Source organism: Melioribacter sp. Ez-97 (genome assembly GCF_051488665.1).
Taxonomy (GTDB): Bacteria; Bacteroidota; Ignavibacteria; order Ignavibacteriales; family Melioribacteraceae; genus Melioribacter.
In genome coordinates, this window is record NZ_JBPSEG010000002.1 from 345083 (window position 1) to 402753 (window position 57671).

The following is a 57671-nucleotide window of genomic DNA, read 5'->3' on the forward strand; positions in this document are numbered from 1 at the left end:
CGAGTATTTTATAAGGAGCGGCGGCTTTCGAAATCAAACCGTTTTGATATAAAACAGCTGGAGTAATTACATCTTCGGTTATCTTTTTATCGTCGACTAACTTTTGAATACGGTCGAGATTAATAACCTGATAGGTCACTTTAAAAGGACTTTTGAAACCGCGTTTGGGCACTCTGCGCTGCAAAGGCATCTGACCGCCTTCAAACCATACTTTGTACTTCGCGCCCGACCTCGAGCGTTGTCCGTTCATACCGCGCGTAGCAGTGCCGCCGTGTCCGCTTCCTTCGCCTCTGCCGATTCTTTTTTCTCTCTTGTTGGAACCTTTTGCAGGTTTTAAATTACTTAGAATATCCATGTATCACCCTGTTAATCTTCTATTTCTTCTACTTTTACTAAATGAGATACTTTTCTAACCATTCCTCTTATCTGAGGAGTATCGTTATGAACAACCTGATAATTCGGTCTTCCCAAACCGAGAGCCTGGATAGTAAGCTTTTGCGGTTTCGGACGATCGATAATGCTGTGTGTTTGCGTAATTTTTAATTTCTTAGCCATTTCTACCTCACTCTGCACTGAATAACTCGTTAAGTTTCATACCTCTTTTGTAAGCTACGGAGCGCGCGTCCCATAAATTGAGCAAAGCAGCCAAAGTAGCTTTAACCTGATTATGCGGATTCGACGAACCGAGCGATTTAGTCAAAACGTCCTGAACGCCTGCAGCTTCGAGAACCGCTCTAACGCCTCCGCCTGCTATCAAGCCTGTTCCCGGCGAAGCGGGTTTTATGAGAACTTCGCCTGCTCCGAATTTGCCAATAATTTCGTGAGGCACCGTTCCTTTAATAACAGGCACTTTATATACGTTTTTCTTGGCATCGTCTATGCCTTTGGAAATAGCATCGGTAACTTCATTAGCTTTGCCCAGGCCAACTCCTACGTGACCGTTACCGTCGCCTACAACAACAATTGCATTAAAGCTAAAGCGACGTCCGCCTTTAACGACCTTGGCAACCCTGTTAATATGAACTATTTTTTCCTTTAAGTTTTCCAGTCCGCTAACTTTTTTCGATTTGAAGTTCAATTTTCACTCCTTTTGAATTACCTTATTTATAGCTGCCGGAGGAGGATTCGAACCTCCACATACGGCTCCAAAGGCCGCTGTCCTACCATTAGACGATCCGGCAATCCCTTTAGAATTTCAATCCGCCTTCGCGAGCGCCTTCCGCAACCGCTTTTACTTTTCCGTGATAGGGATAGCCGTTTCGGTCAAATACCGCTGCAGTAATCCCCTTCTCGGTTGCAATCTTAGCAAGTAACTTTCCTACAATTCTTCCTTTTTCAACCTTTCCTTTAACTCCTTTCAATTCCTCGGCAATTTCCTTCGAAAGCGTTGATGCTGCAGCTAATGTTGTGCCTGTAGTGTCGTCGATTAATTGAGCATAAATGTGATTAAGGCTCTTGAATACGCTCAAACGAGGACGCTCAGGAGTTCCATGTATTTTCTTTCTGATTCTTACTCGTTTTCTTAATCTTCTTGTAGTGTCTTTTAAGAACATTTTTCACAATCTCCTAATTATTTGCCGGCTGTTTTGCCCGCTTTTCTAATAATAACTTCGTTTGAATATTTAATGCCTTTGCCTTTGTACGGTTCGGGTTTTCTGAAAGACCTTATCTTGGCTGCTACCAATCCGACAAGTTCTTTATCGCTTCCCGAAATTTTCAGTTGGTTTGGAGTTACGACTTCAACTTTAATTCCTTCGGGAGGAATAAAAAAGATCGGATGCGAATAGCCGATAGTCAACAAGATACCGTTGCCTTTTGCCTCGGCGCGATAACCCACTCCAACGATATCGAGCGTTTTGGAAAAACCTTCCGTAACTCCTACCACCATATTATTTATCAACGATCTGGTAAGACCGTGAAGAGCTCTGTTTTGTTTCTCGTCGTTAGGTCGAGTAACCAATATTTCTTCTTTTGTAATTTCGACATTAATATTCGGATGAATCTCCATCTGGAGTTCGCCGAGTTTGCCTTTAACTTTTAACAGATTACCGTCTTTTGTAACGGTAACGTCTTTAATTGGAATCGGTTTTTTGCCTATTCGTGACACTTTTAGACCTCTCAATTATTACCAAACTTGGCAGATTACTTCTCCGCCCACTGATTCTTTACGTGCTTGTTTGTCCGTCATTAAACCTTTTGACGTCGATATAATCGATATTCCCAATCCGTTTAGGACTTTCGGGAGTTCGTCTTTGCCTGCATAGATACGAAGACCCGGTTTGCTGACTTTCTTTAAGCCGGTTATTGAAGGAATTCCATTAACATACTGAAGATGAATTCTTAATATGTTCTGCTTGTTATCTTCGATCACATTATAATCTTTAATGTACTTATTAGCTTTTAAGATTTCAGCCAGTCCTTCTTTCATTTTCGAGGAAGGAATATCAACGTATTTTTTTCTGGCTTTAATTGCATTACGTATTCTTGTTAAAAAATCTGCAATCGGGTCGGTTGTCAACATTACTTTATTCTCCTTCTATTACCAACTTGATTTCTTTAGACCGGGAATTTCGCCTCTTAGAGCCATTTCTCTGAGAACGAGACGTGAAATTCCGAATTTTCTGTAATAACCTCTGGGACGACCGCTAATCAAACAGCGATTGTGCGCTCTTGTAGGAGCCGAATTACGGGGCAGTAATTGCAAAGCCTCGTAATCTCCTTTTTCTTTTAATTCTTTTCTTTTTTGAGCGTATTTTTCTCTTAATTTCGCTCTTTTAATTTCGCGAGCCAATAAGCTTTTTCTTGCCATGATATCCCTTTAATTATTTTCTTTTTTTCTGAACGGCATTCCGAATGCGCTTAGCAGTTCGTACGCTTCTTTATCTGTTTTGGCAGTCGTAACAAACGTAATATCCATACCCAAAACTCTGTTCACTTTGTCGATATTAATTTCGGGAAAGATAATTTGTTCTTTAATCCCGAGAGTATAATTGCCTCTGCCGTCAAAGGATTTATCGGAAATGCCTCTGAAGTCCCTTACACGGGGAAGAGCAATCGTAATCAATCTGTCGAGGAATTCGTACATCATTTCTCTGCGCAAAGTAACCTTAGCGCCGATTTTCATTCCTTCTCTGAGCTTGAAATTCGAAATCGACTTTTTGGCGGTTCTTATCGAAGCTTTTTGACCGGTAATAGTTTCCAGGTCTTTAACCGCTTCGTCGAGAATTTTGGGATCCTGAACAGCCTGACCGACGCCCATATTAACGACGATCTTTGCCAGGCGCGGAACCTGCATAAAATTCTTATATCCGAACTGCTCCATCAATTTCGGGGCAATTTCCTTATTATATTTTTCTTTCAAACGGGCCGGAATTTTTTCTTCGATTACCGTTTCTTTTTCGGCGCCGGCTTTTGCAGTTTTTTTAACTGCTTTTTCCTGTTTTTCTGTTTTTTGTTTTGCCATCTTAAATATCAATCCTTTTTGACGTTTGACTTATCGAGATAATTATCCGAGCATTTCGCCGCTTTTTTTGCTAATTCTAACGCTTTTTTTCTTGCCTGTTTTTTCGTCTATTATAATCTTTGCTCCGATACGCGCCGGTTCGTTTGTTTTAGGGTCGAGAATCATAACATTAGAAGCGTCAATCGGAGCTTCTTTTTCAATAATTCCTCCCTGAGGATTTTTTTGAGAAGGCTTTGTATGACGTTTGCGGAGATTAACGCCTTCTACAATGACCCGATTCTCAGCGGGAAAAACTTTCAAAATTTTACCGGTTTTTCCTTTATAGTTACCGGCTATTACGATTACATTGTCATTTTTTTTAAGTTTCATAGTATCTATCCTCTTAAAGAACCTCTGGAGCCAGAGAAATAATTTTCATAAATTTTTTGTCTCTTAATTCTCTTGCAACCGGACCGAAGATACGAGTACCTCTCGGTTCGCCTTGATTGTTGAGCAATACCGCGGCGTTTTCGTCGAATCTGATATAAGACCCGTCTTTTCTGCGCACTTCTTTTTTAGTGCGCACAACCACGGCACGCGACACGTCGCCTTTTTTAACGGCGCCGCCCGGAATGGCTGCTTTAACGCTGACAACAATAATATCGCCTACGCTGGCATAGCGTCTGCCGCTGCCACCCAATACACGGATACATCGGATTTTTTTAGCTCCCGAGTTATCCGCAACGACTAAATTTGTTTCTTCTTGTATCATAATTTCCAGATCTCCGTCGAGCTTTTTCTATTTACTTAGCTTTTTCGATAATTTCTACTAAACGCCATGTTTTTCTTTTACTGAGCGGGCGTGTCTCCATTATTTTTACTTTGTCTCCCATGCCGCACTCATTTTTTTCGTCATGAGCCATCAGCTTGGTAGTTTTTTTGAAGTACTTTTTGTAAATCGGATGCGCCACGCGTCTTTCTATCGCAACAATAATGCTTTTGTCCATCTTAGTGCTGATTACGGTTCCGATCCTAACTTTTCTGTTGTTTCTTGTCTGCATGGAAAACTATTTGCTCCTTATTTATTTTCCTTTTGTTCATTCTGTTTTGCTTCCTGAAGCTGGCGTTCTTTGAGAACCGTCTTCATTTTTGCAATGTCTTTACGAGTAGCTCTGAGCAGCGCGGTATTTGTCAAATTTTTCAATTCGTGCTGAAATCTCAGATCAATTAAATTTTTCTGTTCTTCCAGAATTCTTCTCTGAATTTCTTCTGTTGACATTTCTCTGATTTGATAAATTTTCATTTTATCAACCCTTATGATTCTAAATCGATTCTCTGAACAATTTTAGTTTTAATTGGAAGCTTATGAGCCGCCAGTTGTAAAGCTTCGTAAGCGGTTTCTCTGTCGACGCCGTTAATTTCAAAAAGGATTCTGCCCGGCTTTACTACCGCAACCCAAAATTCCGGAGCGCCTTTTCCTTTACCCATTCTTGTTTCAAGAGGTTTTTTACTGACGGGTTTATCCGGAAAAATACGAATCCACACTTTACCGTCGCGTTTCATTTTACGAGACAGAGCGACACGGCAAGCTTCTATCTGACGACTTGTAATCCAAGCCGGTTCTAATGCTTTGAGACCGTAATCACCGAAATTGACCAAATGTCCTCTCGATGCTTTACCTTTTCTTCTTCCTCTTTGCGATTTACGATATTTAACTCTTTTTGGCATTAACATGGCATTAAACTCCTATTCGGATGAACGTTTACCTAAAATTTCACCGCGGCAGATCCAAACTTTTACTCCAATAGAGCCGTATATAGTCTGAGCTGTAGCCTGAGCATAGTCGATGTCGGCTCTTATTGTATGGAGCGGAATTCTACCTTCTTTGTATTGTTCCGTACGAGCCATTTCAGCGCCACCCAATCTGCCCGAGCACATAACTCTGATGCCTTCGGCGCCCATTCTCATAGCCGCAGTAATCGCTGTTTTCATAGCTCTTCTGAAGGAAATTCTGCCTTCGATTTGTCTTGCAATATTTTCGGCAACCAGATAAGCATCCAATTCGGGTCTTTTTATTTCCGAAATTTGGACTTTCACTTCCTTTTGAGTAATTTTTTTCAATTCTTCTTCGAGCTGGGCGATTTCTTTACCGCTTTTACCGATGACAACGCCGGGTCGCGAAGTATGAATGGTAAGAATAATATTCTTCGATGTCCGATCGATTTTGATGGCAGAAACGCCGGCATTTTGAAGTCTTTTTCTAATATAGAGCCGGAGTTTGTGATCTTCCATTAATTTCGGGGCGTAACTTTTGTTCTCGAACCAGTTCGATTCCCAGCCTCTTATAATACCAACTCTAAAGCCGATTGGATGTGTCTTTTGACCCAAATCTTCCTCCGATTACTTTTTTGTTGCAACAACGATTGTTAAATGATTTGATCTTTTTCTTATTCTGTAAGCTCTGCCCATAGGCGCAGGCATAATTCTTTTCAAAGTCGGACCCTGATTAACATAAGCTTCTTTGACGTAGAGCTCGGAAATGTCATGACTTGCGTTTTCATCTTTATTCATCAAATTTGAGACTGCAGAGCGCAATACTTTTTCCGCGTCAACCGATGCATGCTTTGGAGAAAAGTGAAGAATCTCGATTGCTTGATCGACCGACTTTCCTCTGATCAAATCGACAACCAGCCTCATTTTGCGTGGCGAGGATCCGATATATTTGTGTGTCGCTTTTGCTTCCATTATTCCAAACCTCAGTTACATTCTTGATTTACTTTGCTTTAGATGCTTTTTCCGCTTTGGTTCCCGGGTGTCCTCTGAAAATTCTCGTCGGCGCAAATTCACCCAGCTTATGTCCGACCATATTTTCAGATATATAAACCGGAATCATTTTGTTGCCGTTATGAACGGCAATTGTATGTCCGACGAACTCAGGAGATATAGTAGAAGCGCGAGACCATGTTTTAATAATTTTTTTCTGGTTGGTCTCGTTTAACTGTCTGATTTTCCTGAGCAATTTGACATCGATATAAGGACCTTTTTTGACTGATCTTGGCATAGCTTACTCTATTTTCTTCTCTTTACAATGTATTTATTAGAAGGATTTTTCTTTTTTCTGGTTTTAAGACCTTTTGCTTTTTGACCCCAAGGCGATACCGGATGTCCGCCGCCTGAAGTTTTGCCTTCGCCGCCGCCCATCGGATGGTCAACGGGATTCATTGCAACGCCTCTTACGTGAGGTCTTCTGCCGAGCCATCTGCTTCTTCCTGCTTTTCCGAGACTAATGTTTTCGTGGTCGGAATTTCCAACCGTACCGTAGGTTGCCATACATTCCACATTTATCATTCTTACCTCACCAGAAGGCATTTTCAATTGAGCAAATTTACCTTCGCGAGCCATTAATTGTAACGATACTCCCGCGGAACGTCCGATTTGACCGCCCTTACCCGGCTTTAATTCAACATTATGCACAAAACTGCCGAGCGGAATTTCTTTCAACGGAAGAGCGTTGCCAACTTTAATTTCGGCTCCTGTGCCAGACATTACAGTATCGCCAACTTTAAGTCCGTCCGGAGCGATAATATATCTTTTTTCGCCGTCGGCATAGTGAAGCAACGCAATTCTTGCAGTTCTGTTCGGATCGTATTCAATCGAGAATACCTTAGCAGGAATACCATGTTTATCGCGTTTGAAATCGATAACTCTATATTTACGTTTATGACCGCCGCCGCGATGACGAGATGTAACACGTCCCTGATTATTTCTTCCGCCGGATTTTTTAATAGGAGCCAGCAACGATTTTTCCGGTTCCGTCTTAGTTATCTCTTCGAAAGAAGAGATACTCATAAATCTCGTTCCGGGTGTAATTGGTTTTAATTTTCTTATAGCCATTTAATTTACTCCGATTCTCAGATTATACTTCGCCGAAAATATCTATTGTTTGACCTTCTTTGAGCGTAACAATTGCCTTTTTGAATTTTGGCGTTCTGCCTTCGAAACGGCCTTTTCTCGTAAACTGCGTTCTTCTTTTACCTTTATATTTCATTGTATTAACAGAAACAACATCGACGTTAAATTTTTCTTTAACCGCTTTGGCAATCTCAATTTTATTTGCGTCAACCGATACGATAAATCCGTACTTATTCGGATTTTTTTCCTGTATCGTAGTCATTTTTTCTGTTATCAAAGGTCTTATTAGTATGCTTTTCATATCAATACCAAATTTTAATTAAATGTACTTTCGAGCAATTGAACCGCGCTCTTCTGGAGCATAAGGACCTGATTGTTCAATAATTCATAAACCGAAGCTTTATTCGCTTCAACAATCGATACTCTGTCGATATTTCTGCCCGATTTATATACGTTTTTTAAAGTTCCGTTCGTCAGCAAGAGAGTTTTCTTACCGTTCAAATTCAGGGCTTTGAGAACTTCCACAAAATTTTTCGTCTTCGGTTGTTCGAAATCAAAATCCTCAACGACAATAATCTGATTAGCTTTCGATTTATAAGAGAGAGCGGATTTACGAGCAAGCTGAACTACTTTTTTATTCAATTTTTGTCTGTAGTTTCTCGGTTTGGGTCCGAAGATTCTACCGCCGCCAACCCAGAGGGGCGATCGAACGGAACCTGCTCTTGCGCCGCCGCGTCCTTTTTGACGCCACGGTTTTTTGCCTCCGCCTCTTACTTCGCTTCTTTCTTTCGCTTTGTGAGTACCCTGTCTTTGATTCGCCAGGTAAGCTTTCACAGCAAGATAGAGCACGTGATCGTTAGGTTCAATTTCAAATATATCTTTCGAGAGTTCTATCTGCTCGCCCGATTTTGTACCGTCTATTTTATAAACATCTACTTTCATTTTTCGATCGTCGTTTATTTATTGATAGCAACTATTGAATTAACCGAACCGGGTACAGCTCCTTTAACCATAATTATATTCTGTTCCGGTATAACTTTTACAACTTTCAAATTTCTGACCGTAATTTGTTTTCCGCCCATTCTTCCGGCCATTCTCTGTCCCTTGAAAACTCTGGACGGATAAGAACTTGCTCCGATTGAACCGGGAGCTCTTTCCCTGTCGCTTTGGCCGTGCGTTGCGGAGCCGACGCCGCCAAATCCGTGACGTTTAACTACGCCCTGGAAACCTTTTCCTTTGCTGTTGCCCGTTACTTTAACTTTATCGCCGGGCTGGAAGATATCGGCTTTGATTTCGCCTCCGATCTTAAACTGGTTTACGTCGAAGTTTTTGAATTCTTTTACGAATCTGGGCGGATTAAGACCTAATTTTTTGTAGACTTCGAGCTGCGGTTTGTTTACTTTCTTTTCTTTCTTTGAGCCGAAACCGAGCTGAAGCGCTTCGTAACCGTCCTTATCGGCAGTCCTCAAACCGTATACTTTACACGGACCTGCTTCGAGAACGGTTACCGGTATAACTTGACCGTCTTCACCGAAAATATTTGTCATTCCGATTTTTTTAGCTATCAATCCAGGCATTTTTAATTTCCTATAACTTTATCTCAATATCCACGCCGGCAGGTATTTCCAACTTGCTCAGCGCATCTACTGTTTTATTGTTTGAATTATGAATATCAATAATTCTTTTGTGAGCCCTAATCTCGAACTGTTCACGCGATTTTTTGTCGACGTGAGGCGAACGCAAAACGGTAAAAACAGTTCTTTTTGTCGGCAACGGAATCGGTCCGGAGACCACGGCTCCCGTGCTCTTTACAGTCTTAATAATCTTTTCAGTTGACTTATCAATCAGAATATGATCATAAGATTTCAACTTTATTCTAATTTTTTGACCGGGCACTTTTTTAATTCTCCTTTTTACAAATCATATCTTCAGTGTATTTAGCCTTTCGAGGCAAAAAGAAGGGAAAGATTCCTCTTTCCCTTCATCTATTAACTTATTAACTATTCGATAATTTTGGTTACAACGCCTGCGCCTACAGTTCTACCGCCTTCGCGAATAGCGAAACGGAGACCTTCTTCCATAGCGATTTCCGAAATCAACTCTACGGACAGCTTAACGTTATCGCCGGGCATAACCATTTCAGTTCCTTCGGGCAAAGTAGCTACGCCTGTAACGTCGGTTGTTCTGAAATAGAACTGAGGACGATATCCGTTGAAGAACGGAGTATGGCGTCCGCCTTCTTCTTTCGACAAGATGTAAACCTCACCTTCGAATTTCTTATGAGGAGTAATCGAACCGGGTTTAGCAAGAACCATACCTCTTTCGATTTCTTTTTTGTCGACGCCTCTTAACAACAGGCCTGCATTGTCGCCAGCCATTGCCGAATCGAGCTCTTTACGGAACATTTCGATACCAGTAACAACCGTCTTTTTATGCTGACCGAGACCGATCAATTCAACTTCTTCGTTCAATTTAATTTGACCTCTTTCAACTCTACCCGTAGCAACGGTACCGCGACCTGTAATGGAGAAAACGTCCTCGACAGGCATAAGGAACGGTTTGTCGACGTCTCTTTGCGGAACGGGGATGTATTCGTCAACAGCTTTCATAAGATCCCAGATGCATTGATATCTCGGATCGTCGATCGGAGCATTTTCAGTGCCTGCTTCCAAGGCTTTCAAAGCTGAACCTCTAACAATCGGAATTTCGTCTCCGGGGAATTCATATTTACTGAGGAGTTCTCTCAATTCCATCTCAACCAACTCGATCAATTCGGGATCGTCAACCATATCAATTTTATTCAAAAAGACGACTATTCTTGGCACGCCTACCTGACGGGCAAGAAGAATATGCTCTCTTGTCTGGGGCATAGGACCGTCTGTAGCTGCAACAACGAGAATAGCGCCGTCCATCTGAGCGGCTCCTGTGATCATGTTCTTAACATAGTCAGCGTGACCGGGACAGTCCACATGCGCATAGTGACGATTTTCAGTTGAATATTCAACGTGCGCCGTTGCAATTGTAATACCTCTTTCTCTTTCTTCCGGAGCGTTATCAATACTGTCGAAAGTACGAGCCTGGGACAATCCTTTGTTTGCAAGAGCCATGGTTATGGCTGCAGTCAAAGTTGTTTTACCATGGTCTACGTGTCCGATTGTTCCAATATTAACGTGAGGTTTACTACGATCAAATTTTTCTTTTGCCATCGAGTTACTCTCCTTGTTGTTTTATATTCTTTTTAATTTATTTTAATTAATATTCTTCGACCGATTTTTTTGATTGCGATTTTTCCATAATTTCTTCGGCTACCGATTTAGGCACTTCTGCATAGTGCGAAAACTGCATAGTGTAGATAGCTCGTCCCTGAGTCATCGATCTCAAAACAGTAGCATAACCGAACATTTGAGCAAGCGGCACCTGAGCTCTGATAACCTGTGCATCTTTTCTGGTAGAAAATCCTTCGATTTTTCCTCTTCGCGAATTCAGATCGCCCATAACATCGCCGAGATATTCTTCCGGAGTAATCACTTCTACCTGCATAATCGGTTCCAGCAATATAGGTCCGGCTTTTAAGGCTCCGTTCTTGAAAGCCATCGAAGCTGCCACACGGAACGATATTTCGTCCGAGTCGACTTCGTGATAAGATCCGTCATAAAGCTTAGCCTTAACGTCCACAACCGGATAACCCGCAAGCACGCCGTTTTTCATTGCATCCTGCAAACCATTGATAACAGGATTAATATATTCCTTCGGAACAGCGCCGCCTACAATCGCATTTTCAAATTCGAAGCCTTTACCCTGCTCATTCGGCGATAATTCTATCCAAACGTGACCGTATTTTCCTCGACCGCCCGATTGCTTGACAAACTTTCCTTCGGCTTGAACAGTTTTGGTGATCGTTTCTCTGTAAGCGACCTGGGGTTTTCCGATGTTTGCCTCGACTTTGAATTCACGTTTCATTCGATCGACGAGAATTTCGAGGTGCAACTCGCCCATACCGCTAATTAACGTTTGACCTGTTTCTTCGTCAACTTTAACTTTGAAAGTCGGGTCTTCGTCGGATAATTTAGCCAACGCGTCCGAAAGCTTATCCTGATCGGCTTTTGTTTTCGGTTCGATGGCAATCTGAATAACCGGTTCGGGGAACGCCATCTTTTCCAGCACAATCGGGTCGTCTTCCGTGCACAAGGTATCGCCGGTACGAGTGTTTTTAAGCCCTACTATAGCGGCTATATCTCCGGCTCGTATTTCATCCATATCCTCACGATGATTTGCATGCATTTGCAATATTCTTCCGACTCTTTCCTTTTTGTCCGAAATCGAATTATAAACATAAGAACCCGATTTTAGAGTACCTGTGTAAACTCTGATAAACGTCAATTTACCAACATAAGGATCGGTCATAATTTTAAAGGCAAGAGCCGCGAACTTTTCATTCGGATCTATCTTTCTTTCCACACGGTCGTTTTTATGAACATGATGAGCAACCAGATTGCCGAGATCAAGAGGAGAAGGCAAGAAATTCACAACCGCATCGAGCAACATCTGAACGCCTTTGTTCTTAAAAGACGAACCGCAAAGAACAGGCACTATTTTCAGCTTGATAGTAGCTTCTCTTAAAACTCTCAGAACTTCTTCAGATGTGATTTCCTTACCTTCTATATATTTTTCAAGAAGAGTATCGTCAACTTCAGAGACTGCTTCGAGCATTTGAGTGCGGTATTTATTGGCAAGCGGTCTCAAATCCTGGGGTATCTCTACATCCTCGAATGTAGTGCCAAGCGTTTCTTCGTGGAACATACGAGCTTTCATAGTCATCAGGTCAATAATACCGCTAAACATATCGCCTTCGCCGATAGGCAAAGTAATCGGTACGGCATTGGCGCCCAGTCGGTCTTTCATCATCTGAACGGCGTTATAGAAATCGGCGCCGACTCGATCCATCTTATTTACAAAAGCTATTCTCGGTACGCCGTACTTGTCAGCCTGTCTCCAAACGGTTTCCGACTGAGGTTCAACTCCGCCAACCGCGCAAAAGAGCGCAATGGCGCCATCCAAAACTCTCAAAGAACGTTCAACTTCAACCGTAAAATCGACGTGTCCGGGAGTGTCAATAATATTTATTTGATGCCCCGCCCACATTGTTGTGGTTGCGGCGCTGGTAATCGTAATGCCTCTTTCTTTTTCCTGTTCCATCCAGTCCATCGTAGCGGCTCCGTCGTGAACTTCGCCGATTCGATGCACTTTACCCGTGTAGAACAAAATTCTTTCCGTCGTCGTCGTCTTACCGGCATCGATATGAGCCATAATGCCGATATTTCTAACCTTATTTATTTCAACTCTTTTAGACATAATTTATCGAATTACTCCTTTCACCATTTAAAGTGAGCAAAAGCTTTATTAGCTTCTGCCATTCTGTGTGTATCATCTTTTTTCTTTACCGAACTACCTTCGCCATTGGAAGCTGCAATTAATTCGGCGGCTAATTTCAACGCCATCGATTTATCTTTGCGATCTCGCGCGTATGTTCTCAACCATCTCAGCGCCAGAGCCATTCTTCTTTCAGGTCTTACTTCCATCGGCACCTGATATGTAGCGCCGCCTACTCTACGGCTTCTTACTTCAACCAACGGGGAAACATTCTGAACCGCTTTTTTGAAAACTTCGAGCGCCGGTTTTTTCGTACGCTGCTCAATAATATCGAAACTATCATAAACAATTCTTCTGGCAGTAGACTTTTTGCCGTCCCACATAATATAATTGATAAACTTGGATACCAGCACGTCGTTATAACGCGGATCCGGTTTAAGATATCTTTTTTCTGCTCTTCTCTTTCTCATAGTTATTTAGCTTTTGGTTTTTTGGTTCCGTATTTCGATCTGCCTTGTTTTCTATCTTCAACGCCGCTTGTATCGAGCGTACCTCTTATAATGTGATATCTGACGCCCGGCAAGTCTTTAACTCTTCCGCCCCTGATTAACACTATCGAGTGTTCCTGAAGGTTATGTCCTTCTCCCGGAATATAGGCGGTAACTTCAATACCGTTGCTCAACCTTACTCTGGCTACTTTTCGGAGAGCCGAGTTAGGTTTCTTAGGCGTAGTAGTATAAACTCTGGTACAAACGCCGCGCTTTTGAGGGCAAGCTTCTAAAGCAGGCGCTTTATTTTTAGAGGTTACTACCTCTCTTCCTTTTCTAACCAACTGGTTTATCGTTGGCACGTAAATCCTCCAAGTCTATTTCACTTTAATAAAAAATTCAGACTCAAAATTTATCGATAATTAATTCAATTGTCAAGTTAAGTCTATAAGAAATATTAATTTATCGACTCTTTTTCTTCTACTTTTTGGTCTTCTTTCTCTTTTTCTTCTTCGCTTGCCAAAATTATGTTTCTGTATTTTTTCAAGCCTGTACCCGCCGGGATGAGATGACCCATAACGACGTTTTCTTTAAGACCGACAAGATAGTCGGTTCTTGCTTCAACAGCCGCATTTGTAAGAACCTTTGTGGTTTCCTGGAAAGACGCAGCGGAAATAAAGCTTTCCGTAGAAAGAGCCGCCTGGGTAATACCCAAAAGAATATTGTCGAATGTTGCGGGTTCGGCGTCCCGTACTTTCATCGGTTTCTTGCCTTTTCTGTTCAGGTCGGCATTGACTTCTCTGTACTTTGAACGCGTAATCAACTGACCTTCTTTGAAACGCGATTGACCGGGATCGATGATATAAACCATATTCTTGATTCTTTCGTTCTCTTCGATAACTTTGTTTCTGTCTTCCAGACTTTCTTCGATGAAATTGGTGTCGCCCGACGAAATAATACGGAGTTTCTGCAGCATTTGTTTAACTATAACTTCAATATGCTTGTCGTTTATTTTAACGCCTTGCAGACGATAAACATCCTGGATTTCGTTAACAAGGTATTCCTGCACGGCATTCGTACCCTTGATTTTCAAGATATCATGAGGATTAACGGGACCGTCGGTAATCTTTTCGCCTGCGGGTATCTCGTCGCCTTCTTGAACAAGCACGTGTTTGCCGTAAGGCACTGCGTATACTTTTTGAACGGAACCGTCGAACGATTCAACAATAATTTCGCGCGAGCCTCTTTTTCTTGCTCCGAATTTAACTCGTCCTTCGATCTCCGAGACAATTGCAGGATCGTGAGGACTTCTTGCTTCGAAAAGTTCCGTAACTCTCGGCAAACCGCCCGTGATATCTCTCGTCTTTGCGGCAGATTTAGAAATCTTGGCAAGGACAGTTCCAGCCTGAATCACTTCGCCTTCTTCGACTGAGAGGTAGGCTCGCGTCGGCAAATTAAATACTTTTTCATTCCCTTTGGAGTCTCTTATCAAAATACTCGGGGTAAGATTTTTATCTTTCGATTCAATAACCACTTTTTGCACGTGACCGGTTTGTTCGTCGGCAACCTGCTGATATGTAACATTATCGACCAGATCGACAAATACAACCGTACCGCTAATATCGGAGAGAATAACAGAGTTATACGGATCGTGATTATAGAGCGGAGTGCCTTTTTCCACATCCTGACCGTCGTTAACCATCAGTTCAGCGCCGTATGGAATTTCATATCTTTTGATTTGTCTGTTATCGTTATCGAAAATTCCGATAGCGCCCCGTCTTCCGATGACCACTTTTACGGAGCCAAATACGTCTTTTTTCTCAACGTAATTAATCTTGTCGTATTTAACCTTACCTGCAACGTTTGTTTCAACCTGGGACTGACTTGCAATACGCGAAGAGGTACCGCCGAAGTGGAATGTACGAAGAGTAAGCTGAGTGCCCGGCTCGCCGATTGATTGAGCTGCAATGATACCGACCGATTCTCCGATTTCCACAAGTTGACCCGTAGTCAGGTTTCTTCCGTAACATTTAGCGCAAACTCCCTGACGGGCTTCGCATGTGAGGACTGTTCTAATATATACCTGGTCGATATTCGCTTCGTCAATCTTTTCGGCTAATTCCTCGGTTATAATCTCTCCGGCTTCAACAATCAGCTCGTCAGTTCTGGGATCATAAACGTCTTCCTGAGCGACGCGGCCTGTGATACGTTCGGCAAGAGGTTCGCGTTCCAGCTCGACATCTTTTAGCGCCGTTATATAAACGCCGCGAATAGTTCCGCAATCCTCTTCGGTTACTATAACATCCTGAGCGACGTCGGTCAATCTTCTGGTCAGGTAACCGGCGTCTGCAGTTTTAAGAGCCGTATCGGCAAGACCTTTACGCGCGCCGTGAGTGGAGATAAAGTATTCCAATACCGAGAGACCTTCTTTAAAGTTAGCCACAATCGGGTTTTCGATAATTTCACCCGACTGACCGGAAAGACTCTTTTGTGGTTTTTGCATAAGACCGCGCATACCTGCGAGCTGACGCACCTGTTCTTGAGAACCGCGGGCTCCAGAATCGACCATCATATGAAGCGAATTAAACCCGTTCTGGTCACTCTTAAGTCTTTCCATTAACGAACGGGCAACGTTATTGGTCGTAAACGTCCAGATATCGATAATCTTATTGTATCTTTCAGCGTCCGTAATGAGACCCTGCTCGTGTTCATTGAGAACGCCTATTACTTTCTGGTTAGCTTCTTCTATTAATTTCGATTTTTCGTCGGGAATTATCATATCGCTGAAACTGATCGAAATACCCGCAGCGGTAGCGTATCTGTAACCCAAATCTTTAACGTCGTCGATAAATTTGGCTGTAACTTCGTTTCCGAGTTTCATAAACATCTTATAAATCAGACCGCTGAAAATCTTTTTAACCAACAGTTCATTGATAAAGCCCATTTCTCTCGGGACGATTCGATTGAATATCACACGTCCCACGGTAGTCTCTATCAATTCTCCTTCATATTTCAATTTTATTTTTGCATGGAGGTCGACAGCTTTTGTATTGTATGCGATAATAACTTCTTCCATGCTGCCGAAAATCATACCTTCGCCTTTTGCGCCGGGCATAAATTTGGTCAAGTAGTAACAGCCGAGAACTATATCCTGAGTGGGAATTACAATCGGCATACCGTTCTGAGGCGAAAGAATATTATGCGAACTGAGCATCAAAATCGAAGCTTCGAGCTGAGCTTCGTACGACAGCGGAACGTGCACAGCCATCTGGTCGCCGTCGAAGTCGGCGTTGAACGCCGTACAAACCATCGGGTGCAGCTGAATGGCTTTGCCATCGATCAAAACGGGTTGAAAAGCCTGAATACCCAAACGGTGCAACGTAGGAGCGCGGTTCAGCAATACCGGATGGCCTTCTATTAATTTTTCCAAAATTTCCCAGATAATCGGCTCTTTCCTGTCGACTGCTTTTCTTGCGCTTTTTACCGTTTTATAGTGTCCGCGTTCCATCAATTTTCGTATGATGAAAGGCTTAAACAATTCGACAGCCATGTCTTTCGGCAAACCGCATTGATGGAGTTTTAACTCTGGACCGACGACAATAACCGAACGTCCCGAATAATCGACTCTTTTACCCAAAAGATTCTGACGAAATCGACCTTGTTTTCCTTTGAGCATATCGCTTAATGATTTGAGCGGACGGTTGCCGTCGCTTCTTACCGCGCTCGATCTTCTTGAATTATCGAAAAGAGCGTCGACGGCTTCCTGAAGCATTCTCTTTTCATTGCGAAGAATTACTTCTGGAGCTTTAATATCTATTAATCTTTTTAATCGATTATTTCTGATAATGACGCGACGATACAAATCATTCAAATCGCTCGTTGCAAAACGACCGCCCTCCAAAGGCACCAAGGGTCTGAGTTCCGGCGGTATAACCGGAATTACGCTCAGCACCATCCATTCGGGTTTATTGGGCACTTTGCCTTCGTGTTCCCTGAAGGCTTCGAGCACTCTGAGGCGTTTGAGAATGTCGTTTCTCTTTTGCTGCGAAGTTTCTTCTGCCAGTTGAGCTTTTAATTCTCTGAATGTAGCTTCTATATCGATGCTTTTGAGCAGTTCTTTAACGGCTTCGCCGCCGATTTTAGCCACGAATTTTTTCGGGTCGTCGTCTTCGAGCGCGTCGTTATCATGAGGCAGCGATTGTACGATTTCATAATACTGGTCTTCGGAAATAAGGTCTTTTCTTTGAAGTCCTGTCGGCCCGGGATTTAAGACCACATACGATTCATAATAAATAACTCTTTCGAGTTCTTTTGTGGTCATTCCGATAATATTTCCGATTTTGGAAGGAAGCGCTTTGAAGAACCAGATGTGCACGACAGGAACTGCCAGAGCTATATGTCCCATGCGCTCTCTTCTGACCGATTTCAAAGTTACTTCGACGCCGCAACGATCGCATACGATTCCTTTATATCTGATACCTTTATACTTTCCGCAGGCGCATTCCCAGTCTTTCACCGGCCCGAATATTTTTTCGCAGAAGAGACCGTCTTTTTCCGGGCGGAAAGACCTGTAGTTGATTGTCTCGGGTTTGGTTACCTCGCCATGTGAGCGCGAAAGAATATCATCAGGACTAGCAAGGCTTATAGTCAATCGTTCTATATTTCTTACTTTTGTTTCTTGAAATTTAGCTGCCATAAATAATTTCTCCTTCAAACTTTTTTTAATATAATCTCACACGGTTAATCAATTAATTTTGATATTCAGACCCAGACCTTGCAATTCTTTTATCATAACGTTAAAGGCTTCCGGAATATTCGGGTCCGGAATGTTTTCGCCTTTGACAATAGCTTCGTATGTTTTAGCTCTGCCTGTTACATCGTCGCTTTTAACCGTTAAGATTTCCTGAAGCACGTGAGCGGCGCCATATCCTTCGAGAGCCCACACTTCCATTTCACCGAATCTCTGTCCGCCGAACTGAGCCTTACCGCCTAATGGCTGTTGAGTAATCAAGGAATAAGGTCCAATCGAACGGGCGTGAATCTTATCGTCGACCATATGACCGAGTTTCATCATATAAATATAACCGCAGGTTACTTTCTGATGGAAACGTTCGCCCGTGCGTCCGTCGTAAAGCCAGGTTTTGCTTCCTTCGGAAAGTTCTGCTTTCCTGAGCCATTCTTCCACGTCGTTAACTCCCGCGCCGTCGAATATCGGCGTCTCGAATTTAACGCCGAGTTTCTTTCCTACCCAGCCGAGAGCGGTTTCGTAAAGCTGTCCGATATTCATACGCGAAGGCACGCCAAGCGGATTGAGAACTATGTCTACAGGAGTCCCGTCTTCGTGATAGGGCATATCTTCAACCGGAACAACTTTGGCAACAACGCCTTTGTTACCGTGTCTGCCCGCCATTTTATCGCCAACCTGAATTTTTCTCTTCTTGGCTACATATACTTTTGCGAGTTGTGTGATTCCCGGAGGCAGTTCGTCGCCCGACTGAATTTTGAGGCGTTCTCTCTTGAAATCTTCTTCAATTTCGGCAAGGACGCCGAAATAATTTGAGAAGAGTTTTTTAATCAATTCGTTAGTCTTAGCTTTATCAAACCAATCTTTCGTATAATCGAGTTTTGTAACGTCGTCCATTTCGGAAAAAGTCGATTCTTTGATGGCGGTTCCGCTGCGAATCACAACGCTGCCATCCAGATCGCGAATTCCGGTTGTAGTTTTTCCAAGCGTCAAAGCCGTCAGCTTTTCGACTAATTTATTGTAATAAGCGTCTTTCTTTCTTTGATATTCCAAATCGAGAGCTTCAAGCTGCTTTTTCTCGAGCTTTTTCGCTTCGGCGTCTTTTTTCTTTCTGCTGAAAAGACGCGTTTTAATAACAACGCCTTTGAGTCCCGGAGGCGCTTTAAGAGAAGCGTCTTTTACGTCGCCGGCTTTGTCTCCGAATATTGCTTTAAGAAGTTTTTCTTCCGGTGTCGGATCGGACTCGCCTTTGGGAGTAATTTTACCGATCAGGATATCGCCTTCTTTGACTTCGGCGCCTTCCCGAATAATACCGTTTTCGTCCAAATCCTTTGTAGCTTCTTCGCTTACGTTAGGAATATCTCTCGTTAATTCTTCCTGTCCGCGTTTTGTCTCGCGCACCTGAAGTTCGAATTCTTCAATATGAATCGAAGTAAAAACGTCGTCGGCAACGAGTCGTTCGCTTATAATTATAGCGTCCTCAAAGTTATATCCGCGCCAGGGCATGAATGCGACGGAAATATTTCTGCCCAATGCAAGTTCCCCGTTTTCGACCGAAGGACCGTCGGCAAGTATATCGCCCTTTTTAACTCTTTGACCCGAGACAACGCGCGGTTTTTGATTGAAGCAGGTTTCCTGGTTCGTGCCGGCGAATTTTGTCAATTTATATTCAACTTTTCTTTCGCTGTCAAAGCTCACAAGAGCTTCTTCTGCTTCGAGATCGGTATCGTAAGCTACAATAATTTTTTCGGCGTCGGCAAATTCTACAACGCCGTCTTTTTCGGCTACAATTACGGCTCTTGAATCGCGGGCTACTTTATATTCCATACCGGTTCCGACAATCGGGGCTTCGGGCACAAGCAGAGGAACAGCCTGGCGCTGCATGTTCGAGCCCATCAATGCGCGGTTAGCGTCGTCGTGCTCGAGGAAAGGAATCAGAGAAGCCGCCGCGCTAACAATCTGAGCGGGAGCCACGTCCATATACTGAACTTCGCTCGGCGGCACGACGGGATATTCGTCTTTCAAACGGCATTTTACTCTGTCGAGTATGAATCTGCCCTGCTCGTCGATTGGAGCGTTTGCCTGAGCAATTATATATTGGTCTTCCTGATCCGCGCTCAAATATTCTATCTGATTTGTAACTCTTCCGTCTTTAACTTTGCGATAAGGCGTTTCAAGGAATCCGTAATGGTTTACTCTTGCATAAATTGTAAGCGATGAAATAAGACCGATATTGGGACCTTCGGGAGTTTCGATCGGACAGAGTCGTCCGTAATGCGAATGGTGAACGTCGCGCACTTCGAATCCGGCGCGTTCCCTTGTAAGACCTCCGGGTCCTAGAGCGGAAATTCTCCTCTTATGCGTTATTTCGGAAAGAGGATTGGTTTGATCCATAAATTGCGACAACTGGTTCGTACCGAAAAACGCATTGATAACGCTGCTGATAGTTCTGGCGTTGACCAGATCCTGCGGCTGCATATTCTCGTTATCGCGCATGTTCATGCGTTCTTTGATTGTACGAGCCATTCTTGCAAGACCGATATTATATTGCTGTTGAAGCTGCTCGCCGATAGTTCTAACGCGTCTGTTGCCCAGATGATCGATGTCGTCAACGCTGACATTACCGTTCTTGAGCATAATAATATTTTTCATGATGGCGACGATATCTTCAACAGTCAGAACTCTAACGCTTTCATCGACATTCAAGCCGAGTTTATCGTTCATTCTGAAACGACCGACATCGCCAAGGTCGTATCTCTTGTCGTTAAAGAAAAGTTTGTCGAGAAGCCCCAAAGCCGTTTCGATGTCGGGAGCTTCGCCCGTTCTTAATTGCCGGTAGATGGCAAAGAGAGCTTCTTCTTTTGTTTTAGCCGTATCTTTTTTGAGCGTATTTATAATAAGGTCTTGTTCAACAGAAGTTTCGGAGGTTATTAATTTAACTTTTTGGAGCGTTGATTTTTTAATATTATCGATAATTTCTTCGTTCAGTTCTTCGTCTTTCGAAACGTAAATCTCTCCGGTTTGCAAATCGATAACGTCGTCGGCTGCAATACGTCCGGAGTGAACTTCAGGGTCGAGTTTTTTAACAGCGACTTCTTCGATCAGACTGAAAAGATTAAGAATTTGTTCGTCTGTCTCGTAACCGAGCGCTCTCAGAAGAGTTGTCGAAGGGAATTTTTTCCTTCTGTCGATATATACATAAAGCACATTGTTAATGTCGGTCGCAAACTCCACCCAGGAACCTCTGAAAGGAATAATACGAGCCGAATAGATCGGCGTGCCGTTCGGATGGAAAGTTTGAGCAAATGCAACGCCGGGAGAGCGGTGTAACTGACTTACAATCACTCGCTCGGCACCGTTAATTACGAAGGTTCCTTTCTCCGTCATAAAAGGCAGGTTGCCGAGATAAACTTCCTGCTCGACGGTATTGATAAACTCTTCGGTTTCGCTATCCTTGGTAGAAAGTCGCAATTTTGCTTTCAGAGGAGCCGAATATGTAAGTCCTCTTTCCTCGCACTCTGCAATCGAAAAGCGGGGTTTTTCGATATGATATTCGATAAAATCGAGGCGATAAAATTCTTTATTGTCGAGTATGGGAAAATTTTGATTGAAAACAGCCTGCAGACCTTTGTTTTCTCTCTGAGAGGGCGGCACTGAAAGCTGCAAGAAATCTTCAAACGATTCAAGCTGAATATTCAACAAATCGGGCACTTTAAGAGCAGGCGTAATCTTACCAAACGTAATGCGTCCGTTAATTTTATTTATCTTTTGTTTTTCCAATCCTAACCTCCGATGATTTATTAGGCTCTTTCAATAAATGAAAGAAAGTGGTAACCCGGAAATTCCGTTTTACCACTTCAAAAATTAATATGATTTTCCAGGAAAATCGTATAATTACTTAATTGTGACTGTAGCGCCGGCTTCTTCCAATTCCTTCTTGATTTTCTCGGCTTCTTCTTTGGAAACGCCTTCTTTAATCGGTTTCGGAGCGCTGTCAACCAAATCTTTTGCTTCTTTGAGTCCGAGCGAAGTATGAGCGCGGACAACTTTAATAACGTTGATTTTGGTGGCGCCTGCGCTTTCAAGAATAACGTCGAATTCGGTTTTTTCTTCTGCAGGAGCTGCATCGCCGCCTGCGGCAGCTCCGCCGGCCATAACAACAGGAGCAGCGGCGGTAACGCCGAATTCGTCTTCGAGAGCTTTCTTTAATTCTGCTGCTTCAACAAGCGTAAGGGCTTTGATTTTTTCAACAATTTCTGCAACTTTTTCTGACATTTTTATATCTCCTATTTCTTAATTATAATCTTAAAAAATTATGCTGCTTTTTTCTTGGAAATCTCGTCAACAAGGCTGACTATGTCGCGCATAACTGCATTGATAGCGCCGACGATTCCTGACGCCGGGGAGTTTATACTTCCGATAATTCCGGCAATCAATTCTTCCTTGGACGGCATCGAAGCCAATGTATTCAACTGGTCGGCTGGGTAGAAATTCGATTCGAGGTAGCATCCTTTGAACTGGAATTTGCCGGTTTCATCAAAATATTTTTTGATGATTTTAGCCGGCGCAACGAAATTTTCGCCTGCGAATGCCACGCCCGTCATACCGACGAATTGATCGTAAAGCTGTTCGTAACCGCCTAAATCTTCGAGGGCTTTTTTGAAGAGCGTATTTTTGAATACCTTGTAAGTAACGCCTTCTTTTTTGAATGTGGAACGGAGCTTATTAATATCTTCAACATTAACTCCTTTGTAGTCCACCAGATAGATTGCCGTAGAATTACTTACAAGTTCCTTAATTTGCTCTACGACCTCGTATTTTTTCGCTTTTTTCATCATTCTCCCGTATCAGTTATTACATCGTTCGGCTTAAGAAGCATTTATAAATAAAACCCGTATATCGATATACGGGTGAGTGCGTAATCTTTTTTATGCGGAAGCCACTTCGTCTTTACTGATTTTTAAGCCGGGCCCCATTGTAGACGACAAGTAAATACTTTTTATGTACTGACCCTTTGCCGAAGCGGGCTTCATTTTTACAATCGTATTGAGAAAAGCTTTTGCATTATCGACAAGTTTGTCGGTATCAAAAGAAAGTTTGCCGAGCGGAGTGTGAACGATACCCGCTTTCTCGACGCGGAATTCAATTTTACCGGCTTTGACTTCTTTAACCGCCTGGGCGACATCCTGAGTAACAGTGCCGCTTTTTGGGTTGGGCATAAGACCTTTCGGACCCAGAATTTTTCCTAACTTACCTAATTCCGCCATGCTGTCGGGCGTTGCAATCACAACGTCTACGTCTGCCCAGCCTTCTTTAATCTTTTCGAGATATTCTTCGAAGCCGGCATAATCCGCGCCTGCATCCAAAGCTTCCTGGGCTTTCGAACCTTTAGCTATAACAAGAACTTTTACATCTTTTCCGGTACCGTGAGGAAGAGAGACCGTGCCTCTAACCATCTGGTCGGCATGTCTCGGATCGACGCCCAATCTGATAGCGCAGTCGAGAGTTTCGTCAAATTTTACGCTCGAAAGCTCTTTTAGTTTATCGATCGCTTCCTTCAGAGTATATTCTTTCTGGGCTTCGATTTTTTCCTTTATAGACTTCATTCTTTTTGAAACTTTCATAATGTCATCCACAATAATTTTTTATTATTCTTCTACTGTAATTCCCATACTTCGCGCAGTACCCGCAATCATGCTCATTGCATGTTCGATATCATGAGCGTTCAAGTCGGGCATTTTCAATTCTGCAATTTCGCGCAACTGTTCTTTTGTAACTTTTCCGACTTTGGTTTTATTCGGTTCAGGCGAACCTTTATCGAGCTTCAAAGCTTTTTTAAGAAGCACTGCAGCTGGCGGCGTTTTCGTAATAAACGTAAAGGATTTATCTGTATAGACCGTGATAACGACCGGAATAATCAATCCCTGCTTGTCGGCGGTTTTGGCGTTGAACTGTTTACAAAATTCCATAATATTAACGCCTTTTTGACCCAGAGCGGGGCCTACCGGCGGAGAAGGATTAGCTTGTCCTCCGGGAATCTGCAGCTTGATATAACCTTCTACTTTCTTTGCCATTTTTCTACCTTAATTATTTCTCTAATTCTGCTTGAGCAAAGTCAATTTCGACGGGAGTTTTACGCCCGAAAATCGAAACCATGACTTTTATTTTCATTTTTTCTTCGTTAACTTCTTCAACAATTCCCGAAAAATTATTAAACGGACCGTCGATTATTTTGACGTAATCTCCGGCTCTGAATAAAGTTTCGGTGCGTTCGGTATCCTCGTCTTTCGAAATTCTGCCAACAATTCTTTTTACCTCGTCGGGTTGCAGAGGAATCGGAGTTTTTTGCGAACCCAGAAAACCCATCACAGACGGGGTGTTCAATATAAAGTCCTTAACTTTAGCGTCCAGGTCGGCGCACAAAAGTATGTAGCCGGGGAAGAAATTCTTCTTTTTCGTTTTCTTCTTGCCGTCTTTTACTTCAAAAACTTTTTCAGTCGGAACCAGAACTTCATGAATGCGGGCTCTTAAATATTCATTATCCTCGAGCTCGTTTTCAATCAAGGTTTTTACCTTGTTTTCGTGTCCCGAAAAAGTTCTGACTACATACCATTTGCCTAACTGGGTATCCAATTCTAGAAGATTCCTTTTAATATTTGATTAAGAGACATATCGATAGCATACGTAAAGAGTGCTAAAATCAAGCATACAACAACCACAACTACGGTAGAATCTTTCAATTCTTCTTTTGTCGGCCAGGTGACCTTTTTCATCTCCTTGACGACATCATTAACAAAATTGATAATTTTTTCTTTCATAATCGCACACTTTTATGGCTAGCACGTCAGGAGGGACTCGAACCCCCAGCCTGCGGTTTTGGAGACCGCTGCTCTGCCAATTGAGCTACTGACGTATTATTTAGTTTCCTTAAATATTACGTGTTTTCTAACAACCGGGTCGTATTTTTTGTATTCTACGCGGCCAGGGTGATTTCTTTTATTTTTTGTTGTCGTATAACGATAACCGGTTCCAGCAGAGCTTTCCAATACAATGATTTGTCTGATATTTTTTGCTTTGGCCATTTTATTTTGCTTCTGTTTATTTTTTAATATTTTTAACGCAAAAAAGCAGCGGTTTTTACTTTTGAGCTGATGACCGGGATTGAACCGGTGACCTCTTCCTTACCAAGGAAGTGCTCTACCAACTGAGCTACATCAGCATTTCTAATTACGCATTGACTCCGGCTGAACTGTTTTTCCGCATGAGCCGGAATGCTCTACCTCCGTCAGTCGACGGATGAGCTCCATCAGCATTTCAATTAATGCATATAATTCCGGTTGAAATCCGGTCTGTTTCCGTCAACCGATATAAGAAAAAATCAGAGAGCGGGAGACGGGACTCGAACCCGCGACCAACAGCTTGGAAGGCTGTGACTCTACCAACTGAGTTACTCCCGCATTCAAACAGAAAAGGTAATTTTTTCGTTTGAACGATTTCTTCCGAAAAACCGGATAGAAAAATCAATATTTAATGAACAGCTGAAATTGCAAAAAAAATCCCGATATTTAATACCGAGTTTTAAGTAGTGGGCGGCGAGGGATTCGAACCCCCAAAGGCATTCGCCAACGGATTTACAGTCCGCCCCGGCTCTCCAACTCCGGCGTCCGCCCAGATATATCTATCCACATAAAGTCAAAAAGCGAGCATCAAATATAGAACGCTTTTAAATAAAATGCAATATACAGATAGATTTTTCTGCTATTTTAAGTACTATATCAAATAAGAATTACAAATTTATAAAATTTTTTTAAAAAAATCGCTAAATTTACATCTACAAATCAATTCTTAGGTATGATTATGAAAATTACAATCCTCGGCTGCGGCAATATGGGCTTGACTTATGCCCGCGCATTCTTACAGTATCACAAAACTAGTTTTGAAGACCTGACTTTAATCGCAAAGGACGATAAACATGCGGCTGATTTGAATTTAATGAAGCTCGGAAAAGTAATCGTCGGAATTTCGCCCGAGTCGTTGCAGTGCGACGTTTTGATACTTGCAGTAAAACCGCAGGATTTTATCGATGTCGCCCGTTCTCTCAAAGGGAAGATACCTCCGGAAACTCTTGTAATATCGATTCTTGCCGGCGTAAAATTATATACTCTCAAAGAAAAACTCGAACATAAATATATTGTACGCGCAATGCCCAATATGCCGGCTCAATTCGGAATGGGGATTACCGTATACATCCCTTCTTCGGACGCGAATGTACATCATCTTTCGACTGTAGAAAACCTGCTGAATACAACCGGAAGAACTTTCATGATTGAGAATGAAGATTTAATGGACGGAGTTACGGCGCTCAGCGGCAGCGGGCCGGCTTATTTCTATTATATAGTTAAAATCATGACCGAAACCGCCCAAAAAATGGGTTTTGACGAAAGCCTTGCAAATTTGCTCGTCATGCACACGATGCACGGAGCTTTTCACGTTATGAACAATTCGGATACAGAGCTGGACAAGCTTATAAGTAAAGTCGCTTCTAAAGGAGGAACCACCGAAGCGGCTTTAAAGACAATGAAGGATAATAAATTCGACGAGATTTTTGCAAACGCAATACTTAATGCCGAAAAACGCTCGAAAGAACTTTCGGAATTGAACGGGAAATAAGCTCAAATCGAAGCTTATTTCCCTTCACAAAAAATTATTTTTCTATCAGTTGTTTGTTCTTGTAATACTGAAAAAGTTTATAGTTAATACTGTCGCTCAGCGCTTTAAAACTTGCCTCGATAATATTTGTAGAAACTCCCACCGTTCCCCAGGCATCCTTACCGTCGCTCGATTCAATCATTACTCTTACCTTAGCCGCAGTTCCTTCTTTTTCGTCCAGAACTCTTACCTTATAATCGACCAATTTAATATTGGCAACTTCCGGATAGAATCTGGTAAGCGCTTTACGGAGAGCTTTGTCGAGAGCGTTAACGGGACCGTCGCCGTCCGAAGCCGTATGCTCGATTTCCCCGTTCACTTCTATTTTAAGAACCGCTTCGGCATTCGAATGTCCTTCTTCATCGTAAAAAACATTTACCTTGGAATCAAGAACTTTGAAGAATGGCGAAAATTCATTGGTTTCGGACCTGAGCAACAGTTCGAATGATGCTTCCGCCCCGTCGAACTGGTATCCGTTATATTCGAGCGATTTTATGTGATTAACAATTTTTTTACTCAGTTCTTTATTGCCTCCGATATCCACTCCGACTTCTTTGGCTTTATAACGGACGTTGCTTTGTCCCGACAAATCCGAAACGAGCACACGTTGTTTATTGCCAACCAATTCCGGCTCGATATGCTCGTACATTCTGCTTTCTTTCATTACAGCGCTTACGTGAACGCCTCCTTTGTGCGCAAAGGCGGATTTGCCCGTAAATGCAGCCCTTGTATTCGGATGCAGATTCATTATTTCGTAGACGTAATTCGAAACCGAAGTCAGGCTGGAAAGTTTTGATTTTTGATTGGTTTCATAATTCATTTTCAAAATTAAATTCGGAATAATACTGCACAGATTAGCGTTGCCGCAACGCTCGCCCAATCCGTTGATGGTTCCCTGCACATGACGCGCGCCGGCTCTTACAGCCGCCAACGAATTTGCCACCGCTAGCTCGGAATCGTTGTGAGTATGGATGCCGATTATAACGTCAAATTTATCTTTAACGGTTTTCGTAATTTCATATACTTCTTCCGGAAGCGTGCCGCCGTTGGTGTCGCATAATACCAGCGTATCGGCGCCTCCTTTTACAGCCGCATCGAGCATCTTGAGCGCGAATTCAGGGTCGTCTTTATAGCCGTCGAAAAAGTGCTCTGCGTCGAATATTACCCTTCTACCGCGCTCTTTTAAATATTTGACCGATTTGTAGATCAATTCTTCGTTTTCGGCGTCGGTCAATCCGAGACCCTTTTGAGAATGAAGTTTCCAGGTTTTTCCAAAGATCGTAATAATCGGCGTTTCAGAATTGATAAGAGTATTCAAATTGTAATCGGATTCAACGTCTTTAACTGACCTGGCTGTGGAACCGAAGGCGCATAATTTGGCGTGATTAAGATTTAGTTCTTTCGCTTTTTTGAAGAATTCTTCGTCTTTGGGATTGCTTCCGGGCCAGCCGCCTTCAATAATATCGATTCCGAATTCGTCGAGCTTTTTTGCAATCAAAAGTTTATCCTGAACCGAGAGGTTAACCCCTTCGCCCTGGGTTCCGTCGCGTAGTGTTGTATCAAATATTTCTACTAACATAATTTCTTCCTCTAAATTAAATCATATTATTTTTACGGGCATATTCGAATATATTTCCCGCTTCGATGATCGGTAATATATCGCCCAGCGGTCTCAGCCTGTAGGATTCGTTTTTTGTCAAATTTCGCAGTATATTTTCGTTCAGGTCGAGTTCAAGCTCGTCTCCGGTTTCTATTTTATCGTTGAGTTTATCGGAAGTTTCATAAGGCACAACGAACCCCCCGTCAACGCAATTGCGATAAAATATTCGGGCATACGATTCGGCTACGATCGCTTTTGCTCCGGCAACCTGAAGAGCAAAGGGAGCGTGTTCGCGCGACGAACCGCATCCGAAATTCGAACCTCCGATTATAATCTGATACTTTGTTTGATATTGACCTTCCTCAACGAAAGGAATGCCGCCTCCGGGCAAGCCGGACTGAGCCAAAGGCACGCCCGAAAGGGCAAATCTACCGTAATTTTTGGATTCTTCCGGGTCGCTTAAACTGTAGACCAGATGCTCGGCGGGAATAATCTGGTCTGTGTCGATATTGTCTCCAAGCACAAATGCTCTGCCTTTAATTATTTTTTCCATTTTATATTCTCTGCAATTTTTTTTATAAAAATTCTCTCGGGTCTGTAATTACGCCGGTAACGGCGGAAGCCGCCACGGTTAAAGGCGACGCCAGATAGACTTCGGATTTTTTGCTGCCCATTCTGCCGGGGAAATTTCTGTTGGTAGTCGAAATAACGACTTCGCCGTCTGCAGCCCTTCCCACAGTGTCTGCCGGACCGCCCAGGCAGGCGGCGCACGACGATTGGGCTATTACACATCCTGCTTTTTCAAAAATTTCTTTCAATGTAATTCCATTAATGGTTTCCACTTCTAGCTGTTGTGCCACATAAGTGCTGCCGGGTACGACGAAAGTCGGCGTTTTGACTTCGTTACCGAAAATAATTTTAGCGGCGTTATAGAAATCCGTTAACTTACCGCCCGTGCATGAGCCGATATAACATTTTGTCAATTTTCTGCCCGCGACGTTTCGAACTGTATCTCTATTATCGGGACTATGCGGTTTTGCAACCAGCGGTTCAATTTCATTTACATTGTAATGATATATATCGCGGTATTTTGCGTCGGGATCGCTTTCGAAAATTTCGTACGGTTTGTTCGTTCTTTCTCTGACGTATTTTTCAGTTACTTCGTCGGCTTTAATGATTCCGTTCATGGCTCCGGCTTCGATTGCCATATTAGTCAAAGTCATTCTTTCGTCCATCTGCATTGAAAAGATAGCCTCGCCGTCGAATTCCAATGCTCTGTAAGTGCCGCCGTCGGTTGTTATGTCTCCGAGGATCATCAAAATAAGATCTTTAGCCGTCAGGTAGTCCGGCATACTGCCTTCGAAAATAAACTTGAGCGATTCGGGCACTTTTTCCCAAATTTTACCCGTACCCAGAATAAATGCGGCGTCGGTATTTCCAACTCCAGTCGAAAACATTCCGAAGGCGCCGGATGTGCACGTATGCGAATCCGTTCCGAATAATACCGTTCCGGGAAGATTATATCCTTCTTCGGCAAGCGCTATGTGGCATACTCCTTTATAACGGTCGGTGCCGACGTCGTAATAATTCGGCACGTTGTATTCGTTTGCAAATTCTCTCAGAATATTTACGTTACGGTTAGCCTGAGGATTTTTCGTAAAAATATAATGGTCGGGAAAGATGACCAGTTTTTCTTTATCCCAAATTTTTGCTTTATCGCCGAATTCTCTTTTCCAAATATCGATAGTCGGCGGTCCGCATACATCGTGAGTCATCAGTACATCCACATTGAGCCATATGCTTTCGCCGGGTTCAACTCTTTTTTTACCGGCGGATTTAGCCATAATTTTTTCGGTTATAGTCATGCCCATAATTTATTTCCTTATTAAATTACTTCTGAAATTGATTCGTTATTTTTAGGTGAAGTCTGATTCATATATTTTTCTTTTTGATTCAGCGCGCTCAAATAAGCTTTTGCGCTCGCTTCGATTATATCGGTCGAAACACCTCTTCCCATAAAGGATTTATTTCCGCTGCGTATTCTTATAATAACTTCGCCCATAGCTTCCCGTCCCGAAGTAACCGAGCGCACCTGGTAGGATTCCACTTCGGAATTTATAGAAAGAGCGCGTTCAATAGCATTGAAAACCGCGTCTACCGGACCGTCGCCTGTTGCCGATTCCGAATAAATTTCGCCATTATAATTAATTTTTACTACCGCATTCGGGATAAGATTGGAACCGGCATTAACCTGAATATACTCGAGTTCATATATGTCGTTATCTTTTTGTATTTCGTCTCCCATCAGCATTCGGAGATCGTCGTCAAAAACTTCTTTCTTTTTGTCAGCCAATTCGGTAAAGGCTTTGTAGATATTCTGGAGTTCTTCGTCGGTCACTTTATAGCCGAGTTCCTGAAGGCGTACTTTTAGACCGTGCCTTCCGGAATGTCTGCCCAGCACAATATTATTTTTCGGGATACCGACGCTTTCGGGTGTCATAATTTCGTAAGTTTCGCGGCTTTTGAGAACGCCGTCCTGATGAATTCCTGATTCGTGCGCAAAGGCGTTTTCTCCCACTATTGCTTTATTGCGCTGCACAAGCAGCCCGGTAAAAGCCGAAACCATTTTGCTCGTATTGTAAATTTCTTTCGTATTAATTTCGGTGTAAAAATTAAGCAGGTCTTTCCTTACGTTAAGAGCCATTACGAACTCTTCCAGCGAAGCGTTGCCGGCTCTTTCGCCTATTCCGTTTATAGTGCATTCAACCTGTCGCGCGCCGCTTTGAACTGCGGCGATTGAATTTGCTACTGCAAGTCCCAAATCATTATGGCAGTGAACGCTTATTATCGCTTTATTAATATTTTTTACTCTTTTTTTCAATTCGGCTATTTTTGCTGCAAATTCGAACGGCAGCGTATAGCCTGTTGTGTCAGGAATATTAACCGTAGTGGCTCCTGCTTCGATTGCCGCTTCGATTACTTCGGCGAGATAACCGATATCGGTTCTGCCTGCGTCTTCAGCGGAAAATTCAACGTCCTCGGTAAAAGTTTTGGCGTACGCCACCGCGTCGTACGACATTTTAATTATTGTCTTCCGTTTCTCTTCCAGTGTTTTTCCGTAACGTTCGTGTCCGAATTTTCCTAGAATATGATAGTCGGAAGTGCTCGAAAAAGTATGAATTCTTTTCCGCGGAGCTGAAGCCAGCGCATCTGCCGCAGCTTTAATGTCTTTTTCGTTTGCGCGGGACAAGGCAGCGATAATGCAATCGACCTCTTCGGCAATCCGTTTTACGGCTTCGAATTGCGCCGGCGACGAAATCGGAAATCCCGCTTCGATTACGTCAACATTTAGTTTAGCGAGCTGATGCGCAATTTCTACTTTCTCATGGACGTTCAACGACGCGCCAGGCGACTGTTCGCCGTCTCTTAATGTTGTATCGAATATCAGTATTTTATTGTCGTTCATGTTGTTTCTCCGCTAATATCTTTTTCATAATGTAAAAACATTGATAGCCTGAGTAGCCACAATCTTTTCAAATTCTTCTATAATCAAGTTGGTCATCTCTTCAGTAGTAACGAGTTTATTTCCTTCTTTAAAGATGTCTCTTGTTCTGTATCCTTTCGACAGAACGTTTTCGATCGAATTTTCGATAATCTCCGAAGCTTTGTCCATCTGGAAAGAATATTTTAGCATCATGGCAGCCGACGAAATTGCCGCTATCGGATTGGCGACTCCTTTTCCCGCAATGTCCGGAGCGCTGCCGTGAACGGGCTCGTATAACGCATATTTGGTCCCGAGGCTTGCCGACGGTAACATTCCCAAACTTCCGGTTATCATTGCGGCTATATCGCTCAAAATATCTCCGAACAGATTCGAAGTCAAAATAACGTCGAATTGCTTCGGGTCTCTTACAATTTGCATTGCGGCATTGTCGACATACATATGATTCAACTGAACGTCCTGATACTCCTTGTGGACGTCCATTACTACTTTTCTCCAGAATTGCGACACTTCCAGAACGTTGGCTTTGTCGACGGAAGTGACTTTTTTATTGCGTTGTCTTGCAAGTTCAAACGCTTTACGCGCGATTCTCTCGACTTCCCCTTTTGTATAAACCATCGTATTGAAGCCTTTCTCGTCGTCATAACCGCGAGGTTCGCCGAAATAGATACCGCCGGTAAGCTCCCTTAGTATCAGTACGTCGGTTCCTTTAAGAACTTCGGCTCTAAGCGATGAATTCTCGAGCATTGAGTTATAAATTCTCGCAGGCCTTAAATTTGCAAACAAGCCCAGGGCTTTCCTCAATTTGAGCAATGCCGCTTCGGGTTTAAGATGATGCTCGAGATTTTCCCATTCAGGGCCTCCTACGGCTCCAAGAAAAACAACATCGGAGCTGTAACATACATCGAGAGTTTCATCGGTCAGCGGAGTTTTGAATTTGTCGTAAGAAGACCCGCCGATTAACGCCATCTTAAATTCAAATTCCGTGTTAAATTTTTCTCCGGCGGCTTTAAGTACTTTAACGGCTGAGTTAACGACTTCGGGACCGATGCCGTCGCCCGGCAATAATGCTATCCGATACATATATTTCCCCTTTAATTTTTTTTGAGCCAGCTCATCATGCTGCGTAATTTGGCTCCTACTTTTTCAATTGGATGTTCCTGGTTTTCTTTTCTCAATTTATTTAAAGTCGGTTGACCTTTCTTATTTTCTTCAATCCACTCCTCGGCAAATTTGCCGGTTTGAATTTCGTTCAAAATTTCTTTCATAACTTTTTTCGTATCGCTGTTAATTACTCTTGAGCCTCTTGTCATGCCTCCGTATTCGGCTGTGTCGCTTACCGAATAGTTCATACGCGTGAGGCCTCCTTCGTAGTAAAGGTCTACAATCAATTTAAGTTCGTGCATACACTCGAAATAAGCCAGTTCGGCGGGATAACCAGCTTCGACCAAAGTTTCAAATCCTGCTTTGATCAGCTCTGCCGATCCGCCGCAGAGTACGGCTTGTTCTCCGAACAAATCGGTTTCGGTTTCATCTTTGAAAGTAGTTTCGATAACGCCGGCACGAGTGCCGCCGATTCCTTTTGCCCACGCCAGGGCTTTATCGCGCGCCTGTCCGGAAAAGTCCTGATGAATTGCAATCAAACAAGGAGTGCCGCTTCCTTCCTGAAAAGTACGGCGCACAAGGTGTCCCGGTCCTTTCGGAGCGATCATTATAACATCGACATTTTCCGGAGGAACTATCTGTTTGTAATGAATATTAAAACCGTGAGCAAAAGCAAGAGTTTTGCCTTCGGTCAGATGAGGTTTAATCTGGTTTTCATAGACTTCCTTTTGATTCTGGTCCGGAAGTAAAATCATAATAATGTCCGCCCAGTTAGCGGCTTCGTCGACCGTAAAGACTTTGAGACCGGCTTCTTCGGCTTCTTTCCATCTCGAAGAAGATTTTCTCAAACCGATTGCCACATCCATTCCGCTGTCTTTAAGATTGAGAGCATGAGCGTGTCCCTGACTGCCGTATCCCATAACGGCAATTTTTTTCCCTTTTAACAAATCCAGATTTGCGTCCTGGTCGTAATAGACTTTCATTTTTTGTCTCCGTTAATTTTTTTATTGTCGTCTTCTTTTTCTTTGGGAAGTTTTCTAAATTGTTCGCCGCGCCTTAAAACTACGGTTCCCGAACGCGCAATCTCTTTAATTCCAAACGGCTCGAGAACATTAATTGCAGCGTCGATCTTTTCAGGCGGGCCGGTAATTTCAAGCATAATCGTTTTGTTATTAATATCGACTACATTACCCCTGAATATTTCACAGATATCGATAATTTCAGAACGCGTTCCTTTCTGATAGAATACCGTAATCAACATTAATTCGCGCTGCACTTTCGGTTGATGCGTCATATCGATAATTTTTATTGTGTCTATCAGTCTGTTCAGTTGCTTAACAATCTGCTCTATAACTTTGTCTTCGCCTTCAGTAACTATAGTCATTCTCGATACAGTCGGATCTTCGGTTTCGCCGATAGAAATCGAATGGATATTATAACCTTTGGCGCTGAACATTGTTACTACCCGGTTGAACGCGCCGAATTTGTTTTCTACGAGTGCTGATATTATATGCATCATTTTAGATCATCTCCTTTGGATCTAATCTGCGAATAATCATGTCGCTTATCGAAGCGCCCGCAGGAACAATCGGGAATACCATGTCTTCTTTAGCGACTTTAAATTCGACCATAACCGGACCGTCATTGTAATCGAGCATTTCCCTGAGAAGGTGTTCCACATTATGAGGACTGTCTGTCGAATATGCTTTTACTCCGAAAGCTTCAGCTACTTTTACAAAATCGGGATTGCTGTCGGAGAGGTCGGTAAAGCTGAATTTTTCGGCATGGAAAAGCTCCTGCCATTGCCGTACCATTCCGAGGAAGCTGTTATTGAGGACAATTATCTTAATCGGCAGTCTGTAATAAACGGCTGTCGCCAATTCCTGAATATTCATCTGGAATCCGCCGTCGCCGTTAATTGAAATAATGGGACGGTCTTTGATTCCAAAAGCAACGCCGATTGCAGCCGGCAGCGCAAACCCCATAGTTCCCAAACCGCCGCTGGTAATATGAGAACGCGGATGATTGAATTTATAATATTGCGCAGTCCACATTTGATTTTGACCTACGTCTGTAACTACGACGGCTTCTCCTTTGGTAAGTTCGGATAATTTTTCAATTACAAATTGAGCTCTCAGTCTGCCGTCGGACATATCGTATTCGAGCGGACAATCGTTTTTCCATTTATTAATTTGTTCCCACCATTCTTCAAGGTCGGGTTTACGGGTAATTTCGGAAGCAAGTTCCGCCATTACATGTTTAACGTCTCCCACAATCGGCAAATCGACTACGATATTTTTGTCGATGCAAGTCGGATCGATATCAACGTGAATTTTGTATGCGTTACGGGCAAACGTATCCACTTTTCCCGTTACACGATCGTCAAAGCGAGCTCCGAGTGAAATGAGCAGGTCGCAATTGTTAACAGCCTGATTTGCCCAGTAAGTGCCGTGCATTCCGAGCATACCGAGCGATTGAGGGTCTGTGCCGGGAAATGCGCCCAATCCCTGGAGCGTCATCGTAACCGGCAGATTATTCTCTTTGGCAAGGAGATACAATTCCCTGTGACCGCCCGACATAATAACTCCGCCTCCAACATAGAGCAGAGGTCTTTTTGCTTTTTGAAGCATCATGGCGGCTTTCTTAATCTGATTCTGATGTCCGTATACTTTCGGCTTGTAGCCTTTAAGATCTATTTTATCGGGGTAATTAAATTCAGTTATGTTGTTGATAACGTTTTTGGGTAAATCGACCACAACCGGTCCGGGTCTGCCGGTCGAAGCGATATAAAACGCCTGCCGTATAGTAGGCGCCAATTCAGAAATATCTCTTACAAGAAAATTATGTTTTGTTATCGGTCTGGTTATTCCGCAAATGTCGGCTTCCTGAAAAGCGTCGTTGCCGATCAAATGCGTTGGCACCTGTCCGGTAAAAACGACTATCGGCACCGAATCCATATAAGCGTCCGTAATACCGGTAACCGTATTGGTTGCGCCTGGTCCCGAAGTTACGAGAACGACTCCGACTTTGCCCGTTGCTTTTGCATAACCTTCAGCCATATGAGTTGCGCCCTGCTCGTGACGCACAAGAATATGTTTCAAAAAGTCGATATCATAGAGTCTTTCGTAGATAGGCAAAACCGCGCCGCCGGGATATCCGAAGATATATTCAACGCCTTCCCTTTTAAGGCATTCGAAGAAGATATCAGCCCCGGACATTTTATTTTTTTTGTTATTCATAATTACCCCTTTCATTGATTTTCTTTTATACTTAAAATGGCGCCGGTATTGGCGGAAGTAACCATTTTGGAATAGCGCGCCAAATAACCTTTTTTAATTTTCGGTTCGAACGGAGGAAGCTCAGCCAGTCTTCTTTCGATTTCCTCCTGACTTAATTCCACTTCCAATTTATAATTAGGTATATCAATTGAAATAATATCGCCGTTTCTCAACGCCGCAATAGGACCTCTTACGGCGGCTTCCGGCGATACATGTCCGATACAAGCTCCTCTGGTGCCTCCCGAGAACCTTCCGTCGGTTATCAAAGCTACTTTATCTCCCAAACCCATTCCCATAATTTCGCTTGTAGGCGCAAGCATTTCGGGCATTCCCGGTCCGCCTTTGGGACCTTCGTATCTGATAACAACAACGTCGCCCGCTTTAAGTTTTCCGTTTCTTATTCCTTCCAGAGCTTCGTCCTGCGAGTCGAATATAACCGCCGGTCCGCGATGAACCAGCATTTTAGGGTCGACTGCGCCGGTTTTTACAACCGAACCGTTAGGAGCCAGATTGCCGAACAGCACAGCCAGTCCGCCTGTTTTGCTGAACGGATTGTCGACTGTTCTGATAACATTGCCGTCTTTAATTTCGGCTTCTGCGATATTCTCGCCGAGAGTTTTTCCAGTAACCGTTGGAGAATCGAGGTAAAGCAGTCCGTCTATTTTCGAAATTTCTTTCAATATTGCAGATATTCCGCCGGCCCTATCCACATCTTCCATATGCACGCTTTTTGTCGCAGGCGATACTTTGCAAATATAAGGCACTCTTTGAGCCAGTTTATTCAATTCATCGAGTTCAAAATCGATTTCCGCTTCGTTGGCGATAGCCAGGGTGTGCAATACGGTATTTGTGCTTCCTCCCATTGCCATATCCAATGCAAAAGCATTAAGAATCGATTTCTTGTTTATAATGTCTCTCGGTTTCAAATCTTTATTTATCAGATCGATGATTTTAGAGGCGGCCTGTTTTGCAAGTTCATGTCTTTTGGGATCGACGGCAAGGATCGAACCGTTGCCGGGCAAAGCGATTCCGAGCGCTTCCATAAGGCAGTTCATGGAGTTGGCGGTAAACATACCGCTGCAAGAGCCGCATGTGGGGCATGCAAAATTTTCCAGTTCTTTCAATTTGTCGTCGTTAATTTCGCCCGTTGAATATTTGCCGACGCCTTCAAAAACCGAAATCAAATCGACCACGTCGCCCGAAGGAGTGTAACCGGCTTTCATCGGACCGCCGGATATAAAAATTGTCGGGATATTGAGTCTAACTGCAGCCATCAGCATACCGGGCACAATTTTGTCGCAATTCGGAATGCAGATCAATCCGTCGAGACGATGAGCTTCGGCAACAGTCTCAACGCTGTCGGCAATTAATTCCCTGCTTGCGAGCGAATAACGCATTCCTATATGCCCCATTGCAATGCCGTCGTCAACGCCGATCGTATTGAATTCAAAGGGAACTCCGCCCGCTTTGCGCACCTCCTCTTTTACTATTCTCCCGAATTCCTGAAGGTGTACGTGTCCGGGAATTAAATCGATATAAGAATTGCACACGCCGATGAACGGCTTATTAAAATCCTCGTCTGATTTGATAACGCCGGTGGCTTTCAATAAACTTCTGTGCGGCGCTTTGTCGAAACCTTTTTTGATTAAATCGGATCTCATCTCAATCCTCTAACTTTTAATAAAATATAACTTTAGATATACCTTTAGGGGTTTAGTCAATCCCTAAATTATCTTAAAAATTATATTATGTTATTGTTAGGGATTGACTAATATTATTACCCTAGTATAATCACTAGGCTAATAATATTGATAATAATTAGATTAATAATCCCTAGAAGGTTAGTATCTAAAGATGAGTTAAAAGAAACACTAAGGCTGTTGATAGCGTGTGCTTTTGGCCCGCCGGATATTTGATTGGTTGTAATATGTTTATTATGTTCAGCCATAACTCGAATGCAATTATACGCGTTAATTAATTCGATGTCAAGTTTTTTTTGAAAAAATATTGTATAATTATTCATCACCGTGCATATCATCATACCGTACGTCTATTTTTTGGAATAATGATTCAAGAAAGTTATTTTTGCATTCAATCATTTAACGAGAAAAAAAATGAAACAAAAAATCGCTCTAATCGGTTTCGGCACGGTAGCGCAGGGACTGTGCGAAATACTAATAAACAAGAAAAACGAACTTGCAAAGAAGTACAACTACCGATACGAAATAGTTGCGGTAAGTGATCTCCGATTCGGCGTTGTCTATAATCCGGAAGGACTCAACCTGAAAAGGTTGTTGAAGGAAGTAAAAGAAAAAGGAAAATTTATTAAAGACAGGATTGATTGGAATCCCGTTGAGATGATTGAGAAGTCGAATTCCGACGTCGTTTGCGAACTTGCGTATACTAATTTGAAAGACGGACAACCTGCAATTAAACATTGCGAAACGGCATTCAAAAACAAGAAACACGTAGTTACAAGCAATAAAGGACCTGCCGCGCTTGCTTATCGAAGACTAAAACGGCTTGCCGATAAAAACGGCGTGCGTTTTATGATCGAAGGCACTGTATTAAGCGGCACCCCGGTAATTAACCTGGCGAATGGTCCGCTGGCGGGCAATACAATTAAAGCTTTCAAAGGAATCTTAAACGGAACTACGAATTACATCCTTACACGGATGGAAGACGGCATGAGTTACGAAGACGCTCTTAAAGAAGCGCAAGAACTTGGTTACGCCGAAGCCGATCCGACTAACGACGTTCAGGGCTACGACGCCAGGGCAAAGGTAACCATACTTGCCAACGTACTGATGAACGTTAAACTCGATATCAACCAAGTAAAATGCAAGGGCATTACAAAAATAACCCGGGAAGACATTTTAGAAGCGAAGAAGAAAAACGCCCGATGGAAACTAATCGGCTCGATTGAAATAAAGAAAGATAAAATCAAAGCGTATGTCAAACCCGAACTCGTGCCAATGACTCACCCTCTGGCAGGAGTTATGGGTTCCGTTAACGCGCTTACAATAACCACAGATTTAATGGGGGACGTTACAATCGTGGGAAAAGGCGCAGGCAAAATTGAAACCGGATTTTCGATTTTAACGGATCTTCTCGCTATAGCTAAGAATTCTTAGCAAATATTAAAATTATTATCTATAACTATGTCCGAACGGCGTGAGAGATAACGACGCAAGTTTCAAATGCTGCTTGGCGAACGGAATGCCGATTATAGTTATAGCGCATAGGATGGCAAAAATAAAATGCGTTATAGAAATTACAATACCGCCCGTAACAATCCAGAGTAAATTCATAAAAGTCGAGACGCACCCGCTTCCCCTCTCGGTTTGAACAACTTCTTTACCGAACGGGAGTAATGCAAGGAAAGATAGTTTTATTGCCTGTATTCCGAACGGGATTCCGATAATTGTAATGCACAACAATAATCCGGCGATTAAATACTCAATAAAGAGGACTACTCCGCCGCCTATTACAATCCACAAAAGATTTCCGATTAATCTCATGAAAAATATGTTTCCGTCTTTTTGGATTGTTAGACGCAGCGTGAGGAATTTTGTTTTGAAGTGTAATTAAAATATTTGGTGGAGGTGCGGGGAGTCGAACCCCGGTCCGAAGCTACATTTCAGTGAACGTCTACACACATAGTCTGTCTTGGTTTTGTCTCGTTCCGGTCGGATTGACAGACAAATCCTCCCGAAACCAGTCCGTTAGAATTTCGCCTTACCTGCACGGACACTCGGCTCGGCTATCGCACCTGAGCGACGTTCTGTCAAATCCCGGTGCGAGAGGATTTGAAGAACGGCTGCCTTATTTTAATTAGGCAGCTAAAGCGTAATTATATTCGCCATTTACTTTTTTTACCGTCGTTTTACGTGTCTACGGCAACACGGTGTGCAGTTCAAAGAACTTATAGCTCCGTCGAAGCCAATATCACCCCCATAAATTATTTTTTCCAGATAATTTCCGGGGCGCCGTCAATTTGATTAGAATATCGAGCCAGAACAAACAATAAATCGGAAAGACGATTCAAATATACTAAAACCGCGCTATCCATTTCAACACCCTTCATCAGAGCGGCTGTTTCGCGCTCCGCTCTTCTGCATACCGTCCTGGCATAGTGCAACAGAGCTCCCGCTTTACCGCCACCGGGTAAAATGAAATTTTTCAGCGCCGGCAAGCGCTCTTCAAATTTGTCAATCAATCTTTCCAGACGCTCCGCATTCGCAATATTAATCCGGTCAATTTTAACATTTGAATTTGCGGGGGCAGCCAGGTCGGCTCCCAATTCAAATAACTCGTCCTGTATACCGCGTAAAACTTCGATAAGTTCCGTGTTTTCAATTTCGGTAATAGCCAATCCCAAAAGAGAATTCAATTCGTCGACCGTTCCGTAAGCATTCAAGCGCGGATCGTCTTTAAATACCCTTTCGCCTCCCAATAAAGAAGTCGTGCCTTTATCGCCGGTTTTAGTATAAATCTTCATAGGTCAATCAAAATTCCGAATCGCAATTTCAAATTCTTTCCCTTCATAAGAGATATAAAGAGGATTACCGTCCAAATATTTTTTCTTAACAACCGCGAGTCCGTATAATTCGCCGTCCACGTTTATGCCGCTGGTAATAATTCCAGCAAATTCATCTGAACTGTAGATATCGTATGATTCCACGGGTAAGTCAGCTTCGATCTTAACTCCGATCATCTTTTTCTGGACTTTATCGTACGTGTCAAGTCGAGCTATAACTTCCTGTCCGATGTAGCACCCTTTCGTAAAACTAACTTCATCAATCAATCCCACTTCGTGCGGATTAAATTCCATAGTTATTTCGTTTCTGCCAGGTATACCGTGCAGAATGCAAAAATATCTGAATGATTCTTCGTTTACAAAACCGAAATCGAAAACGCTTTTGTTTGCATTGAGATATTCCGCAAATTGTTTGTACTGATTCGATTTTACAATTATTTTGTAAAAAGATTGCCCCTTTTCAACGCTACGGAATAATAGAGTATCGAAACCCGACGTTTGAGTAACAATCAAATTGTCATCATCGAGAGAAGAAAATTCCTGTCCGAAAATCAAAGATAAATACGAAGCGCTTTGCTGCCCGGCAATTGTAATTACTTTGTAGTCGTCTGTAACGTCTTCCGTTTTTATGTCTTCGGTAATAATGTATTTATTAATCCAGCTCAGTAATTTTTTGTCCGGGTCGTTTTGTCCGATCAGCCAGAAATAATCCGTAATGTAAAGAAAATTTGTGCGGTCGATGAATCTTCCTTTATCATTCAAGAAAAGGGTTCTTATCTTCCTGCCGGGTATTAAACCTTTTACGTCGTTTGTGGAAACTCTTTGAATGAAATCGAGCGTGTCTTTTCCGCTCAGTTTAATTATATTTTCATCGAGGGATACAGCTCCCGCTCCGTAGCGGAGCAGATTATATTCTTCCTTAATATTCTTAGACATATTTGTTTTTTCCGTCTCAATATACATAAGCAGCCGTTTTTTGTTATAGATTCAGTCAATATTTGCGGAACCAACGCGGATTTACCTTGGTAACGTAAAGTTGTTTTTTTTCGTTCCAATAGAAAGGTATGGAATCCCGCACTCGAATTCTAAGCGAGTCTTCTATAAATCTGTATTCGTAATAATCGGGATATTTATCATTATTGATATTTGCAAGCGTTCTTTTATGAACGATGCCGACGTATGTTTCGAGCAAATGCGGCGGTTTACGCCAGCCGTCGATCAGGAAGAAATTATATTTCCTGTGTCCCGAAATTATTCCGTCTTCGTAGAAGAGTTCGACATATTTAATATTCTTGGGTTTCCATGTTTTGATAGACATTTTGCTGAAGCCGCCGTGAATAGGAACTTCGGCTTCCCAAATTTTCTCGAAGTTATTGTCGGCGCATTCAAATAACGTCAAATAAAAGAAAGCGGTGCCGAGTTTTGTGCTGTCGAGGTTGATAAAACTCGATTCGTAACCCTGAACGTTTTTTCTTTCAACAAATCTTTCGGATTCTTTGGAGCGTACAATAAGAGTCAAAATAAAATTCCCGCCGTCATTAAAATAGATTATAGCCGGTTTAGGGAGTCCGTAAATGGTAGACGGTTCGTTTTGCAGTATATACGTTCCGGGAGGATAATTATCCATAATATACTCGCGGAGGGCTATCGTATCGCAGGGGAATCTGTTTTTGGTTCTTTCTTTTTCCACTTCGAGATTATATTCCCTGATCTCTTTTTCCTTGCTCGAAGAGGTTGCGGCATCTCCCCCTTCTCTTTGTTCGGAAGTACATGCCGCAATAAATACCAATAATACAATCAATGATTTTACTAACTTCATTATCCTTTCATTTCCGAAAATTCTTTTAAGAAGTATGCGGAAGCAATCATACCCTTTTTAAGATTGTCGAGCGCGAAATGCTCGTTCGGAGAATGGATATTGTCGGTATCGAGTCCCAGTCCCATTAAAATTGCCGGGGCTTTCAATTGATTCATAAATTCGACGACAATCGGAATCGAGCCTCCTTCGCGCGTAAAGACCGCTTTTTTGCCGAATGCTTTCGAAACAGCTTTGGCGGCAGTTTGAACGGCTTTGTCTTCCAGCGGCACTACAACAGGGTAACCGTAATGAATCATTTTTACGTTTACCTTTACTCCCTCGGGAGCCAGACTTTTGACATATTTAGTAAAATCGGCGGCAATCTTTTTAGGGTTCTGATTGGGCACCAGCCGCATGCTTATTTTGGCAGAGGCTTTCGAAGGAATAATTGTTTTTGCCCCTTCGCCTGTAAAACCGCCGACAATACCGTTGCAGTCGAGCGTCGGTCTTACCCACAAACGTTCGAGCGTAGTATATCCTTTTTCGCCGTAGAGGGCTTTAACGCCCAATTCTTTGGCAAACTTTGCGTCGGAAAATTTCAGGCGTTTGAAATTTTCTTTTTCAGCTTTGCTTAATCTCAAAACGTCTTTGTAAAAATTAGGCACCGTAACCCTGCCGTTTTTATCGTGCAGTTTTGCAATCATCTTGGCGAGTTCGTTAACGGGATTGGCAACAGCCCCGCCGAAACTGCCCGAATGTAGGTCGGCTTTCGGACCTGTTAATTCAACTTCCATATAAAGGAGCCCGCGCAGACCGTATGTTATAGTAGGCACGCCGGGAGCGTACATGCTCGTGTCGGAAATCAATATAGTGTCGCATTTCAGAAGCTCTTTATGCTTGGAAATAAATTTGGAAAGGCTGCCGCTGCCGATCTCCTCCTCGCCTTCGATCAAAAACTTAACGTTAACCGGCGGCGCGCCGTAATTCTTAAAGAAAGCTTCGACGCTTTTGATATGAGCAAACTGTTGTCCTTTATTGTCGTTTGCTCCCCTCCCCCATAATTTTCCTTTCTCAATCTTCGGTTCGAACGGCGGAAAAGACCACTTCTCAATCGGATCGACCGGCTGCACATCGTAATGACCGTAAATTAGCACGGTGGGTTTGTCCGGAGCCCCGATCCATTGACCGTATACTATCGGGTGCTTTTCCGTACTGAATACCTCAACGTTTGTCAAACCGATATTTCTCAGTTTGTTTGCAAGAAACTCAGCGCATTTCACCATATCTTTACTGTGTTCGGGCGATGTGCTGATACTCGGAATACGCAGGTATTCTTTTAATTCGTCCAAAGAATTGTCAAAATTAGAATACAGGTATTTGATTACGTTGTCCACGACTCCTCCGGTATTTTTCTGCGAGGGGCTTAGAGCCCGTTATCTTATAAACTCAAATTTAACTTACATTAATGCGGGATTCAAGTAAATTAACAGATAAAAAATTTTTATTCTGCTTTTATTTATTGGTAAATTTGAATATCAATAAATTTCCGATAAATGATATTAACAAAATACATATTAAAAAACCATGTCGCTCCGTTTCTGTTTTCGATATTTACTCTGATAGGAATTTTCTTATTGCAGTTTTTGATGAAATTTGCCGACCGGCTGGTAGGCAAAGGATTGGGAATCTGGATAATAACAAAACTGATAATTTATAATCTTGCCTGGATGATTGTGCTTGTAGTTCCGATGTCGGTTCTGGTTGCAACATTGATGGCTTTCGGAGGAATGGCTCAGAATAACGAAATTGCGGCTCTCAAAGCCACTGGCATGAGTCTCTACAAAATGATACTTCCGCCGCTGGGCGCCTCGTTATTATTGGCTTTGTTCCTTATCTATTTCAATAATAATATTTATCCGGACGCGAATCATGCAGCGAGACTATTGATGGAAGATATTTCACGCCAGAAGCCGACTCTATCGCTTTCCCCCGGAGTATTTTCGCAGGACGTGCCGAACTATTCTATCCTTGCACGTGAAATCGACCAGGAAAACAACACGTTGAAAAACATAACAATCTACGATTATTCGAATCCTCCTTCGATTAATGTTGTAACCGCCAAATCGGGAGTTATTTATCTTTCACCGAATCAGAAAAAATTAATAATGGATTTGAATGAAGGGGAAATACACGAATTCAACAATTCCAATTGGAATCAATACAGACGGCTCCGTTTCAGCAGGCACAAAATAGCAATGCCGGCGGAGCAATTCACATTCGAACAATCCACGCCGGGCGGACCTCGCGGCGACCGCGAGCTCGGCGCTCCGCAAATGCTTGCGATCGTAGACAGTCTTCAGAAGATCAGAGAAAGATATTTATCCGAAATGGAGACCGCAATCTCCAAGATTACATATAACGAATCGCCGATTGTTACTGAAAAAGGCGCCGATAAAATTTATGACAGAGTAAAACAGAGATTGAACAACCACAAAAATATTTTGAGAAACATTCTTAACCGACTCGAATACAATAAAAAAGAAATTAACCGTTATTGGGTCGAGATACATAAAAAGTATGCGCTGCCGTTTGCATGTATCGTTTTTATTTTAATCGGGGCTCCGCTCGGTACAATGACGCGTAAGGGCGGTTTTGGAATGGCGGCGGGCATAAGCCTTGTATTCTTTTTGATTTACTGGACGTTTTTAATCGGAGGCGAAAAGCTTTCCGATCGCGGTTTGTTGTCCCCTTTCTGGGGAATTTGGAGCGCAAATATTTTGCTCGGAATTTTAGGTATTATACTCACTATCAAAAGCGCAAGAGAAAGAATCGAATTGAAGTTCGACTTCATAAATAAAGTATTGCCCAAATCCTGGAAATATAACCCGGATGAAAATGAAAATTCTTGATCGTTATCTGATTAAACAATTTTTGCAGTCCGTATTGTTCGGACTGATTACTTTTACGGTGATTTTCGTAATCATCGACATGATGGAAAAACTCGGGGATTTTATCGACCAGAATGTCGACGCGAGTATGATAGCGGAATACTACATAGTTTTCATGCCGGAAATAATACGACTAATGACGCCCGTTGCCGTTTTATTGGCGAGCTTATTTACAGCCGGTAAAATGTCGAACTTGAACGAACTTACGGCAATAAAAGCAGCCGGCATAAGTCTATACCGCTTTATGGCTCCTTTTATTATTACTTCATTTTTTATTTCGATTCTGCTGGTTTATTTCGGCGGCTACATCGTACCGATGGCTAACAAACATAAAGTTTACATTGAGCAAACCTATCTGAAAAAAGGAATAGTTTATTTCGGAAGCAATATATATTTCCAGGATACGAAGAACAGAATAGTAACTATTAATCTTTACGACGTAGCCAACGATCAGGCAAACCAAGTCAGTATTCAGGAGTTCGATCCCGCCGACAATACAAAAATCATAAAAAGGTACGACGCCTTCAGGATGAAATACGACACGCTGAAAAATCAATGGACGATGTATAACGGCATCGAAAGGGAATTCGGCGACACCTCGGAAACCGTTAGACGGTTTGCGGTCAAAGAATTCCCGGGTTTGAGCTTCAAACCTGAAGACGTAATAAAAAAGCAACGCAAGCCCGAAGAAATGTCGCTTGAAGAGCTGAAAAATTTTGCCGAAGAACAAAGGCGCACCGGAAATAATCCGATAGCCATCGAAATAGAATATCAGTCGAGAATATCATTTGCTTTTTCGTGCATTGTCGTGGTTCTTTTCGGTTTGCCGATATCCGCAAACAAAAGAAGAGGCGGATTGGCTCTCCAATTCGGAATTAATCTGTTGATCACGTTTATTTATCTTGTTTTCATGAAAGTTAGTCAGGCTTTCGGAAAGAACGGTTTGTTAGACCCGTTTTTGACCGCATGGTTTGCAAATTTCGTATTCCTAACAGCGGCAATATTCAATTTAAAATACGCTTCGAAATAATTTTATTATTTCGAGGTAAGTTCGAATACGCCGTCCCAATTTTCCGGAGGAGGATTGGAAATATAGAACTCGCAGCGTTCCGCATAAACCCTCGAAGGATAATCTTTGAGTTGTTCAAACGCTCTCCGGAAATAATCGCAAGCCGATTCGAAATTTCGCATTTTATACAAAGTCAATCCCTGGAAGTAAAAATCGAGTTTTTCCAACGCAGCCTTCGCGTCGGCGTCGTCAATTGTGCTTATCAACTCATATATTTTAGTAGGCACGGATTTGCCTTTCACTCTTATAATGTCGAGTTCCCTAGCGAGAAAATGTTCTTTAATTATTTCATAAGTCGAGTCGCTGATCATAATATTCGTACCGTACGCTTTATTGGCGCCTTCGAGCCTCGAAGCCAGATTTACGTTATCGCCCAGCACAGTATAATCGAATCTTTTTGAGCCGCCGATGTTGCCCACTATTGCCTCGCCTGTATTAATTCCGATTCTTATATAAATCGGAATTTCTTCGACAGTCATCCAATTGTTTCTCAATTCGACAAGACGTTTCTGCATTTTTAAAGCGGTATTGCACGCCAGAAGAGCATGGTCTTTTATTTCTACCGGAGCGCCCCAGAAAGCCATTATCGCATCGCCCAAATATTTGTCGACCGTCCCTTTATGATCGATTATTATTTCGCTCATCTCATTAAGAAATTCATTGATATATCCGACCAGTTCTTCGGGTTGTTTTTTTTCGGAGAACGAAGTAAAGTTGGCTATATCGCAAAACATAACGGTAATTTCTTTTCTTTCGCCTCCCAGTCTCAATTTCGACGGGTTGTTCAGCAATTCCGTAACAATCTCTTTGCTTACATATTGACTGAACATATTTTTTATAACAAGATTTTGTTTGCGCTCGCTTATAAAATTATACGCTGTCGACGTAAAATAAGACAGAACAATCGCCAGCGAATAGCTGACCGCAGGCGCAACCAGATGATGTTCGACAAACAACAAAACCGTTCCTCTGAATACGATATATACGCTTACGGCTATTAGTGTAAAATTCAATATTTCGTTTATGACGCTGTTTTTCAGTTTTAATTTTCTTACGGAGCCGGTCATTATATACGACAGAAAAGAAAGAAGGATTATAATGAAGAAAACGGCTGCGGCGGATTGTTTGTAAAGAAAATCCCGCCATAAAATATTTTGAACAACATTTGCATGAAATTCTACGCCGTACATGATATTGCCGCCGGTTTTTCTTTCCGAGAACGCGACGGGAAGCAAATCTCTGTCTTCCGGCATAGTCGATCCGATAATTACGATTTTATCTTTGAACATTCCCGAATGCAGCAACCCGATGTCAGGGTCGTCCCAGGTGTTAATTTCGATATCAAGCGAGCGCTCGTCAGACGTTTTATATTCTTTATCGTCGAGTACGTCGATTAAATTAACTCTTTTGAATGTCGCATTGCCCCCGTAAAAATTGATCAGCATGCTTTCGTTGTCCCATTTCGGTATTTTGATATCGTCCAGAACAAAATATCCGGCTGAGTCTTCGACCAGGTAATTATTTTTCAAATCTTTGAATTTATTAATTACCGCGAAACCGAAACTCGGGAAAGATTTACCGATTACTTCCGAACGAACGTAAGGAAGGTACCTGCGATAAACGCCGTCGTTGTCCGAAGGCACCTGAACTATTCCGATTGAGCTGTCCGCTCTAAAAAATATGTTGCCCAAATTGTAATTTGTTTTAGAGATAAAACTTTTGCCGGATTGCAGCTTGCCTTCATTCGATATATCGATTTTGCCAGCAAGTATAACCCTTCCCGATCGCTTTATGGACTGAGCCATTAAAGAATCATTTGAAGGCGAGTAGGAATCAGGATTAGAAAAATTAATATCGATGCCGATAGCTTTTACTCCGGCTTTCGAAAGATTGTTAATAACGCGCGCAAAGACCGACCGAGGCCAGGGCCATCTCCTCTCCTCTTTCGGTATCTGGTCGTATGTGCTTTGGTTTATTTCCAGAAGAATGATATTCGAACTGTCTTTAATATCGAGAGCGCCTCTTTCCTGAAATCTCTTGTCGATAAGACGCAGTTCGAGGTCTTTCAACGGCGATATTTCAAAAGGCGAAACATTTGTTATCAGAAAAGTTAATACGGCGGAAAGAAACGCAATAAGAATTCCGCCCCAAAAATCTTTCTCTTTCTTTTTCTTCATTAGAAGCTGAATCTCGCGGATAAACCTGTTATCGAGTTCGTATACTTGCCGGGATAATGGAAAAATCTTGCCTGTAATCCGACGAATAAATTTGCAATCAAATTATAATCCGCCAGCAGCTCCACATAATGCCGCTTGAAATCGCCGAAGCTGGGATTATAAGAAAACGTAAACTGCAGGCGGTCTTCCAGCATTTTATATTTTATACGTCCCAAAAACGAAACGTAATCGTAAGTAACGCTTTGCAATTCCGTCGAGTTGAATAAAATCTGTATTAACGACGTCAGATTTCTGTTCCAAAAACTATTGACCGAAAGCGAAACGGAATTATATGTGAGATCATTTTTGAACAAAGATTCGTCTTCCCTTTTTTGATTTACAAGCGTAAAAGAAACGGAGTTTCGAACATACAGGTCGAAACTGTAAGATACGCCGAGCGAAATTCTGTTCGTCTTATCGTTAATCATATATCGATTGTAAAGGGTGTCGTTAATATCGATGCCGTTGTTCTTTTTGTATTGATTATAGGATAATGTGATACGCGGGAAATCAATTCTCGGGAAGTAAGATATCGACGTTGAAATATTGTCGAAAGACGTGGTCGCAATTTTTGTATTCTGTAAATTGTCTTCCAGTTTTTCGAGTCCCAACGATATGAACAATTGATTATCCAGAAGGCGGACGCGGTCGCTAATATTGAATCCTCTTATATCCGTTCTCAAATAATTCTGTCCGAACGACTGGAAATCGTTGCCGCGATAAATATACGAGGCTTTCAAAGTATTATAAAAATAATTAACGCTCAAATTTGTTTCGGCTGCCAGAGAAGCAAATTCCTGAGGATTCAGAGGTCCGAGGTATTCGTTAACGGTAATGAAATTTCCGAGAATATCGCGAATGGTTCTGATTTGATCGGGGTCTACGTCGATCGATTTTCCCGGTCCGAATACCGAATCGATTCTTGAATCTTCAATTTCGCCGGCGGAAATATCATTGTTGTTCATACTGAATGCGACCTGTGAATTGAACGTAATGTTTTTATTGTCGAGCGCGAACATCAAGTCGGCGCCGAATACGGCATTTTCCTTCGGGCGCGACCCGAACTCAATCGAACCCGGATCGTCTTTGCCGTGCAAATACGAGAAGCCCAACTGAAAATTCTCGCCCCTGCCGAATGACGGTCTTACAGAAAATATTTCTCTTTTGAATGTGCCCAGTTCTACCCTCCCGTACGGATTGCCGTATCTGAGTTCGTCAATCAGGATTACATTCGAGCCGAGAGGAGCATTTTCCTTTTGATAGGTTTCTAAAAGTTTACCTTCAATTCCGCGAGTAATTTCGCCGAATGAAGTTTGCAGATTAAAAAATCCTAAATTAATTTCACCGCTTATTCCTCTTACCCTCTTGCCGTTTAAAATCAAGGAAGGAAATCTCGGATAAGCGTCGCCCAAATGGATTTCAAAAATATCGCCGCCTGCAATTTTCAGACTGTAGCGATTATAAGGCTGGAGATTACTTTTTTCTTCCGACGTTACATAAAACCTTCCGTCTATATTCAATGCGCCGTAAGACGCATTAATTTTTGCATTAACATTAGAATATTGAGTGTTCGTTTCGCTTACGTTTTCAGATCTTGTTTCCGCGCTTATATTCCCCCTGTATTTAAATTGGTTCTCAAGCTGCGCCATTCTCTCGCTTGAAATTACCCGAATATTACGGACTAGTGTATGATAGATATTTCCTTCTTTGTCATAAATTTCCGCTTTAAATGAATATAAGCCTGGGTTTATTTCGATATTAGCCGTACTTAAAATAATTAAATCGCCCGCTATAAGCGCTTTTGAAGTTACGTCTTCGTTATTCAGAAATAATTTTGTTTTCTTAATATCAATCTTGTCAGACGCCTTCATAAAAGACAAACTAACGAGAAAATTTTCCGGGGTGGGCTTTTCGTCCGGAGCCGGGCTTAATACCAATATTTCTTTGGATTTTTCCGACGGCGCCCTGACGGCAATTTGAAGAGGCGGCGTTCCGTCGGGAACCCCTTGAGGATAAGTTTCGACAGAACCGTCCTTCAAATAAATAATAATATAGTATTCGATATAAGGGCTTAACACCGATTCCCCCGAAATATCTGCGCTGGCGGTGTTCCCCTTGACCTCCATTTCTTTTACGATGAATTCATCCTTTCCGAACTGTCTGTAAGCAATTTCCATTGATGAGATATTGTCCGAAGAGACCAGATTGGCTGTAATATTTACAGGCGAATTCTCAACTGCCTCGCTAATCCGTACATCGGTAATATAATTACTGACCTGAGCGTAAATAAAACTCGCCGATAGAAAAAACGCTATGAAATATTTTTTATACATAAATATTACCTTATAAAATTTTTATTCTTCAGGCGCATAGTATTCTATTTCGACAGTGCCTTCGTCTGTTTCAATATAAATTTTCTTTGCATCAGCTTGCTTGGACAATTTAATTTTATTCATATCTTCCTGATTTTGACCGCGAAATTGGAAATTGCCGTCGGGTGTAATAATAACCGTATTGCCTTCATTCAATTGCCCTGTTCCGCCTTGAGGACCCCGGAAAGAAAGATCCGCCATTCCGGATTCCAGCGACATCGTAAAAGTGCTGTCTTCGTCGAATTCAAGAAATCCGTTTGTGCCGCGTATTGAAGCTACAACCGTGGGAGTAGTAAACCGGAATTCTTCGCCTTCGGACTGCTTGTTAACGTCGAAGCCAATCATGCCTCTTTGTATAAAAGCATCCTTGTTTAATTTTCTGTTTTCTGACGTTCCGTAAATATGAAGGATTGAATTTTCACGCACTCTTAAAATTCCCGAACCGTCCTTGAAAATTACAACCGCCAAAGATTTAGAACCTGTCCTCAATTCGTTGCCGTCAGAAAGAGGCAGACCGATTTTTGCTTCCCTCCATTCCGGATCTTCTTCGCTCAATCGATATGCGACGTTATTAAATACTTTTTTGATAAGGGCGATTAATTCTTTTGTTTCGTCAACAGGCTTGCGGTTGTTGTCGCCCTGCCCCGAGTTAAATCCGATAAGAAGCGGAGCTATGATTAAAAAAATCACTTTCAGTTTCATTGTAATCACCTGTTTTTAAAATCTATTGAAATGATGGACTCTCCATTTTGTTCGAGATAATCGAGCAAAGCGTTTAAGACGCTGAGATCGATTTGGTTGCCCTCGTTGTCGAAAATTTTAATCTCTTCGGGCTTTATCTCGCCGTTCAGCAATTTATTCACGAATTCCGCGCTCACTTTGTTTTGAAGAAAATTTGCAAGACGGAGCACAGCAGGGCTGGCAGGACGAACTCCGGCAGTCTCGCTGCCGGGAGCAGTTGAAGTTCTGAAAACCCTCGGCTGACTCGCCAATCTTATGACCTCTCCCGCGCCTTCAATTTTAGCCGTAACAGACACCACAATATTAGTATCCGGCAAAATTTCCCTCGTTGCGCTTTCCGTTAAATTGATTTGCGTAACGCCCTTTTCTACTTCGAGATCATCCACCAGAGGATCGCCCGAATTAAGAGCGTCTTCCGGCGTGGCGCCTGCATCCATATAATTTGCTCTGATTATATAACCGCTCGCGCCGGGTGACTGATCCCACGTTATTATTATACTTCCGACGTCCACTTCTTCATCTTCAATAGGCGACGTAATTTCAGGAGGAGTTGGATTCAGAAACGTAAAGATTCTTTCGTCTTCGGCTTGCGCTCCTGTATTTGTATCTTGCACTTTCAGGACAACCCTGACTATACCTTTCAACCTGCCGATACTGACGATGTCAGAAATTATATCTGAATTGTAATCGGAATATTCAAAAGATAAGTCGCTTTTATCCAATTCATCATTATAAAAAGTTCTGGATAAGAAAGGCTTCGTCTTGAAAGAGGCAACTTGCTCGAAATTCGAATTCTCGTCCCTTTTCCATTCAACTACTCCTTCCACGACAACTTCCGTATTTTCCGGAAAGATTGATACTCTCATAATACGAGGTTGATTGGAGATGTTTTCGTCGGGCAAAAAGGCGGCTAAGTCTATAGTAGCGAGATCCTGAAATACATCCAATTGAATCGAGACTCCCTGCTGAGCATTTAAAGTTATTGCCAGCAGAAGAGCCAGGAGAGTGGTCTTTTTCATTGCAGCTCCGATTTGTTTTACCAGCCCTAATTGAGGACAAAATAAAAGTAACTAATTATTTCGATTTCCTCAATCAAAAATTTTTAGAGCCGGTCCGGAGCGGATTTAATTTACTTTGTTTTCCTTGTCCGGATTAATAAAACCGTACTGGGGGGAAGTGTGCGCGTCGATTCTAATTTCACCGAAACGGGCTTCGAATTTTTCGATATTGTCTTTGAGCGCGCGCATTAACATTTTTGCATGCTGCGGCGTAGTAATTATTCTGGCAAGCACCTTTGCTTTCGGCGCTCCGGGCACCACTCTAGTGAAATCGATTACAAATTCCGCGGGAGAATGAGTAATTATTGCAAGGTTTGAGTATATGCCTTCGGCTTCTTTTTCGCCCAATTCGATGTTTATTTGCTGAGGTTTCTTTTCGTTTTGTTCCATTGCCGCTCCTGTTTGTAGGGGAGTTTATATTTAAGAGGAAAGAAATCCGGGGGAGAGAGCCTCCCCCGGAACAGTAATTTTATTGTCTTAACTGATCCGCTTTATTGAAAGCTTCAGCGGATTTTTCTTCGTTACCGAGATTGGCATAAACTTTACCCAATAATTCCCAAATAGTCGCTTCGTTCGGATTTTCTTCCAGGTATTTTTCAAGATAAGGGATAGCCGCCTGGAATTTTTCTTTGAATTTCGCTTCGTCTACTTCGCCTTTCTCTTCCATTTCTTCGCGTATTTGAGCTCCCCATCGAATATAGGTTACAGCCAGATTGTAAATCGCATTAGTATAATTCGGGTCGATTTCCACTGCCTTTTTGAAATGCTCTTCCGCGCCCTCGAAATCATTGGAATTTAATAAAAGGACAGCCAGGTTATATTGATAAAATTTATTTCCGGGATCTTTTTCAACGCCTTTTTTGAATGCATCGAGAGCTACGTCGAGTTTGTTAGCCGAAATGTAGGCGTTCGAAAGTCTCAACAATATTTCGTTGTCGTCGGGGAACAAATCCCTTCCTTTTTCGAGCACAGAAATTGCTTTGTCGAAATATTCGTAAGCTTTAACGCTGTCCTGCTCGTTTTTGGTTTCGTTATACGAATCGAGCAACGTGTTGCCTTTTTCCGTATAAATTTGACCGAGCATTGCGAACGCTTCCGCCGAGGATCCCATGGCGGTCAATTTTTCGAGAGGTTCGATTGCATCGTCAATTTTATTCATATTCAGGTAAGTGTATACCAGATTGATATAGCCCACCGAGGAATCGGGCTCGCAAAGAATCGAATTGTTGAACTGCTCGGCAGCCTGTTCGAAAAACATTTGCATTGTATCCTGAGCGGTCGCATTGCTGGCTTTATTGAACAGATTAACGCCTTTGTTGAAACTCGTTGCCCAATAATATTTCTTCGATTCCTCTATCTGACTTTTGAATTTGTCGCTGATTGATAAAGATTTATCGAATGCATTTAACATTTCGGGAATGTTGCCTTCTTCGCCGTAAATATATCCCAGAAGATACCAGCCTTCGTCGCTGTTCGGATTCTTTGCAATCTCTTTCTGGAGGGCTTCTTTGGCTTTTTCGTATTGTTTTTGATTAATATAAAGCTTTGCGCCTGTCAATTCCGCCGAAGCACATTGAAATGCAGTAATACCCAAAGCCATTCCCAAAATACTAAGAAAAATAAGCGCTTTTTTCATTGATACTCCTGATTTTTATCTAAAATAATACCTCGAAAAATAACCAATTTAGGATTCCTAAGTCAAGATTTTTTTCAATCCCTTAATTATTGAATCGCCTTTCCCGCTTAGCTCATTTCTTTTGCACGGCAAATTGATTTTAGAGCGTTAAAAGGATATTTTTGAAACTAAAAGAGGATAAAATGAAAACCGAAGAAATTATAAGAAACGTACCCAAAGTAATGCTTCACGACCACCTGGACGGCGGATTGAGACCACAGACGGTTGTCGATCTGGCGAAAGAAATAGGATATAAGAAATTACCCACAACCGATCCGTCGGAACTGGCGGAATGGTTCCACCGCGGCGCCAACAAAGGCAATCTTGTCGAATATCTTCAGGGTTTTGAGCATACATGCGCCGTAATGCAGACAAAGGAAGCTCTTAAAAGAGTTGCTTATGAGATGCTCGAAGATATGAAAAACGACGGCGTCTGCTACGTCGAAACTCGTTTTGCGCCGGTGTTTCATACTCAAAAAGGACTTTATTACGAAGATGTAATCGATGCGGTTCTGGAAGGATTGGAACAAGGCAAAAAAGATTTCGGCGTCGGCTACGGATTGATATTATGCGGAATGAGAAATATGAGAAACACGCTCGAAATTGCCGAGCTTGCAGTCAACTACAGGAATCAGGGTGTAGTCGGATTCGACCTTGCTGGCGAAGAAGGCGGATATCCTCCCAAAAAGCATCTCGACGCTTTTCAATACATTAAACAGAAAAATTTCAATATCACCATTCACGCAGGAGAAGCGTTCGGCAAAGAATCGATTTGGCAGGCAATTCAAATTTGCGGAGCGCACAGAATCGGTCACGCTACCCGCCTCGTAGAAGATATTGTTTTTGACAAGGATGGAAACGTAGTGCAATTGGGCGAACTGGCGCAATATATACTCGACACACGACTACCGCTGGAAATCTGCCTCTTGAGCAACGTCCACACCGGCGCGGTCGACAAACTCGAAAACCATCCGTTCATCAAATTATTTCGCGAAAAATTCAGAGTCTTTCTAAATACAGACGACCGCCTGATGAGCGATACTACTCTTACAAAAGAATACACAATCGCCAGCGAACTGTTCGGTCTTAACCTGGACGATATCGAAAAACTCAATATAAATGCGATGAAATCGTCCTTTATTCCATACAAGGAACGATTATATTATATTTACAATGTAATTAAACCCGGTTTTCAAAAAATGAGAGAAAAACTACTATCATTAAAGGTATAACTATGGCAAAACCGTTATTCAAAAATTATTCTTACGAATTCGACAAAAACGAAAAAAAATTATTAATCACATTTTGTAAAACAATCATTAAACAGATGTCGACCGACGACAGATTTTACAATGAAATCAAAACTTTCAATTCTCTGCTTCAAAAATTGGAAAGCGACGGCAATCCCGTAAAGCTTACGAAAGACGAAAAGACAAAACTCGTATTCCGGCTGAAAGAAAATGAAAAACATCTTGAAAAGCAGATAAAAAGCGCGGGTTTTATAAAAAAATGGATTTACAAACCTCTCTACAAACAATATAAAAACATTATAGAGACGCATTTTAATGACTGAAAGAATAATCAAAGCGCCTACAGGCACAAAACTGACCTGTAAGGGCTGGGTTCAGGAAGCGGCAATGCGCATGCTTATGAACAACCTGGATCCGGAAGTGGCTGAACGACCCGCAGACCTGATCGTCTACGGCGGCTCGGGCAAAGCTGCCCGCAACTGGGAAAGCTTTGACGCTATTGTTAAAACTCTTAAAGATTTGAATAACGACGAGACTTTATTAATTCAATCAGGTAAACCCGTGGCGGTTTTCAAAACACACGAAAATGCGCCGCGCGTTATCATTTCGAATTCAATGCTAGTTCCCGATTGGGCTACGTGGGACGAATTCCGCCGACTCGAAGGATTGGGACTAACGATGTACGGTCAAATGACCGCAGGCAGCTGGATTTATATCGGCACTCAGGGAATTCTTCAGGGAACATACGAAACTTTTGCCGCTTGCGCCGACAAATATTTTAACGGTTCTTTATCGGGAAAATTTCTTTTAACTGCCGGACTCGGCGGTATGGGCGGCGCTCAGCCTCTCGCCGCTACTATGAACGGCGCCGCATTCCTGGGCATCGACGTCGATCCTTCAAGAATTCAAAAACGACTCGATACGGGTTATATCGATAAGATGACTTACGATTTGGATGAAGCGTTGAAACTTACGCTCGAAGCCAAGGAAAACAAACAAGCGCTCTCCGTCGGGTTGGTCGGCAACGCCGGCGAGGTATTACCCGAAATTTTGAAAAGAGATATCATTCCAGATATTGTTACCGACCAGACTTCGGCGCACGATACGCTGAACGGCTATGTGCCGATGGGCATGAGTTTGCAAGAAGCATTGAACCTGAGAAAAAAAGACCCGCAAAAATATATTTCGCTGGCAAAGAAAACAATCGTTGAACATGTCAAAGCGTTGCTCGAATTCCAAAGAAGAGGCGCTGTGGCTTTCGACTACGGCAACAATATACGCGGCGAAGCGAAAGAAAACGGCGTAGAAAACGCTTTTGACATACCGGGATTTGTACCCGAATACATACGACCCCTGTTTTGCGACGGCAAAGGTCCCTTCAGATGGGCAGCATTGAGCGGCGATCCCGAAGATATTTACGTTACCGACCAAGCCGTTATCGAAGCGTTTCCCGAAGACAAAAAGCTCGTTCGCTGGATTGAAATGGCGGGCAAAAAAGTTCACTTTCAAGGTCTACCGGCTCGCATCTGCTGGCTCGGATACGGGGAAAGAGCTAAAATGGGAAAAATATTCAACAAGCTTGTCGCTGAAAAAAAAGTAAAAGCTCCGATCGTAATCGGCAGAGATCATCTTGACTGCGGTTCTGTAGCTTCTCCCAATCGTGAAACCGAAGGCATGAAAGACGGCAGCGACGCAATAGCGGATTGGCCTGTTTTGAACGCGCTGCTGAATGCCATAGGCGGCGCAAGCTGGGTCTCCGTTCATCACGGCGGCGGAGTCGGCATCGGCAAATCGATTCACGCAGGAATGGTAATAGTTGCAGACGGCACGCCCGAAGCAGAACAGCGGCTCGAAC

At 42.6% G+C, this 57671-nt stretch carries 61 protein-coding genes, 5 tRNA genes and 1 other RNA gene (2 of these 67 running past the window's edge); 7 read left to right on the forward strand and 60 right to left on the reverse strand.

Annotation, left to right across the window (positions count from 1 at the left end):
- The 39 genes from rplO to ACSSWA_RS04070 all read right to left on the reverse strand — a co-directional run.
- Positions 1-355, reverse strand: partial view of a 50S ribosomal protein L15 gene (rplO, locus tag ACSSWA_RS03880; RefSeq protein ID WP_437355263.1) — the 5' portion only. It extends 110 nt beyond the left edge of the window; only the first 355 of its 465 coding nucleotides appear in the window; it begins with the start codon at positions 353-355; its stop codon lies off the left edge, out of view.
- Between the two features lie 11 nt (positions 356-366).
- Positions 367-555, reverse strand: coding sequence for a 50S ribosomal protein L30 (gene rpmD, locus ACSSWA_RS03885; RefSeq protein WP_437355264.1), 189 nt, complete (start codon positions 553-555; stop codon positions 367-369).
- Positions 556-562: 7 nt separating this feature from the next.
- The gene (gene rpsE, locus ACSSWA_RS03890) at positions 563-1078 is read right to left on the reverse strand and encodes a 30S ribosomal protein S5 (protein WP_437355265.1); all 516 of its coding nucleotides are present in this window, start codon (positions 1076-1078) and stop codon (positions 563-565) included.
- A gap of 32 nt (positions 1079-1110) precedes the next feature.
- Positions 1111-1181, reverse strand: a tRNA-Gln gene (locus ACSSWA_RS03895).
- Positions 1182-1187: 6 nt separating this feature from the next.
- Positions 1188-1553: a 50S ribosomal protein L18 gene (rplR, locus tag ACSSWA_RS03900; protein WP_437355266.1), complete on the reverse strand. Its 366-nt coding sequence runs from the start codon at positions 1551-1553 to the stop codon at positions 1188-1190.
- Positions 1554-1570: 17 nt separating this feature from the next.
- The gene (rplF, locus tag ACSSWA_RS03905; RefSeq protein ID WP_437355267.1) at positions 1571-2107 is read right to left on the reverse strand and encodes a 50S ribosomal protein L6; all 537 of its coding nucleotides are present in this window, start codon (positions 2105-2107) and stop codon (positions 1571-1573) included.
- A gap of 18 nt (positions 2108-2125) precedes the next feature.
- The gene (rpsH, locus tag ACSSWA_RS03910; RefSeq protein WP_437355268.1) at positions 2126-2521 is read right to left on the reverse strand and encodes a 30S ribosomal protein S8; all 396 of its coding nucleotides are present in this window, start codon (positions 2519-2521) and stop codon (positions 2126-2128) included.
- A gap of 18 nt (positions 2522-2539) precedes the next feature.
- Positions 2540-2809, reverse strand: coding sequence for a 30S ribosomal protein S14 (gene rpsN / locus ACSSWA_RS03915; RefSeq protein ID WP_437355269.1), 270 nt, complete (start codon positions 2807-2809; stop codon positions 2540-2542).
- Between the two features lie 9 nt (positions 2810-2818).
- On the reverse strand, positions 2819-3463 hold the full coding sequence (gene rplE / locus ACSSWA_RS03920) for a 50S ribosomal protein L5 (protein WP_437355270.1): 645 nt from the start codon (positions 3461-3463) through the stop codon (positions 2819-2821).
- 42 nt (positions 3464-3505) lie between these two features.
- Positions 3506-3832, reverse strand: coding sequence for a 50S ribosomal protein L24 (gene rplX / locus ACSSWA_RS03925; RefSeq protein WP_437355271.1), 327 nt, complete (start codon positions 3830-3832; stop codon positions 3506-3508).
- Between the two features lie 13 nt (positions 3833-3845).
- The gene (gene rplN, locus ACSSWA_RS03930) at positions 3846-4214 is read right to left on the reverse strand and encodes a 50S ribosomal protein L14 (protein ID WP_437355272.1); all 369 of its coding nucleotides are present in this window, start codon (positions 4212-4214) and stop codon (positions 3846-3848) included.
- A 31-nt stretch (positions 4215-4245) separates the two neighbouring features.
- Complete coding sequence (gene rpsQ, locus ACSSWA_RS03935; protein ID WP_437355273.1) at positions 4246-4503, reverse strand: 30S ribosomal protein S17; 258 nt, start codon at positions 4501-4503, stop codon at positions 4246-4248.
- 17 nt (positions 4504-4520) lie between these two features.
- A complete protein-coding gene (gene rpmC, locus ACSSWA_RS03940; RefSeq protein ID WP_437355274.1) occupies positions 4521-4745 on the reverse strand; it encodes a 50S ribosomal protein L29 in 225 nt (74 codons plus the stop codon).
- 11 nt (positions 4746-4756) lie between these two features.
- Positions 4757-5176: a 50S ribosomal protein L16 gene (rplP, locus tag ACSSWA_RS03945; RefSeq protein ID WP_014854890.1), complete on the reverse strand. Its 420-nt coding sequence runs from the start codon at positions 5174-5176 to the stop codon at positions 4757-4759.
- A 12-nt stretch (positions 5177-5188) separates the two neighbouring features.
- Positions 5189-5830 carry a 30S ribosomal protein S3 gene (gene rpsC / locus ACSSWA_RS03950; RefSeq protein WP_437355275.1) on the reverse strand — a complete coding sequence of 214 codons (642 nt, stop codon included), beginning with the start codon at positions 5828-5830 and terminating at the stop codon, positions 5189-5191.
- A 12-nt stretch (positions 5831-5842) separates the two neighbouring features.
- Complete coding sequence (gene rplV, locus ACSSWA_RS03955) at positions 5843-6187, reverse strand: 50S ribosomal protein L22 (RefSeq protein ID WP_437355276.1); 345 nt, start codon at positions 6185-6187, stop codon at positions 5843-5845.
- A 28-nt stretch (positions 6188-6215) separates the two neighbouring features.
- Positions 6216-6503 carry a 30S ribosomal protein S19 gene (rpsS, locus tag ACSSWA_RS03960; RefSeq protein ID WP_437347488.1) on the reverse strand — a complete coding sequence of 96 codons (288 nt, stop codon included), beginning with the start codon at positions 6501-6503 and terminating at the stop codon, positions 6216-6218.
- Positions 6504-6511: 8 nt separating this feature from the next.
- A complete protein-coding gene (gene rplB, locus ACSSWA_RS03965; protein WP_437355277.1) occupies positions 6512-7336 on the reverse strand; it encodes a 50S ribosomal protein L2 in 825 nt (274 codons plus the stop codon).
- A gap of 22 nt (positions 7337-7358) precedes the next feature.
- A complete protein-coding gene (gene rplW, locus ACSSWA_RS03970) occupies positions 7359-7655 on the reverse strand; it encodes a 50S ribosomal protein L23 (RefSeq protein ID WP_437355278.1) in 297 nt (98 codons plus the stop codon).
- Positions 7656-7669: 14 nt separating this feature from the next.
- Positions 7670-8296, reverse strand: coding sequence for a 50S ribosomal protein L4 (rplD, locus tag ACSSWA_RS03975; RefSeq protein ID WP_437355279.1), 627 nt, complete (start codon positions 8294-8296; stop codon positions 7670-7672).
- Between the two features lie 14 nt (positions 8297-8310).
- The gene (rplC, locus tag ACSSWA_RS03980) at positions 8311-8931 is read right to left on the reverse strand and encodes a 50S ribosomal protein L3 (protein WP_437355280.1); all 621 of its coding nucleotides are present in this window, start codon (positions 8929-8931) and stop codon (positions 8311-8313) included.
- 10 nt (positions 8932-8941) lie between these two features.
- Positions 8942-9250: a 30S ribosomal protein S10 gene (gene rpsJ / locus ACSSWA_RS03985; RefSeq protein WP_014854898.1), complete on the reverse strand. Its 309-nt coding sequence runs from the start codon at positions 9248-9250 to the stop codon at positions 8942-8944.
- 104 nt (positions 9251-9354) lie between these two features.
- Positions 9355-10560 (reverse strand): elongation factor Tu, encoded by a 1206-nt coding sequence (gene tuf, locus ACSSWA_RS03990; protein ID WP_437355281.1) that lies wholly within the window; start codon positions 10558-10560, stop codon positions 9355-9357.
- A gap of 46 nt (positions 10561-10606) precedes the next feature.
- On the reverse strand, positions 10607-12706 hold the full coding sequence (gene fusA, locus ACSSWA_RS03995; RefSeq protein ID WP_437355282.1) for an elongation factor G: 2100 nt from the start codon (positions 12704-12706) through the stop codon (positions 10607-10609).
- Between the two features lie 20 nt (positions 12707-12726).
- A complete protein-coding gene (gene rpsG, locus ACSSWA_RS04000; protein ID WP_437355283.1) occupies positions 12727-13194 on the reverse strand; it encodes a 30S ribosomal protein S7 in 468 nt (155 codons plus the stop codon).
- A gap of 2 nt (positions 13195-13196) precedes the next feature.
- Complete coding sequence (gene rpsL / locus ACSSWA_RS04005; protein ID WP_041355685.1) at positions 13197-13574, reverse strand: 30S ribosomal protein S12; 378 nt, start codon at positions 13572-13574, stop codon at positions 13197-13199.
- Positions 13575-13669: 95 nt separating this feature from the next.
- Positions 13670-17908 carry a DNA-directed RNA polymerase subunit beta' gene (gene rpoC / locus ACSSWA_RS04010; RefSeq protein WP_437355284.1) on the reverse strand — a complete coding sequence of 1413 codons (4239 nt, stop codon included), beginning with the start codon at positions 17906-17908 and terminating at the stop codon, positions 13670-13672.
- 48 nt (positions 17909-17956) lie between these two features.
- Positions 17957-21736 (reverse strand): DNA-directed RNA polymerase subunit beta, encoded by a 3780-nt coding sequence (gene rpoB / locus ACSSWA_RS04015; RefSeq protein ID WP_437355285.1) that lies wholly within the window; start codon positions 21734-21736, stop codon positions 17957-17959.
- Positions 21737-21850: 114 nt separating this feature from the next.
- Positions 21851-22231 carry a 50S ribosomal protein L7/L12 gene (gene rplL / locus ACSSWA_RS04020; protein ID WP_437355286.1) on the reverse strand — a complete coding sequence of 127 codons (381 nt, stop codon included), beginning with the start codon at positions 22229-22231 and terminating at the stop codon, positions 21851-21853.
- A 38-nt stretch (positions 22232-22269) separates the two neighbouring features.
- Positions 22270-22791, reverse strand: coding sequence for a 50S ribosomal protein L10 (gene rplJ / locus ACSSWA_RS04025; RefSeq protein WP_014854906.1), 522 nt, complete (start codon positions 22789-22791; stop codon positions 22270-22272).
- Between the two features lie 93 nt (positions 22792-22884).
- A complete protein-coding gene (gene rplA / locus ACSSWA_RS04030) occupies positions 22885-23580 on the reverse strand; it encodes a 50S ribosomal protein L1 (protein WP_437355287.1) in 696 nt (231 codons plus the stop codon).
- A 24-nt stretch (positions 23581-23604) separates the two neighbouring features.
- Positions 23605-24030 (reverse strand): 50S ribosomal protein L11, encoded by a 426-nt coding sequence (gene rplK / locus ACSSWA_RS04035; RefSeq protein ID WP_437355288.1) that lies wholly within the window; start codon positions 24028-24030, stop codon positions 23605-23607.
- A gap of 13 nt (positions 24031-24043) precedes the next feature.
- Entirely contained in the window at positions 24044-24589 is a 546-nt protein-coding gene (gene nusG / locus ACSSWA_RS04040) for a transcription termination/antitermination protein NusG (protein ID WP_437355289.1), read from the reverse strand.
- A 2-nt stretch (positions 24590-24591) separates the two neighbouring features.
- Positions 24592-24774 carry a preprotein translocase subunit SecE gene (secE, locus tag ACSSWA_RS04045; protein WP_014854910.1) on the reverse strand — a complete coding sequence of 61 codons (183 nt, stop codon included), beginning with the start codon at positions 24772-24774 and terminating at the stop codon, positions 24592-24594.
- 22 nt (positions 24775-24796) lie between these two features.
- Positions 24797-24869, reverse strand: a tRNA-Trp gene (locus ACSSWA_RS04050).
- A 1-nt stretch (position 24870) separates the two neighbouring features.
- Complete coding sequence (gene rpmG, locus ACSSWA_RS04055) at positions 24871-25038, reverse strand: 50S ribosomal protein L33 (RefSeq protein ID WP_014854911.1); 168 nt, start codon at positions 25036-25038, stop codon at positions 24871-24873.
- Between the two features lie 64 nt (positions 25039-25102).
- A tRNA-Thr gene (locus ACSSWA_RS04060) sits at positions 25103-25175 on the reverse strand.
- Positions 25176-25340: 165 nt separating this feature from the next.
- Positions 25341-25413, reverse strand: a tRNA-Gly gene (locus tag ACSSWA_RS04065).
- 129 nt (positions 25414-25542) lie between these two features.
- A tRNA-Tyr gene (locus ACSSWA_RS04070) sits at positions 25543-25626 on the reverse strand.
- 187 nt (positions 25627-25813) lie between these two features.
- Between ACSSWA_RS04070 and proC the strand changes: the two genes are divergently transcribed.
- Positions 25814-26626: a pyrroline-5-carboxylate reductase gene (gene proC / locus ACSSWA_RS04075; RefSeq protein ID WP_437355290.1), complete on the forward strand. Its 813-nt coding sequence runs from the start codon at positions 25814-25816 to the stop codon at positions 26624-26626.
- A 34-nt stretch (positions 26627-26660) separates the two neighbouring features.
- Here proC and cimA read toward each other — a convergent pair whose 3' ends face one another.
- Genes cimA through ilvD form a run of 9 tightly spaced genes read right to left on the reverse strand, consistent with a single transcriptional unit; the run spans position 26661 to position 37810 of the window.
- The gene (gene cimA, locus ACSSWA_RS04080; RefSeq protein ID WP_437355291.1) at positions 26661-28244 is read right to left on the reverse strand and encodes a citramalate synthase; all 1584 of its coding nucleotides are present in this window, start codon (positions 28242-28244) and stop codon (positions 26661-26663) included.
- Between the two features lie 16 nt (positions 28245-28260).
- Positions 28261-28818: a 3-isopropylmalate dehydratase gene (locus ACSSWA_RS04085; RefSeq protein WP_437355292.1), complete on the reverse strand. Its 558-nt coding sequence runs from the start codon at positions 28816-28818 to the stop codon at positions 28261-28263.
- A gap of 22 nt (positions 28819-28840) precedes the next feature.
- Positions 28841-30136 (reverse strand): 3-isopropylmalate dehydratase large subunit, encoded by a 1296-nt coding sequence (locus ACSSWA_RS04090; protein WP_437355293.1) that lies wholly within the window; start codon positions 30134-30136, stop codon positions 28841-28843.
- Positions 30137-30150: 14 nt separating this feature from the next.
- Positions 30151-31731: a 2-isopropylmalate synthase gene (locus ACSSWA_RS04095; RefSeq protein WP_437355294.1), complete on the reverse strand. Its 1581-nt coding sequence runs from the start codon at positions 31729-31731 to the stop codon at positions 30151-30153.
- 24 nt (positions 31732-31755) lie between these two features.
- Positions 31756-32850, reverse strand: a complete 1095-nt coding sequence (leuB, locus tag ACSSWA_RS04100) for a 3-isopropylmalate dehydrogenase (protein WP_422881416.1) — start codon at positions 32848-32850, stop codon at positions 31756-31758.
- 11 nt (positions 32851-32861) lie between these two features.
- The gene (gene ilvC / locus ACSSWA_RS04105; protein WP_437355295.1) at positions 32862-33854 is read right to left on the reverse strand and encodes a ketol-acid reductoisomerase; all 993 of its coding nucleotides are present in this window, start codon (positions 33852-33854) and stop codon (positions 32862-32864) included.
- Positions 33851-34390 carry an acetolactate synthase small subunit gene (ilvN, locus tag ACSSWA_RS04110; protein WP_437355296.1) on the reverse strand — a complete coding sequence of 180 codons (540 nt, stop codon included), beginning with the start codon at positions 34388-34390 and terminating at the stop codon, positions 33851-33853. The genes ilvC and ilvN overlap by 4 nt, the downstream gene beginning before the upstream one ends.
- Before the next feature lies 1 nt (position 34391).
- Entirely contained in the window at positions 34392-36110 is a 1719-nt protein-coding gene (gene ilvB / locus ACSSWA_RS04115; RefSeq protein WP_437355297.1) for a biosynthetic-type acetolactate synthase large subunit, read from the reverse strand.
- A gap of 11 nt (positions 36111-36121) precedes the next feature.
- Entirely contained in the window at positions 36122-37810 is a 1689-nt protein-coding gene (ilvD, locus tag ACSSWA_RS04120) for a dihydroxy-acid dehydratase (RefSeq protein ID WP_437355298.1), read from the reverse strand.
- Positions 37811-38263: 453 nt separating this feature from the next.
- Here ilvD and ACSSWA_RS04125 point away from each other — a divergent pair, with 453 nt between their 5' ends.
- Positions 38264-39283 carry a homoserine dehydrogenase gene (locus tag ACSSWA_RS04125; RefSeq protein WP_437355299.1) on the forward strand — a complete coding sequence of 340 codons (1020 nt, stop codon included), beginning with the start codon at positions 38264-38266 and terminating at the stop codon, positions 39281-39283.
- A gap of 15 nt (positions 39284-39298) precedes the next feature.
- Here ACSSWA_RS04125 and ACSSWA_RS04130 read toward each other — a convergent pair whose 3' ends face one another.
- The 6 genes from ACSSWA_RS04130 to ACSSWA_RS04155 form a co-directional block, all read right to left on the reverse strand.
- On the reverse strand, positions 39299-39670 hold the full coding sequence (locus tag ACSSWA_RS04130; protein WP_437355300.1) for a YccF domain-containing protein: 372 nt from the start codon (positions 39668-39670) through the stop codon (positions 39299-39301).
- Positions 39671-39746: 76 nt separating this feature from the next.
- Positions 39747-40105, reverse strand: a transfer-messenger RNA (tmRNA) gene (gene ssrA / locus ACSSWA_RS04135).
- 5 nt (positions 40106-40110) lie between these two features.
- On the reverse strand, positions 40111-40650 hold the full coding sequence (locus tag ACSSWA_RS04140; protein WP_437355301.1) for a cob(I)yrinic acid a,c-diamide adenosyltransferase: 540 nt from the start codon (positions 40648-40650) through the stop codon (positions 40111-40113).
- A 3-nt stretch (positions 40651-40653) separates the two neighbouring features.
- On the reverse strand, positions 40654-41625 hold the full coding sequence (gene ygfZ / locus ACSSWA_RS04145) for a CAF17-like 4Fe-4S cluster assembly/insertion protein YgfZ (RefSeq protein WP_437355302.1): 972 nt from the start codon (positions 41623-41625) through the stop codon (positions 40654-40656).
- 55 nt (positions 41626-41680) lie between these two features.
- Positions 41681-42508, reverse strand: a complete 828-nt coding sequence (locus ACSSWA_RS04150; protein WP_437355303.1) for a hypothetical protein — start codon at positions 42506-42508, stop codon at positions 41681-41683.
- Positions 42508-43881 (reverse strand): dipeptidase, encoded by a 1374-nt coding sequence (locus ACSSWA_RS04155; RefSeq protein ID WP_437355304.1) that lies wholly within the window; start codon positions 43879-43881, stop codon positions 42508-42510. Before ACSSWA_RS04155 ends, ACSSWA_RS04150 begins: the two co-directional genes overlap by 1 nt.
- A 159-nt stretch (positions 43882-44040) precedes the next feature.
- On the opposite strand from ACSSWA_RS04155, the gene ACSSWA_RS04160 reads away from it, so the two are divergent.
- Positions 44041-45396: an LptF/LptG family permease gene (locus tag ACSSWA_RS04160; protein ID WP_437355305.1), complete on the forward strand. Its 1356-nt coding sequence runs from the start codon at positions 44041-44043 to the stop codon at positions 45394-45396.
- Positions 45383-46465 (forward strand): LPS export ABC transporter permease LptG, encoded by a 1083-nt coding sequence (lptG, locus tag ACSSWA_RS04165; RefSeq protein WP_437355306.1) that lies wholly within the window; start codon positions 45383-45385, stop codon positions 46463-46465. The genes ACSSWA_RS04160 and lptG overlap by 14 nt, the downstream gene beginning before the upstream one ends.
- Positions 46466-46470: 5 nt before the next feature.
- Here lptG and ACSSWA_RS04170 read toward each other — a convergent pair whose 3' ends face one another.
- The 6 genes from ACSSWA_RS04170 to ACSSWA_RS04195 all read right to left on the reverse strand — a co-directional run bounded on the left by ACSSWA_RS04170 (position 46471) and on the right by ACSSWA_RS04195 (position 54527).
- Positions 46471-48681, reverse strand: coding sequence for a CHASE2 domain-containing protein (locus tag ACSSWA_RS04170; protein ID WP_437355307.1), 2211 nt, complete (start codon positions 48679-48681; stop codon positions 46471-46473).
- Entirely contained in the window at positions 48681-51053 is a 2373-nt protein-coding gene (locus ACSSWA_RS04175; protein WP_437355308.1) for a hypothetical protein, read from the reverse strand. Before ACSSWA_RS04175 ends, ACSSWA_RS04170 begins: the two co-directional genes overlap by 1 nt.
- A 21-nt stretch (positions 51054-51074) precedes the next feature.
- Entirely contained in the window at positions 51075-51794 is a 720-nt protein-coding gene (locus tag ACSSWA_RS04180; protein ID WP_437355309.1) for a FecR family protein, read from the reverse strand.
- A gap of 5 nt (positions 51795-51799) precedes the next feature.
- A complete protein-coding gene (locus ACSSWA_RS04185; protein WP_437355310.1) occupies positions 51800-52852 on the reverse strand; it encodes a hypothetical protein in 1053 nt (350 codons plus the stop codon).
- Between the two features lie 105 nt (positions 52853-52957).
- Complete coding sequence (locus tag ACSSWA_RS04190; protein ID WP_437355311.1) at positions 52958-53281, reverse strand: DUF3467 domain-containing protein; 324 nt, start codon at positions 53279-53281, stop codon at positions 52958-52960.
- 79 nt (positions 53282-53360) lie between these two features.
- The gene (locus tag ACSSWA_RS04195) at positions 53361-54527 is read right to left on the reverse strand and encodes a tetratricopeptide repeat protein (protein ID WP_437355312.1); all 1167 of its coding nucleotides are present in this window, start codon (positions 54525-54527) and stop codon (positions 53361-53363) included.
- A 182-nt stretch (positions 54528-54709) separates the two neighbouring features.
- Between ACSSWA_RS04195 and ACSSWA_RS04200 the strand changes: the two genes are divergently transcribed.
- The 3 genes in view from ACSSWA_RS04200 to hutU are tightly spaced (at most 2 nt apart) and all read left to right on the forward strand, a layout consistent with a single transcriptional unit that may run on beyond the window.
- Positions 54710-55798, forward strand: coding sequence for an adenosine deaminase (locus tag ACSSWA_RS04200; protein ID WP_437355313.1), 1089 nt, complete (start codon positions 54710-54712; stop codon positions 55796-55798).
- 2 nt (positions 55799-55800) lie between these two features.
- Complete coding sequence (locus ACSSWA_RS04205; protein WP_437355314.1) at positions 55801-56139, forward strand: hypothetical protein; 339 nt, start codon at positions 55801-55803, stop codon at positions 56137-56139.
- On the forward strand, positions 56132-57671 hold the 5' portion of the coding sequence (gene hutU / locus ACSSWA_RS04210) for a urocanate hydratase (protein WP_437355315.1). The gene runs 119 nt beyond the window's last position; only the first 1540 of its 1659 coding nucleotides appear in the window; it begins with the start codon at positions 56132-56134; its stop codon lies beyond the right edge, outside the window. The genes ACSSWA_RS04205 and hutU overlap by 8 nt, the downstream gene beginning before the upstream one ends.

Bases quoted from the DNA above. Each gene is read 5' to 3' on its own strand.
- rpmD (WP_437355264.1), bottom strand. From the start codon at position 555: ATGGCTAAGAAATTAAAAATTACGCAAACACACAGCATTATCGATCGT.
- rplR (WP_437355266.1), bottom strand. From the start codon at position 1,553: ATGTTCTTAAAAGACACTACAAGAAGATTAAGAAAACGAGTAAGAATC.
- rpsH (WP_437355268.1), bottom strand. From the start codon at position 2,521: ATGTTGACAACCGACCCGATTGCAGATTTTTTAACAAGAATACGTAAT.
- rpsN (WP_437355269.1), bottom strand. From the start codon at position 2,809: ATGGCAAGAAAAAGCTTATTGGCTCGCGAAATTAAAAGAGCGAAATTA.
- rplE (WP_437355270.1), bottom strand. From the start codon at position 3,463: ATGGCAAAACAAAAAACAGAAAAACAGGAAAAAGCAGTTAAAAAAACT.
- rplX (WP_437355271.1), bottom strand. From the start codon at position 3,832: ATGAAACTTAAAAAAAATGACAATGTAATCGTAATAGCCGGTAACTAT.
- rplN (WP_437355272.1), bottom strand. From the start codon at position 4,214: ATGATACAAGAAGAAACAAATTTAGTCGTTGCGGATAACTCGGGAGCT.
- rpsQ (WP_437355273.1), bottom strand. From the start codon at position 4,503: ATGCAGACAAGAAACAACAGAAAAGTTAGGATCGGAACCGTAATCAGC.
- rpmC (WP_437355274.1), bottom strand. From the start codon at position 4,745: ATGAAAATTTATCAAATCAGAGAAATGTCAACAGAAGAAATTCAGAGA.
- rplP (WP_014854890.1), bottom strand. From the start codon at position 5,176: ATGTTAATGCCAAAAAGAGTTAAATATCGTAAATCGCAAAGAGGAAGA.
- rplV (WP_437355276.1), bottom strand. From the start codon at position 6,187: ATGGAAGCAAAAGCGACACACAAATATATCGGATCCTCGCCACGCAAA.
- rpsS (WP_437347488.1), bottom strand. From the start codon at position 6,503: ATGCCAAGATCAGTCAAAAAAGGTCCTTATATCGATGTCAAATTGCTC.
- rplB (WP_437355277.1), bottom strand. From the start codon at position 7,336: ATGGCTATAAGAAAATTAAAACCAATTACACCCGGAACGAGATTTATG.
- rplW (WP_437355278.1), bottom strand. From the start codon at position 7,655: ATGAAAAGCATACTAATAAGACCTTTGATAACAGAAAAAATGACTACG.
- rplD (WP_437355279.1), bottom strand. From the start codon at position 8,296: ATGAAAGTAGATGTTTATAAAATAGACGGTACAAAATCGGGCGAGCAG.
- rplC (WP_437355280.1), bottom strand. From the start codon at position 8,931: ATGCCTGGATTGATAGCTAAAAAAATCGGAATGACAAATATTTTCGGT.
- tuf (WP_437355281.1), bottom strand. From the start codon at position 10,560: ATGGCAAAAGAAAAATTTGATCGTAGTAAACCTCACGTTAATATTGGA.
- fusA (WP_437355282.1), bottom strand. From the start codon at position 12,706: ATGTCTAAAAGAGTTGAAATAAATAAGGTTAGAAATATCGGCATTATG.
- rpsG (WP_437355283.1), bottom strand. From the start codon at position 13,194: ATGAGAAAGAGAAGAGCAGAAAAAAGATATCTTAAACCGGATCCGCGT.
- rpoC (WP_437355284.1), bottom strand. From the start codon at position 17,908: ATGGCAGCTAAATTTCAAGAAACAAAAGTAAGAAATATAGAACGATTG.
- rplL (WP_437355286.1), bottom strand. From the start codon at position 22,231: ATGTCAGAAAAAGTTGCAGAAATTGTTGAAAAAATCAAAGCCCTTACG.
- rplJ (WP_014854906.1), bottom strand. From the start codon at position 22,791: ATGAAAAAAGCGAAAAAATACGAGGTCGTAGAGCAAATTAAGGAACTT.
- rplA (WP_437355287.1), bottom strand. From the start codon at position 23,580: ATGAAAGTTTCAAAAAGAATGAAGTCTATAAAGGAAAAAATCGAAGCC.
- rplK (WP_437355288.1), bottom strand. From the start codon at position 24,030: ATGGCAAAGAAAGTAGAAGGTTATATCAAGCTGCAGATTCCCGGAGGA.
- secE (WP_014854910.1), bottom strand. From the start codon at position 24,774: ATGAAAGAAAAAATTATCAATTTTGTTAATGATGTCGTCAAGGAGATG.
- rpmG (WP_014854911.1), bottom strand. From the start codon at position 25,038: ATGGCCAAAGCAAAAAATATCAGACAAATCATTGTATTGGAAAGCTCT.
- proC (WP_437355290.1), top strand. From the start codon at position 25,814: ATGAAAATTACAATCCTCGGCTGCGGCAATATGGGCTTGACTTATGCC.
- cimA (WP_437355291.1), bottom strand. From the start codon at position 28,244: ATGTTAGTAGAAATATTTGATACAACACTACGCGACGGAACCCAGGGC.
- ACSSWA_RS04085 (WP_437355292.1), bottom strand. From the start codon at position 28,818: ATGGAAAAAATAATTAAAGGCAGAGCATTTGTGCTTGGAGACAATATC.
- ACSSWA_RS04090 (WP_437355293.1), bottom strand. From the start codon at position 30,136: ATGGGCATGACTATAACCGAAAAAATTATGGCTAAATCCGCCGGTAAA.
- ACSSWA_RS04095 (WP_437355294.1), bottom strand. From the start codon at position 31,731: ATGAACGACAATAAAATACTGATATTCGATACAACATTAAGAGACGGC.
- leuB (WP_422881416.1), bottom strand. From the start codon at position 32,850: ATGTATCGGATAGCATTATTGCCGGGCGACGGCATCGGTCCCGAAGTC.
- ilvC (WP_437355295.1), bottom strand. From the start codon at position 33,854: ATGAAAGTCTATTACGACCAGGACGCAAATCTGGATTTGTTAAAAGGG.
- ilvN (WP_437355296.1), bottom strand. From the start codon at position 34,390: ATGATGCATATAATATCAGCACTCGTAGAAAACAAATTCGGCGCGTTC.
- ilvB (WP_437355297.1), bottom strand. From the start codon at position 36,110: ATGAATAACAAAAAAAATAAAATGTCCGGGGCTGATATCTTCTTCGAA.
- ilvD (WP_437355298.1), bottom strand. From the start codon at position 37,810: ATGAGATCCGATTTAATCAAAAAAGGTTTCGACAAAGCGCCGCACAGA.
- ACSSWA_RS04125 (WP_437355299.1), top strand. From the start codon at position 38,264: ATGAAACAAAAAATCGCTCTAATCGGTTTCGGCACGGTAGCGCAGGGA.
- ACSSWA_RS04130 (WP_437355300.1), bottom strand. From the start codon at position 39,670: ATGAGATTAATCGGAAATCTTTTGTGGATTGTAATAGGCGGCGGAGTA.
- ACSSWA_RS04140 (WP_437355301.1), bottom strand. From the start codon at position 40,650: ATGAAGATTTATACTAAAACCGGCGATAAAGGCACGACTTCTTTATTG.
- ygfZ (WP_437355302.1), bottom strand. From the start codon at position 41,625: ATGTCTAAGAATATTAAGGAAGAATATAATCTGCTCCGCTACGGAGCG.
- ACSSWA_RS04150 (WP_437355303.1), bottom strand. From the start codon at position 42,508: ATGAAGTTAGTAAAATCATTGATTGTATTATTGGTATTTATTGCGGCA.
- ACSSWA_RS04160 (WP_437355305.1), top strand. From the start codon at position 44,041: ATGATATTAACAAAATACATATTAAAAAACCATGTCGCTCCGTTTCTG.
- lptG (WP_437355306.1), top strand. From the start codon at position 45,383: ATGAAAATTCTTGATCGTTATCTGATTAAACAATTTTTGCAGTCCGTA.
- ACSSWA_RS04170 (WP_437355307.1), bottom strand. From the start codon at position 48,681: ATGAAGAAAAAGAAAGAGAAAGATTTTTGGGGCGGAATTCTTATTGCG.
- ACSSWA_RS04175 (WP_437355308.1), bottom strand. From the start codon at position 51,053: ATGTATAAAAAATATTTCATAGCGTTTTTTCTATCGGCGAGTTTTATT.
- ACSSWA_RS04180 (WP_437355309.1), bottom strand. From the start codon at position 51,794: ATGAAACTGAAAGTGATTTTTTTAATCATAGCTCCGCTTCTTATCGGA.
- ACSSWA_RS04185 (WP_437355310.1), bottom strand. From the start codon at position 52,852: ATGAAAAAGACCACTCTCCTGGCTCTTCTGCTGGCAATAACTTTAAAT.
- ACSSWA_RS04190 (WP_437355311.1), bottom strand. From the start codon at position 53,281: ATGGAACAAAACGAAAAGAAACCTCAGCAAATAAACATCGAATTGGGC.
- ACSSWA_RS04195 (WP_437355312.1), bottom strand. From the start codon at position 54,527: ATGAAAAAAGCGCTTATTTTTCTTAGTATTTTGGGAATGGCTTTGGGT.
- ACSSWA_RS04200 (WP_437355313.1), top strand. From the start codon at position 54,710: ATGAAAACCGAAGAAATTATAAGAAACGTACCCAAAGTAATGCTTCAC.
- ACSSWA_RS04205 (WP_437355314.1), top strand. From the start codon at position 55,801: ATGGCAAAACCGTTATTCAAAAATTATTCTTACGAATTCGACAAAAAC.